The following is a 56,883-nucleotide window of genomic DNA, read 5'->3' as shown; positions in this document are numbered from 1 at the left end:
CAGTGCACCTGGCCACCCCGGCCACGTCCCCGCGGACCACCGTCGAGCAGTGCCACGACGCCGCGTGGATCCTGCCGTCGCCCGGCACCCTCTGCCACACGGTCACGGTGCAGGTCTGCCGCGCGGCGGGCTTCGTACCCCGGGCCCGGCACTACGCCGACGACTTCGCCACGGTGCTGGCGCTGGTCGCCGCGGACCAGGGAGTGTCCCTGGTCCCGCAGCTCGCCGCCGGCCCGGTCGCCGCCGGCGCTTCGCCGGTCGTGGTCGACCGCACGTCGCCTCGGGGCGCCTCGCCGGCGGGCGGCGTACGCCTCAGCACGCTTCCGGCCCGGCGGCGCACGCGGATCGCGTACCGTCGCGGGGCGGGCGCCCACCCCGCGATCGCCGCGTTCGTCGCGGCGCTGCGCGACTCGGCCGCGGACCACCTACCGGCGGCCACCGGTACGGTCGACAGGTGAGCATCGCATCCCCCACGACCGTGGTCCTCGGCACCCGCTACGCCCGTGAGCTGCCCGAGATGGCCGTCGCCTGGCAGGCCGCCGAGCCGCCGGAGCCGCGCCTGCTGGTGCTCAACGACCGGCTGGCCACCGAGCTGGGCCTGGGCCCGGACTGGCTGCGCACGCCGGACGGGGTGGGGCTGCTGACCGGGACGAGGCTGCCGGCCGAGGCCGAGCCGGTCGCGCAGGCGTACGCCGGGCACCAGTTCGGCGGTTTCGTCCCCCGCCTCGGCGACGGTCGTGCGCTGCTGCTCGGCGAGCTGGCCGACGGCCGCCGTGATCTGCATCTGAAGGGCTCGGGACGCACGCCGTTCGCCCGCGGCGGCGACGGCCTCGCCGCGGTCGCTCCGATGCTGCGCGAGTACGTGATCAGCGAGGCCATGCACGCCCTCGGCATCCCGACGACCCGTTCGCTGGCCGTCGTCGCCACCGGCCGCCAGGTGCAGCGCGAAACCCCGCTGCCCGGCGCGGTCCTGGCCCGGGTCGCGGCGAGCCACCTGCGGGTCGGCAGCTTCCAGTACGCCCGCGCCACGGGTGACACCGGCCTGCTGTGCCGCCTCGCCGACCACGCGATCGGCCGCCACCACCCCCAGGCGGCGCAGGGGCAGCGGCCGTACCTCGCGCTGTTCGAGGCGGTCGTCGCCGCCCAGGCCGCCCTGGTGGCGCGGTGGATGCTCACCGGCTTCGTCCACGGCGTCATGAACACCGACAACATGACCATCTCCGGCGAGACCATCGACTACGGCCCGTGCGCGTTCCTGGAGGCCTTCGACCCGGCGACGGTCTACAGCTCCATCGACCACGCCGGCCGATACGCGTACGGCAACCAGCCGGTCGTCGCCGAATGGAACCTGGCGCGCCTCGCCGAATCCCTGCTCCCGCTGCTGCACGACGACCAGGAGCAGGCGGTCGAACTGGCCACCCAAGCCCTGAACGGATACCGCCCGCAGTACGCCCAGGCCTGGTCGCAGGGCCTGCTCACCAAACTGGGCCTCCCCGCGGACACCGACGATGCGACGGTGTCGCCGCTGGTCGACGAACTCCTGCCGAGCCTGCAGGAGAGCCGCGCCGACTTCACCACCTTCTTCCGCGCCCTGGCCGAAGCAGCCCGCGGCGACATCGACCCGGTCCGGCGACTGTTCCTGGACCCGGAAGCCATCGAGGCCTGGCTGACCCGCTGGCGAGCGCTGCGCCCGGACCCGGAGGCGATGGACCGGGTGAGCCCGCTGTACATCCCCCGCAACCACCTGGTCGAGGAGGCGCTGACCGCCGCGACCGAGGGCGACCTCGACCCGTTCTCCCGCCTGGTCGACGTCGTCCGGCAGCCGTTCACGCAGCGCCCGGGCCTGGAACGGTACGCAGCCCCAGCACCGCCGGACTTCGGCGCATACCGAACGTTCTGCGGCACGTAAGACGCCGACCGAGCGTTCGGCACGCGCCGGCCGCCCATTTCCCGTGGCCCGGCTCTGGTCGGCCGGGTCTCGCCGATGGGTCTCGCTGGCCGTCTCCGGCCGGCCGGGTCTCGTCGGCGCCGGCGCGGTTGCCTGCGTCCAGACCCGCACTGCTCACCGGGTGATCGCCGTCGCGGTGGTCCTCCTGGTTCAGCCGCCGCGCCAGTTCACCCGCCGGGCCGCCGCTGGTTGCCGCCGGGCCTGGTGCCCTACGCCCGGCCCGACCGCCGTTCCGGGCACGTGGCAGCCGGTCGGCTGGACCAGCCGTCAGCCGGATCAGCTGTCAGCAGTGTCAGCCGTCAGCTGTCAGCAGTGTCAGCCGGCGCCGCCGGTGTTGCCGGGCGCCAGCCGCGGCGGCGGCCGTGGCGTATCGCCGCGGCCAGCAGCACGACCAGCACCACCACCCCCGCCCCGACCGCCGCGACGATCAGGGACATGTCCTGGGCTTCGGCGCGGCGGGCCGCGAGGGCCACGGCGGCCGGGTTCTCGGTGTGCATCACCATCGGCGGGGGCGCCGCCGGGCTCTCCGGGCCGAGCGTCTCGGTGAGGGCGCGGTACGGGTTGACGATGCCGTAGCCGTATTCAGGGCTGTGCGCACCTCCCGGAGCGGGATCGGTGGTGGCCAGGATGCGCCGAATGACCTGGGCCGGGGTCAGGGATGGGAACCGCTGCCTGACCAGCGCGGCGGTCGCGGCGACGTACGGCGTGGCATAGCTCGTGCCGCTGCCGCTGGTGTGCCCGGCGCGGCGGGCGGCGAACGTGACGTCGACACCGGGAGCCATCACATCGACGTACTTGCCGTGCTGGCTGAAGTCGCCGCGCACGCCGTCGACATTGATGGCGCCGACGCCGATCACGTCGTCGAACGCCGCCGGGAACGGTTTCCGGTTGGCGCCGTCCGGGCCGCCGTCGTTGCCGACCGCGGCGACGATGACGACGCCGCGGCTGACGGCGCGGGCGACGGCGGAGCGGACCTGGTCGTTCTCCTGGGTCATGACCAGCGACATGTTGATGACGTCCGCGTTGCCGCCGGTCGGGCTGGCCGCCCAGTCGATGGCCTGGGCGAACGTCGCGGGGCTGGTCTGCTCGCCGCTGGGGGCGCTTCCGGCCGTGTCGATCTGCTCGCTGACGCGCACGGGGACGATCGTGGCGCCGGGGGCGAGCCCTTGCAGGCCCGAGCCCTGCAGGTGGCGGGCGGCGATGATGCTGGCCACCGCGGTGCCGTGCCCGACGCAGTCCTGCCGCCCGTCGGCATTGCCGTGCAGGAAGTCGCTGCCGCGCGCGACCTGCCCGCGTAGCTGCGGGTGGGTGTCGTCCACACCGGAGTCGAGCACGGCCACGCGCACGCCCGCGCCGGTCGCGAAGGGCGCCAGCCGCTCGGGCGCGAACATCTGAGTCTCGTACGGCGTCGCGGCGCTCACCTTGGCCACGCCGGGCTGCTGGGGGCACGCGTACGCCTTGGCCTGCGCCGGAGCGGCCGGCAGCACCGCCGTGACCGCCACGGCGACGACGATCGACGCCTTGCTGAACATCATCCTGAACCCCCGTACAACGACCGGGTTGGATGCTACCGAGCCGCCGCCGGGGCGGGTGACCCCGAGCCATGATCGCCATGACCTTGTCAGGATCGGTGTGAGCTGGGCCGCGATTGACCGGCTCGCGGGCCCCCGGCTAGGTTGTGGGAACCATCTGCGGCGTCGTGAGGGAAACCGGTGGAAATCCGGTGCGGTCGCGCCACTGTGAACGGATCCGTCCAGGGTCCGTGAGTCAGGACGCTCACACGTCGCAGGCCTGTCGATACGGGACGCGTCATCCCGCAAGGAGGTCTGATCCGTTATGCCCAAGGTCCAGGCGGTTCGCCCGGTCAACCCGCCCGCCGTGTCCGCTCGTGTGCTGTGGACGGCTGCCGCCGTCGTGGTGGGGCTGCTGCTCCTCGCCTACCTGGTGGCCTTCGACCAGGGTGCGGTGTCGCGCAGCGGCATGTACCTGCACGAGCTGATGCACGACGGCCGCCACCTGCTCGGCGTCCCGTGTCACTGACGGCGCAGCGCTCCGCGCCGACGTACGGCGCCCTCCTGCTGCGGGGCCTGCTCGCGGGCCTCATCGCCGGGCTGCTCGCCGGCGGTTTCGCGTACGCGTTCGGTGAGCGGACGGTGGACGCGGCGATCGCCATCGAGGAGGCCGCCGCGCACGCGGACGGTGCCACGGCCGGCGACGACCACCACGGTGAGGACGCACTGGTGTCCCGCGAGGGGCAGAAAGGCGGCCTGATCCTGGCCACGGCGCTGTACGGCGTCGCGATGGGCGGGCTGCTCGCGACGGCGTACGCGTTGCTGCGCCGCCGCCTGCGCACCCGCGACGACACCCGGGCGTCGCTCGGCCTGGCTGCCGCGGCGCTGCTGGGCCTGGTGCTCGTGCCGTTCGTGAAGTACCCGCCGAACCCGCCGGCGGTCGGCGACCCGGCCACGATCAACCAGCGCACGATCAGCTACGTGTCCATCGTGGTGATCGGGCTGGTCGCGGTGTGGGCCTCGGTCGTGGCAGCGCGGTCGTTGCGCGCCGGCACTCAGGAATGGTTGCGGGCCGCCGGGGGCGCGGGCGCGTTCCTCCTCGTGGTCACGGTCGGCTACGTGCTGCTGCCGTCGATCGACGAGGTGCCGGACACGTTCCCGCCGAGCCTGCTGTGGGATTTCCGGATCAGCTCGCTGGGCACCCAGGTCACGTTGTGGGTGGGACTGGCGCTGGCGTTCACGGCCCTGTTGTCCCGGCTGACCGCACGCTCGGCTACGGCGCGCGGGGAAACGGAGCCAGTGGCGGTGTGAGCGGTCTGCGGCTGCTGGCCTGCGCCCCGACGGCGGCACTGCGGGGCGCACGGTTCGGCGGTGACGACGACATCGACGAGGGCGGCCTGCGGGCCGCCCTCGCGCTGTCCCCGTTCGCCCGCGGCGACCGGTGGGTCTGCGCGCCGTCGCGCGCGGCCCGCGAGACCGCGCAGGCCCTCGGCCATTCCGCGGCCGTGGAGCAGCAGCTGGCCGACCCCGACACCGGGCGCTGGGACGGGCTCACCCTGGACGAGGCGGCCGCCGCGGATCCCGCAGGCCTGCAGGAGTGGCTCACCGACCCGCGGGCGGCGCCGCACGGCGGCGAGTCGCTGGCACAGGTCCGCGAACGCGTCGGCGAGTGGCTGGACCAGGTGGCCCGCCAACGGCTCGTCGCGGTCGCCCACCCGATCGTCGTACGGGCGGCGCTGGTGCACGCCCTCACCCTGCCGGACGAGGCGGTGTGGAGCCTGGAGGTCGCGCCGCTGTCGCTGACCCGGCTCACGTACCGGTCGGGCCGCTGGCGCCTGCACTTCCCCGCCGCGGGCTGACCGCGTTCGCCGAGATCGTCCGCCGGCGGGCGTCCTGACAGCCGAGCATCTGGCGACCGGCGCGGGCCCACATGGTGATGCGGAGGCAGGACCGATGGCACCAGGCAGTCGCTGAGCGCGCCTCTCCGCGCCGCCGCTGAGTGCGCCTCTCCGCTGCGGTCGCGATGTGTGCGGTGCCGCTGCCGGTCGGGCAACGTGCCGCATGGTTGCCGATCGCAGGGCGCGGGCCGCTGACTGCCGAACGATCCGCCCCGCCCCGGGCTCGGAGTGGGTGACGGCGCATGCGGCGCGGTTGCCGGAAAGTGTCGGTGGGTGCCGTTAGGGTCTGGTCGCGATGGCACACGACGATGCTTCCCCGACTTCGCGGCCGGTCCAGCCGCGTACCGTTCTGACGGTCACCGTCCCGGACCAGCCGGACCATCACGACCCGGCCGAGCGGCATGGCGAGGCGGCCTACGCCGAGCCGGCGCCGGAGACGCGGCCGTGCGCGCACTGCGGGCGTCCCGTTCCGCAGCGGGCTTCCGCCGGGCGGCCGTTCCGCTACTGCCGGGACAACGACGGCGAGTGCCAGCGCGCGTCGCGCAACGTGCGGATGCGGCACCGGTCGTCGCCGGGTCTCGCCGGGCAGGTGGCGCGGACGTGGGAGGTCGTCGACCGTCTCGATCAGCTGGTCGGCACGCTGAGCGAGGCCCTGCACGCGGAGATGTCCCCGGCGGGCGTGGAACGCCAGGTGGCCGAGGTGCGCGCCGAGACGTCGCGGCAGATCGCCGCCGCGCACACGGAACGCGACGAGGCACGCCGGGAGGCCGACCGGGCTGCGGAGGCCGCCGGCGCCGCCGTGCAGGAGGCGGTGGTCGCGCGCGCCGAGCGGGACGACGCTCTGCAGGCCGCGGACACGGCGCGGCGCCTGGCCGAGACGGCGGCGGCGGATGCACGGCAGGCGGCCGCGGCCCGCGATGAGGCCCAGGCCGCGGCGAGCGCGGCCGCCGCCCTGCGGACGCAGGCCGAGACCGATCGCGACGCTGCCCGCCGGGAGACCGACGAGCTGCGGCGCGAGCTGGACGCGGCCCGCCGGGAGACCGATTCGGTACGCCGTGAGCTCGGCGCCGCCCGGCACGACGCCGACACCCGTGCCCGCGAGCTCGAGCAGGCTCTGGCCGAGCTGCGTACGGCCCGGGCCGAGCGGGACACCGCCCGCGCGGAACGGGACACGGTTCACGACGAGCTCGGCGCCGCGCACGCCGATCGGGACGCGGCGCGCGCCGAGGTGCAACGCGTGGCCGAGGAGGCTGCCGCCGTGCGAGCCGAGCTGACCCGGGAGAAGGCGGAGACGGAGTCGTTGCGGCGTACCGTCGACGACGCCCGCGCCACCGCCGACCGGGACCGCGCCGCGGTGTCCCGGGCAGCCGACGAGGCCGCGGCCGCGCGTCAGGCGGCCGAGCGCGACGCCGAGGATCTGCGCCGGCGGCTCGAGACGGCCCGCGCCGACGCCGACGCCGCGCACTCGCGCGTGGCCCAGCTGTCGGCGCAGGTCAGCGACCTCGCCTCGGCGCTGGCGGCGCTGGGATCGGCCCGGTGAGCGCCATGTGACCCCGAGCCGACGAAGATTCGTCGCCGGGACGACCGGGTGATCCACGAGCGGCGAGCTTGAAGGGTCGGCGCCTTCCGTCGTCAGGGCGACCGGGTGATCTACCAGCGGCGAGCTTGAAGGGTCGGCACCTTCCGTCGTCAGGGCGACCGCGTGATCTACCAGCGGCGCGCGTGGGGGCACCGGATTGGTCCGCGGCCGAAACAGCCCACCTCCACCGCGCCCGGCACTGATCACCCGCCGGCTCGCACGAGGGCCAGCCACCGCGGCGGCGCCGGCGGCCGGGCGGGCGGTCGAAGGCTTCGTCGAGCAGGGGGCGCCCCACGACGGTGACGGCCAGCGTGCTCCCCCAGGACCGGGCAGCGGCGCCAGCGGCACGCGGGCGGTCCTCGATCGCCCGGCGGAGGCCGGCCGGATGATGAGCGATCGGGCGGCCGGTTACGGGACGGGTGAGCGGCGAACGCCGGCGCCACGATGGGGGCGGGAGTCGCGGTACGGTTGGCTCAAGTTTCTCCGGTGGTGGACGATGGGCGAGGAGACGGTACGGCCGTCGGGTAGCTTTACGGTCGAGTGACCGGGATCGCACTATCCGTAGATCGCTCAATCTCCCGTAAAGTGGACCAAGGTCCACTTCAGGACGGGCCTGACACGGCCGATGGGGGCCCTGCCGGTTACGCTCGAAGCGTTAACACCGTCGACACACGGCGGTCGCCAGGAATCTCGCGACCGTCCCTTTCGTTACACCAACGGAAGCAGCACCACGAGCGAGGGGAAGGCCGATCATGGGCGAACGCATGCTGCGCGGCAGCCGACTTGGCGCAGTCAGCTACGAGTCCGACCGCAACACGGAGCTGGCGCCCCGGCAGACCCGCGAGTACCTGTGCGTGAAGGGTCACCAGTTCGAGGTGCCGTTCGCCGTCGATGCCGAGGTGCCGATCACCTGGGAATGCAAGTTCGACGGCAGCGTCGCGCGACTGGTCGACGGCAACGAGCCGGAGCAGAAGAAGGCGAAGCCGCCGCGTACGCACTGGGACATGCTGCTGGAGCGCCGGTCGATCTCGGAGCTTGAGGACATCCTCAACGAGCGGCTCCAGGAAGTCCGGACCCGCCGGGGTCGCTGACCCGCGGCACACTCGATCGCCGTTCCGCCGACAAGGTGGGGCGGCGATTTTGTTGTGCCCGGCGCCGACGCAAGGGGCAGGACAAGCGCGTCAGCCCTGGCAGCAGCACCGCGCAGGAGACGCTGCGTGACCGGGCTCCGTTCGGCGATTCCCGTGGGGCGGCTGGCGTTCAGCCAGGGCGACAAGCCGCGGCCGGGAGCGTCCGGGGCGAGGAGAGACACGCCAGACCCGGCCGGATGCGTACGGAAGATCAACGCCCGGCTCGCGCCGGGCGTTTCACATCGGGTGGGGTGGACGTTCGCGCAGGGAAGACCAGCGGACGATGCCGGCGGTCCTGGTGATCTCGTCCGTGGCCGCGGGCGGGCACCGCACCGAACGGCGGCGACACCCGCGGAGCACGCGACGGGGCCGGGTGGGGAAGGTCAGCGGACGATGTCGCCCTCGACGACCTCGCCGGAGATGATTTCGCCGGCCGGGGCGCGGGGTGCCGGGGCGGGGTCGTCGACCGGGTCGGATTGGTGGACACGGACGTGCCGGGGGCCGAACAGGTCACCGGCGACCGCTGCCGACAGGCGGCGTTCCGCGGCTCGTTCGACGCCGCGGCGGGCCAGGTAGCGGCCCGGCGGGATGATCAGTGCCAGGCCGGTGACCGCGGTGATGAAGCCGGGCATGGCCAGCAGCAGCGCGCCGAGCAGGCCGATCAGGGAGTTGCTGACCTGGGCGCCGGGCGGGCGGCCGGCCTCGGCGGCGGCGCGGAAGGCGCGCCAGCCGCGGATGCCTTCGCGGCGCAGCAGGGCCAGGCCGGCGACGCTGGACGCGGCGATGAGCAGCACCGCCCAGCCGGCGCCGATGGCGTGGGCGACCGCGGCGAACACCGCGATCTCGGCCGCCGCGAGCAGCAGCAGCGCCACGGGGAGCAGGGGCAGGACCCGACGCATTCTCATCACCCTCCCGGGTGTCACACCGACCGTTCCAGCATGACACGCCGGTGCTGAGCGAAACCTGTGCGCCCGTGGGAGCCGGCCAGAGCCCGGCTGCAACCGTGGCGTCGCCTCCGCGGCCGGGCGAGGTCCTGACCGGGAAGCCGGGGTGAACCCGCGGACGCCGGAAAAGCGTCCACGCCGGGAAGCCGGGGTGAATCCGTGGACGCTGGAAAAGGGTCCACGGCGGGAAGCCGGCGTGAACCCGCGGACGCCGCAAGAGCGTCCGGGCCGGAGGCCGCCGTGGGACCGCTGCAGCGAGGCAAGACCGGCCGGAGGCGGCAAAGGCACGGGCCGGGGCCGCGCCGCCGGCCGTCAGGGCCAGGTCGAGGGCTGCTTCGGCTTGCGGCCGAGCTTGTCGAGCAGCGCGTCGCGGCGGGCGGCCGCTCCCCACGCGGTGACGCGCAGCAGCTGCTCCTTGAAGATGTTGCCGCTCATCTTGCTGACGCCGTGCTCGCGTTCGGTGAACGTGATGGGCACCTCGGCCATGCGGAAACCGTGCCGGTACGTGCGCCAGGCCAGCTCGACCTGGAACGAGTAGCCCTGCGACGCCACCGTCGACACGTCGATCGCGTCGAGGACCGGCATGCGGTACGCGCGGTAGCCGCCCGTGGCGTCCTTGAACGGCATGCCCAGCGCCATGCGGATGTAGATGTTGCCGCCGCGGGAGAGCAGCAGCCGGTGCATGGGCCAGTTGTGCACGCTGCCGCCGGGGATGTACCGGGTGCCGAGCACGGCGTCGGTGTCGCGCAGCGCGTCGAGCAGCTTCGGCAGTTCTTCCGGGGCGTGCGAGCCGTCGGCGTCCATCTCCACGACGGCGTCGTAGCCCTTGTCCTTGGCCCAGGCGAACCCGGCGACGTACGCGGCGCCGAGGCCTTCCTTGCCGGCGCGGTGCAGCACGAACACGTGGTCATCGGCGGCGGAGATCTCGTCGGCGATGGCGCCGGTGCCGTCGGGCGAGTTGTCGTCGGCGACGAGGATGTCGACCTGCGGCACGGCCTTGCGTACCCGGGCGGTGATCAGTCGGACGTTCTCGGCCTCGTTGTAGGTCGGGATGACCACGAGCACGCGGCCGACCCCCGGGTATCCCTCCGAGCCCGTCGTCGTCGGATCTGCCTCGCTCACCGTTCCTCCGTCGTTGCTTCTGTGGCGGCCGTACCGCCCCTGCGCCGCCGCCGCAGCGGGGCCGCCGCGGCCAGGGCCAGCACAGCCAGCGCGACCGCTGCGATCTCCGGCCAATGTCCCAGACGAGTCGCCAGCGTACGCGGTCCGCCCACGCGCATGTCATGCAGGACCACAGCGTCCACATTGAAGCCGGTCGCACCGTGCACCGAGCCGTCGGCGGCGGCGAACGCGGACACCCCGACGGTGGAGACCATCACGGCTTCCCGGCCGTGCTCGACCGCGCGCAGCTGCACCATCGCGAGCTGCTGACGGGCCTCCGCCTCGTTGAAGGTGGCGTTGTTCGTCTGCACGGCGAGGATCTGCGCCCCGCCGGTGACAGTGTCGCGCACGATGCCGTCGTACGCGACCTCGAAGCAGATCACGTCGCCGATGGTCGCCGCCGGGGTACGCACGACGCCCGGGTGGTCCCCGGCGACCATGTTCTGCACGAGGTCCACTTTGTCGGACACGGCCCGCGCGATCGGACGCAGCGGCATGTACTCGGCGAACGGGACGGGGTGGCGTTTCACGTACACCTGGTCCAGGTCGGGTCCTGTGACCGGCATCCACAGGATGCCGGCGTTGCGGATCTCGCCGGGGGTGTCACCGCGCAGCACCGCGCCGACCAGGATGGGCACGCCGATCGCGTTCGCCGCGCCGGCGATCTGCTGGGCGGCGTCCTGGTTGCGCAGCGGGTCGATGTCGCTGGAGTTCTCCGGCCAGATCACCAGCTCCGGCTTGGGCCGGGCGCCCTGGCGCACCTGTTCGGCGAGCGCCTCGGTGGCGCGTACGTGGTTGAGCAGCACCGCGGCGCGCTGCGCGTTGAAGTCCAGCCCGAGGCGCGGCACGTTGCCCTGCACGATCGCGACCGTCCGGGTCTGCTGCGCCGGGTGCGCGGTCGGCACGAACGCCGGGCCGATCACGATCACCGCCGCGGCCAGCGCGAAACCGGCTGCCGGCAGCCGGGTGCGGGGCCGCCAGGTGCGCCAGGCCAGCGCGACCAGCGCACCACCGGCGGCCGCCGCGGCGAACGTCACCAGCGGCGCCCCGCCGAGCACGGCCAGCCGCAGCGCCGGCGCGTCGCCCTGGCTGAACGCCAGCCGCCCCCACGGGAACCCGCCGAACGGTGCCCGGTCACGCAGCGCCTCCTGCGTCACCCACAGCAGGCCCACCAACGGCGGCCACAGCGCCCGCACCCGGTCGATGAGCGGCGCCAGCCACGCCGAGGCCAGCCCCAGCAGGCCCAGGTAGGCGGCCTGCGCGAACGACAGCAGCATCCACGGCAGCCACCCGGCCGCGATGCGCGTCCAGTCCAGCAGGGGCACGAACAGCACCAGCCCGGCCAGCACCCCGACGCCCAGCCCGCCACGCAGCCGCCGCCGGTGCGTCGCCGCGGCCAGCAGCGCCACGGACACCGGCGCCAGCCACCACAACCCGTACGGCGGGAACGCCAGCAGCAGCCCGGCGCCCGAGGCCAGGCCGAGCAGCACCGACGCCCACAGCGGCAGGGGCTTCGGTGTGGCCGGGGCGGCCCCGCCGGCGCCCGCCGGCGCCGGGGTCGGCTGAAGCGTCAACAAATCCACCCGCGGAAGGCTACCTGGCACGGGTCACGAACCTGTCGCGCCCGCCCGCGGCCTGTGGAAAACCCCGCGAGCAGCGCAAACAGCGGGCCCGGAAGAGACTGACGGGCGCCGCGCGGGAACAGGGACATGCGCAAGCAGAGGGGGCCGGCGCGGACGAGGAGCGGGCCCGGCCGCGGAGAAGGGAATCGGGGCGCGGCCTGCAGGCCGCGCCCCGATCGCACTTCCACGATCCGCTCCGGGCCGGTGCGCCAGGTGGATGTCGCGGGACCTTCGGACCGACGCGCCGCGGGCTGGCTGCTCGCGTCGTGCCGTTGTCTACTGGCCTCGTTCCACCCCTGGCCTCACCGGAAGGTGTGACCGGTCCGCGCCGCTCCGCCGACCCCCACCCCCTGGACCTGGCGTACGCGCGCGCGGTTCGGGTTCTGCCGCGCGTGGCCAGTGGGCGAAGGAACGAAGCGAACAACAGTCACTTCCCGGAACAGGACCCGTCGACGGTACGCCGCACCCCCGGAGGCCTGTCAACCGGCGTCCCCGTCCCCGGGCGTGTCGCATTCCTCGGCGTGTCTCCCACCCGGCCCCCAGGGGTCACAGGCTGTTCACCAACGCCGCCGCCGCATCCGGATGATCTTCGGCGAGCAGGCCGGCCGCGGCCAGCACATACTCGGTGTCGATCACCCGGCGCGCGGCGCGCGGGAGGACCCAGCCGCCCGCCGTGTCGCCCAGCACCGCGTCCAGCACCGCATCCCCGCCGCCGTGGCGCAGCACCCCGCCCGAGCCCACCACGAGCCGCACGTCGCGCAGGTCGCGGCCGCCGGTACGCGGCTGTCCCGGTCCGGGCGAGTGTCCCCGGGCATGCCGGCGTACCGCGATCGCCGCCGCAGCGCACGCCAAGGCCCGGTCCGTCCCCGCGTTGAACGGCCGGCCGGCCGCGATGTCCGGCGCCGGGAGCTTCTCCGCCGAAGCGGCCGCGACCACGCCGGGCGCGCCGACGCCCACGCCCAGGTCCCCTTCGACCGTCCGCGACCGCCAGAGCGTGCCCGCCACGTCGGCCTGCGGGCCGTGCGTCAACTCCGCGTCCGGCACCAGCGCCGAGTACACGTCGGTGGTGGCCCCGCCGACGTCGACCACGAGCACCCCCGCGGCGGTCACGTCGGCCAGCACCGACACCCCGGCCAGCACCGCATCGGGCGTCGCACAGCGCACCAGCGACGCGAACCTCGTACCCCGCGACAGCTTCTTGCCGCCGATCACGTGGTGCAGGAACACCTCGCGGATCGCCGCGCGCGCCGGCCCCGGCTCCAGCACCCCGATGCGGGGCAGCACGTTCGCCGTCACCGTGACCGGCACACCGCGCCCGGACAGCACCCGGCCGGCGTCCGGGGCGGCCGCCGCGTTGCCCGCCACCACCACCGGCACCCGCATCCGCGAGGTCGCCAGCCGGCCCGCGTTGTGCCGCAACGTCTCCTCGTCGCCGCCGTCGGTGCCACCGACCAGCAGGATCACGTCCGGCCGGGCCGCGCGCAGCGCCGCCACCGCCCGCCCGTCCAGGGGCCCCGCGGCCACGTGCACCACCCGCGCCCCGGCCGACAAACCGACCCGGTGCCCCGCCTCCGCCGTCACCAGCGCCTCGTACCCGACGACCGCCAGGCGCAGGCCGCCGCCGGCCGACGAGCACACGTACAGCGCGTCTCCGCCGCCGACGGCGCCGACCGCCTCGTCCACGCCCGCCAGGACGTCGGAGCCGGCCGTCGTCGGCACCTCCGAGCGCGCCAGCAGCCGGCCCGAGGCGAGATCAACCCCGCAGGCCTTCGTGTACGTGGACCCGACGTCGACGCAGACAGCCGTGCTCAAGACTTCGGCGGGACGACGACGGTGCCCGTGGCGGTCACCGCGACGATCGGCTCGTCGAGCACCCGCGCCGCGGAACCACCCGCGCCCCGGCACACCACCGTCGAGGTGAACGCGATCCTGCGTGAGCGCGTACCCATCTTCACGACCGTGGCCGTCACCTCGAGCACGTCGCCGGCCTGCACGGGCGCCTTGAACTGCACGTCGTCGTACGAGGCGAACAGCCCCTCGTCGCCGTCCAGCTGAATGCACACGTCCGTCGCGACATCACCGAACAGCCCCAACGAGTACGCCCCGTCGACCAGGTTGCCGGCGTAGTGGGCGTGAGAATAGGGGACGTAACGACGGTGGGTCACAGTGATCACTTCGCAGCTCCGATCAGGGCGTGGACGAGATAGGAGGCGACTTCGCGCGGGGTCGTACCGCGCCCGAAGATCCGGTCGACGCCCAGCTCGGCGGTCATCAGCTCGTCGAACCGCGGCCCGCCGACGATCAGCAGCGGCCGCTTGCCCGCCGGCATCGCCTCCCGGAACGCCGCCGACATCGCCCGCGTGTTGTGCAGATGCGCGTCGCGCTGCGTCACCACCTGCGACACCAGCACCGCGTCGGCCTTCTGCGCCCGCGCCGTCTCCACCAGATCCGGCACCGACACCTGCGCGCCCATGTTCGTCACCGCGAGCTCCCGGTAGTACTCCAGGCCCTTCTCCCCCGCGATGCCCTTGACGTTGAGGATCGCGTCGATACCCACGGTGTGCGCGTCCGTGCCGATGCACGCCCCGACCACGCTCAGCCGCCGCCGCAGCCGCCGCTTGATCACCGCGTTGATCTCCTTGGCGCTCAGCAGCGGGAAGTCACGCTCCACCACCTGCACCTTGTCGGTGTCCACCAGATGGTTCACCCGGCCGTACACGACGAAGAAGGTGAACCCGTCGCCCATCGGCTTGGCGTGCACCAGCAGCGCCGGGTCCATGCCCATCTTGTTCGCCAGCTGCACCGCCGCGCCCTCGGCACGTTTGTCGTGCGCCAGCGGCAGCGTGAACGACACCTGCACCATGCCGTCACCGGTGGTGTCCCCGTACGGACGCACGATCGTCACGCTGAACCCTCCTTCGGCATGCCCTCCTGGCCCTCACCGTCACGGCCGTCTCCGGCCGCCGGCCGGAGAAGTTCGGTGCAGTCGGTCATGCCAGGACCTCCGTCACCGGGTTGAAGTAGTCAGCCGCGTGCCGGGCGACGCCGTCGAGGCCCTTGCCCCGGTCCGCCGGCCGCTTCATGATCCCGAACGTGCCGTCGGCGATCGCCTCCAGCAACGTGTCGTCCACGATGCGCTCCAGCAACTCCACGGCCTCACCCAGCACCTCGTGCGCCCGCGACTGGATGAACCCGCCCGGCGCCGGCACGAAATCCTCGTGCAGGTTCCCCGCCCCGTTGAGCACGTACCGCACGTTCTGCAAAGCGATGTCGCGGTCCGACAACCACGGCGTCACCACCGCCTCGGTCATCATCCCCACCAGCAGGATCCCCTGCCCGGTCAGCGCACCCACCAGATTGAAGAACCCGTCCAGCAGGTTGCCCCGGAACACGTCGCCGGTCATGTGCTTCGTCGGCGGCATCCACTTCAACGGCGCGTCCGGGAACAACTCCCGCGCCAGCAACGCATGCGCCAGCTCCAGCCGGAACGACTCCGGCACCTCCGGATTGATCTCGAACGCGTGCCCCAGCCCCAGCTGCCAGTCCGCCAGCCCCGCCTCATGCGCGAAGAACTCGTTCAGCAGCTGCGACACCGTCACCGTGTGCGCCGCCTCGACCGCGTCCGCCGTCGTCAGATAGTTGTCCTCACCCGTGTTGATGATGATCCCGGCACGGGCGTGCACCTGCCGCGAGAACCGCTGATCCACGAACGTGCGGATCGGGTTGATGTCCCGGAACAAGATCCCGTACATCGAGTCGTTGAGCATCATGTCGAGCCGCTCCAGACCCGCCATCACCGCCATCTCCGGCATGCACAACCCCGACGCGTAGTTCGTCAGCCGCACATACCGGCCCAGCTCCCGCGACGTCTCGTCCAGCGCCGCCCGCATCAGCCGGAAATTCTCCTGCGTCGCGTACGTGCCCGCGAACCCCTCCCGCGTCGCACCCTCCGGCACGTAATCCAGCAGCGACTGCCCCGTCGACCGGATCACCGCGATGACGTCCGCGCCGGCCCGCGCCGCCGCCTGCGCCTGCGGGATGTCCTCGTAGATGTCCCCGGTCGCCACGATCAGATAGATCCACGGCCGCCGCGGCGCATCCCCGTACCGTTTGACCAGCCGCTCCCGCTCCACCCGGCGCCGGTCCACGACCTTCAGGCCCGCCGTGGCCGCCCTCCTCGCGGCCCGCCGGGCCGCAGTCACCTCGGCCTTCTTCTCCGGTACGCCGAAACGCACCGCACCCGCCGCAGCCTTCTGCGCCAGCACCGTCACATCGTCCAGGCCCTCACGCCGCAACGCGTCGAACACCGGCACCGCCACCCCGTGCGACAACCCCACATCGGCGACCACCGCGTCCACCAGCCGGTTCACCCACGGAATCCCGTCGGAGTCCGCCCCGCGCACCCCCGCCAGGCGCAGCACCGCCCGCTCCACCGACACGGTCGTGTGCGACCGCGCCAGATCCACGACCGGCTGCCCCGCCCGCGCGGCGAGCTCCCTCGCCCGCCGCACGACCGTCGGGTCCAGACCCAGCTTCTGCACGTCACTCCTCGTAGATCGTCTCGCCGGACAACACCGTCCGGCGGCACACCGGCCGCGCCGGCACCGCACCGTCCACGCCCGCCAGCAACGCCGGCAGGCCACCCTCCAGACCGCCCGGGGTGTCCCACACCGCGAACGTCGCCTGCGCACCCGGCGCCAGCACCCCCGCGTCGTCCACCCCCGCCGCCCGCCAACCACCCCGCGTCGACGCCCCGAACGCCGAGCGCACACTCATCCGGAACACCGGATTACGCGGCGCCGCCGCGGCCACCACCGCCGCCCACGGATCCAGCGGCGTCACCGGCGAATCCGACCCGAACGCCAACGGCACCCCCGTCGCGTACATCGCACCCACCGGGTTCGACGCCAAAGCCCGCTGCACACCCAGACGCTGCGCGTACATCCGGTCCTCGCCACCCCACAGCGCGTCGAACACCGGCTGCACGCTGGCCACCACGCCGAACTCGACCATCCGCGCGATCATCGCCTTGTCCGCCAGCTCCACGTGCTCGATGCGGTGCCGGCCCGCCCGGACCCGATCCACCCCCACGGCCCTCGCCGCGATCGCGAACCCCTCCAGCACAGCTTCGATCGCCGCGTCGCCGATCGCATGGAAACCGCCCTGAACCCCCTCCTCGATGCACTCGAGCAGGTGCGCCCCCGCCTCCTCGGCCGACACGAACGCCTCACCACACCCCGGGCCGTCCACGTACGGCGACCGCACCGACGCCGTCCGCGACCCCAGCGCCCCGTCCGCATACAGATCCCCCGCCGCGCCCACCGCACCCAGCTCCTTCGCCCGCCGAGCACCGCCGAGCTCACCCCAGTAGCCGAACACCCGCGGCAGACCCTGCCCCGACAACGCCAGCACCGACAGGAAATCCGCCTCGCTCGACGTACCCGGACCCGCGCACTCGTGCACCGCGGCCACCCCACGCGACGCCGCCAGCCGCAACGCCGACCGCTGCGCCTGCGTGCGCTGCTCCGGCGTCAAAGAACCCAGCGCCACCGCACGCACCGCATGATGCGCCTGCTCCCGCACCCACCCCGACGCGTCATACCCCGGCACCGCCTCCACACCCGGGCACGCCGCCAGCAACGACCGCGACGCCAGCGCCGAATGCACCGACGCCTGCGACAGATACACCCGCCGGCCCCCGGCCGCGCGCTCCAACACCTCGGCGTCCGGCGGCGTCTGCTGCACCCACGTCGACTCGTCCCACCCGTGCCCGTGCACCACCGCACCCGGCCCGCGCGTCGCCGCGAACGCGGCAACCGCCTCCACCAGCTCACCCGCCGAGCGCACCCCGGACAGATCCAGCCCGTCCGCCGCCAGACCCGTGTCCGTGGCATGCAGATGCGCGTCCACGAACGCCGGCGCCACCAGCGCACCGTCCAGCTCCACCACGGCATCCGCCGCCGGCGCGTCCTCCGCCGCACCCAGCCACCCGATCCGGCCGTCACGCACCAGCATCGCCGTGGCCCGCGGCTCCGCCGCCGAATAGAACCGACCGTGGGTGTACAGCACCGTGTGGAAAGTCATGACCGTCAGTCTGCCGAAACCCGCGCCTCGAACAACGCCCGCACGCCAGGAGTGCGCCGCACCACATCCAGCGCGAACTCCGCATGCCCCGGCACGTACCCGTTACCCACCAGCATCGTCACGTCCGCCGCCAGCCCCTCCGCGCCCAGCGCCGCCGCGGAGAAACTCGTCGCCATCGAGAAGAAGATCACCGTGCCGCCGTCCGCGGTCGACAGGATCGCCCCGTGCTCACAACCCGGCACATCCACACACACCACCGTCACCGTCGCCGGCGCCCCCAACGCCCCGGTCACAGCCGACGACACCGCCACCGGATCCCGCGCATCCGCCACCGCGACGTGATCGGCCAGACCCGCCGACATCAGCGTGTCGCGCTCAGCCTCCGACACCACCACCGCAGCCGTACGCGCACCCGCCAGCCGCGCCGCCGTCAACGCCAGCGACCCGCTCTTGCCCGCACCGCCCAGCACCGCCACCGACACCGGCTGGCCCGCGTCCACGTACTCACGCACCACCCGATCCGTCAGAGCCGGCGCCCCGCACACGTCGAACACCGCCAACGCCAGCTCCGGCGCCAGATCATCCGGCAGCACCGCCACCACCGACCGGCCGAACAGAATCGCGTGCCCCGACGCCGGCACCTGCTCACCGAGGCCGTCCCAGCCCGCCAGCCCGTCGTCGATCACCAGCGGCGTCAACGTCAGCGACACCAGCGTCGCCACCCGGTCACCCACCTTCACCGGCAACGGCGACTCCGGCCCGACCTCCTCGACCACCCCGATGAGCATCCCGCCCGACCCGGTGACCGGATTGTGCATCTTCCCCCGCGTACGGATGATCTCCAGCACCTCGGAGCGCACCGCGGCGCCGTCGCCACCGTGCTTGCCCGCCAGCTGCCGGAAACTCGCCGCATCCAGGTTCAGCCGCTCCACGCGCACCCGCACCTCGTCGGGCCCCACCTCCGCACGCGCATCCAACCGCCAAGCCGCCTGCGGCAACACACCCACCGGCTCCAGCACCCGAGACAGCCCCACCGACGCCACGCCCACCATCCTCACGAGAAACAGCCTGTCCGACCGCCGACACACCGTAAATCCTCCGGACCGACGGTTTCTACACCGCAGATTCTCCAGTATCGTCGGAAACGATCAACCCCCAACCCCAGGAGGCACCGTTGACTCCCAGCGACGCCGGCACCCCGACCACCGCCGGACAGCCGTACGAGTACCAGCGCCGCCCCCTGACCGAACCCGACTGGACCCGCTTCCCCGGCTGGCGCGACGTCACCACCCAGCAGTGGGAATCCGCCCAATGGCAGCGCGTCAACTGCATCAAGAACATCAAGCAACTCCGCGCCGTCATGGGCGACCTGCTCGACGACCGCTTCTACGACGACCTCGCCACCGACCAGCAGCGCCTGGCGACCATGTCGATGCTCATCCCGCCGCAGATGCTCAACACGATGGTCCCGGCCGAGACGCCCACCACCGACAGCTTCTACGCCGACCCCATCCGCAACTACATGCTGCCCGTGGCCACCGACCGCCACCTCGACTGGCCGTCACACCCCCACGCCACCCGCGACAGCCTGCACGAACACGACATGTGGGTCGCCGAAGGCCTCACCCACCGCTACCCCACCAAGGTCCTCGCCGAACTGCTCAGCACCTGCCCGCAATACTGCGGCCACTGCACCCGCATGGACCTCGTCGGCAACAGCACCCCCACCGTCGACAAGCTCAAACTCACCCTCAAGCCCGTCGACCGCTACGACGCCCACCTCGCCTACCTCAAGGCCCACCCCGGCGTCCGCGACGTGGTCGTCTCCGGCGGCGACGTCGCCAACGTCCCCTGGAAACAACTCGAGACCTACCTCATGGGGCTGCTCTCCGTCCCCACCGTGCGCGACATCCGCCTCGCCACCAAAGCCCTCATGGGCCTGCCCCAGCACTGGCTCCAGCCCGACGTCGTCGAAGGCCTCAACCGCGTCGCCATCACCGCCGAACGCCGCGGCGTCAACCTCGCCGTGCACACCCACGTCAACCACGTCAACTCGCTGACGCCCCTGGTCGCCCGCGCCGCCCGGACGCTGCTCGAAATCGGCGTCCGCGACGTCCGCAACCAGGGCGTGCTCATGCGCGGCGTCAACGCCACCGCCAAGGACCTGCTCGACCTCTGCTTCGGGCTGCAGGGCGAGGCCGGCATCCTGCCGTACTACTTCTACATGTGCGACATGATCCCCAACGCCGAGCACTGGCGCGTCCCCGTCTGGTACGCCCAGCAGCTGCAGCACGACCTGATGGGCTACCTGCCCGGCTACGCCACCCCGCGGATCGTGTGCGACGTGCCCTTCGTCGGCAAGCGCTGGGTCCACATGGTCGCCGAGTACGACCGCGAGCACGGCATCTCCTACTGGACCAAGAACTACCGCACCTCGATCGAACGCGAAGACCCCGAAGCCCTCAGCAAGCTGTACGCGTACTACGACCCGATCGACACGCTCCCCGAGTCCGGCCAGAACTGGTGGAGCAAGCAAACAGCCGAATGACGTGAAAGAGCCCCGGGCTTACGGCCCGGGGCTCTTTCACGTCTGGGGAAGATCAGCTGAACGCGTCGCGCACGTCGCGGCCCGCGTCCTTCACGTGCTCGCCGGCCTGCTTCGTACGGGCCGCGGTCTCCTGCGCCTGGCCCTCGGCGATGAGCCGCTCGTTGTCCGTGGCGTCGCCGATGCCCTGCTTCGCCTTGCCGGTCATTTCCTCGGCCTTGTTCTTGACCTTGTCCGTGAAGCTCATCGTCAACTCCTCAACGACTCGAACCTGCTTTGTTCTTGTCGGTGAATTCAGTGCCCGAAGGGCTCGTGATCGAAACTCCTGCCTCTTCCGTCGGCGTGACCCGGCGCACCACCTGTAAGGCATCCTAGGATCCTGAGATATAGGGTGAGAGCCATGAGCGAGCACGCCACGTCCTTCGGCTCCGTGTCCGGCCGCTACGAACGGGGGCGGCCGCCGTACCCGGAAGCGGCGCTGAACTGGCTGCTGCCCGCCGGCGCACCTCGCATCCTGGACCTCGGCGCGGGCACCGGGAAACTCACCCGCCAGATCGCCGCCCGCGGGCTCCCGGTCACGGCGGTCGACCCCTCGGACGGCATGCTCGCCCAGCTGCGCCACGTTCTGCCCGGCGTACCCGCTCTGCAGGGAACCGCCGAAGACATCCCGCTGCCCGCCGGCAGTGTCGACGCGGTCGTGTGCGCCCAGGCGTGGCACTGGGTCGACGTGGCCCGGGCCGTACCCGAGACCGCCCGGGTCCTCGCCCCCGGCGGCACCCTCGGCCTGATCTGGAACCTGCGCGACGAGACCACCGGCTGGGTACGGCGCCTCGGCGAGATCCTCCGCTCCCCCGAACAACCCCGCCGGACCGAGCTCGGCGCGCCGTACGGACCGGTGGAGCACCACTCGGTGCGCTGGACCCACCGGCTCGATCTCGACCGGCTCCTCGACCTCGTCGCATCCCGCAGCTACGTCATCCTGCTCAGCGACGACGACCGCGCGGGCCTGCTCGACGAGGTGCGGCACCTGGCCGCCACGCACCCGGACCTGGCCGGACGCGACACGTTCGAGCTGCCGTACGTCACTCAGTGCGCGCGGGCGTCGCTTCTTCGCTGACCTCCGGGCGTGTCGCACTTGGTGCACCTTTTCGGGAATTGCGAGAGTTCTGTGCGCCATGCGCACACCCCCTTGAGCGGTCAATGTGCGACGTGTCACAGTGCCAGGTAGCTGATCGGGATTTCACTCCCCTGAGGAGGCACAGGGTGCGTCGCAACTCCGAGATCCGGGCGCTGTGGCTGTCGTCGATCCTCACTTGGTCCTTCATCGCCGGAGCCGCCGCCGGCCTGCTGTCCTGGGCGAGCGGCGCCAACCCCGCGGCCGCCGTCCTCACGGGCGCCGGCGGCTTCTCCGGCGCCACCCTCCTACTCCTGGCCATCGTCAAGTTCCACGACACCGTCGACCGCTAGTCACCCGCTGGACCCGCATAGTGACGAGGTGTATACCGAGAGGTGGCCATGCCCCGGAGCGGAGGAGGCACGGTGGCCCCGATGTACGCCCGCCTCGGCCGCGCGCTGGCGACCGGAATGCTCGGACTCCTGACCGTCGTGCAACCCGCACAAGCCGGCCGCGCCGCACCGCAGGCACCCGGCGCGCCCGGCACCGACGAGCAATACCTGCCCGCCGACAAGTCCGGATTCGGCACCTCCGCCACCACCGCCAGCCCCGTCTGGTTCACCGTGCAGAAAGAGGGCGGCCTCGGCGAGATCTACTACCCCACCATCGGCTCCCCCAGCGCCCGCACGCTCGACTTCGTCATCGCCGACCGGCACGGGCACGCCGTCCGCGCCGGCGCCGCGGCCGACGTCCGCACCGACCTCACCGACCCGCGCAGCCTCAGCTACCGGCAGACCTTCACCGACCGCGCCGGCCGCTGGCGCCTCACCGCCGCGTACGCCACCGACCCGGCCCGCGCCACCGTCCTCATCGACCTGACCCTCACCACCACCCCGGGCCACCCCCACGACCTGTACGCCGTGTACGACCCCGCGCTCGCCAACACCCGCGGCGACGACTCCGGCCGTACCCGGGGCGACGCCCTGCTGGCCACCGACGGCCCGACAGCCGGCGCCCTGGTCGGCTCACCCGCCTTCGCCGCGACCTCCAACGGCTTCCGCGGCGTCAGCGACGGCTGGACGGACCTGCTCACCGACGGCCGCCTCGACTGGCGCCACCCCGCCGCGAACACCGGCAACCTCGTGCAGACCGCCGCCCTGCGCCTCGCCGGACCGCCCGGACACCGGCACGCCACCCTCGCCCTCGGCTTCGGCACCCCGGACACCGCCACGGCGACCGCCCGCGCGTCACTGCGGCAGGGCTTCGACCGGATCGCGCGCTCCTACGCGTACGGATGGCACCGCTATCTCGACGGCCTCGAGCGACCACCGGCCTCCCTGAGCGACCCCCACCAGCGGCAGCTGTACCAGGTGTCCGTCATGGTCCTCGCGGCCGGCGAGGACAAGACCCACCGCGGCGCGTACGTCGCCGCGCCCGCCATGCCCTGGGCGTTCGGCCGCGACGACCCGTCCGGGCCCTACCACCTCGTCTGGTCCCGCGACCTCTACCAGATCGCCACCGCCCTCATCAGCGCCAGCGACACCCGCGGCGCCGGCCGCGCCCTCGACTTCCTCTTCGGTACGCAGCAGAAACCCGACGGTTCCTTCCCGCAGAACTCACAGGTCGACGGCACCCCGGTCTGGGGCGGCCTGCAACTCGACGAGGTCGCCCTGCCGATCGTGCTCGCCTCCCAGCTCGGCCGGACCGACCCGCGGACCTGGGACCACGTACGGCGGGCAGCCGACTTCCTCACCGGCTTCACCCAGGACGGTGACCGGGCACCCTGGACCCCGCAGGACCGCTGGGAGAACCAGTCCGGCTACTCGCCCGCCACGCTCGCCGCCGAGATCGCGGGCCTCGTCTGCGCCGCCGACATCGCCCGCGCCAACGGCGACACCGCCGCCGCCCGCCGCTACCTCGCCACCGCCGACGACTGGCAGGCCCACGTCAAGACATGGACCGTCACCACCACCGGGCCGTACGCGCCGAAGCCGTACTTCCTGCGCCTCACCAAGGACGGCCACCCCGACGCCGGCACCACGTACACCATCGGCGACAGCGGCCCCGCCGACGTCGACCAGCGCCGCGTCGTCGACCCCGGCTTCCTCGAGCTCGTCCGCCTCGGCGTCCTGCCCGCCGACGACCCGGCCGTCGTCAACACCCTGCGCGTCGTCGACACCCAGCTCGGCGTGGCCACCCCCCGCGGCTTCTTCTGGCACCGCGCGTCCTTCGACGGGTACGGCGAGAAGACCGACGGCAGCCAGTGGGACTACGGCCTGCCCGACAACTCCCGCATCACCCGCGGCCGCGCCTGGCCCCTGCTCAACGGCGAACGCGGCGAATACGCCCTCGCCGCCGGCCGCCCGGGCACCGCACGCACGCAACTGACCACCATGGCCCGCGCCGCCGGACCCGGCTACATGCTGCCCGAACAGGTGTGGGACAAGCAGCCGCCCGGCTCCTTCACCCCGGGGACACCCACGTTCTCCGCCACGCCGCTGGCATGGACCCACGCCCAGTTCATCCGGCTGGCCTGGAACGTGCACGCCGGGCGGGTGGCCGAGCAACCCCGGATCGTGGCCCGACGGTACGGCTGAGCGCCGGCGTCTGTCGTCAGTCGGCGGGCGCGGCCGGGGCCATCCGGGGCGGACGGTTCTCGTACGGCGTGCTCAGCACCACCGTGGTGCGCGTGGTGACGTTCGCCGCCGTACGGATCTCCTGCAGCAGCCGTTCCAGATCCGCCGGGCTGGCCACCCGCACCAGCAGCATGTAGAAGTCCTCCCCCGCCACCGAATAGCAGGAGTCGATCTCGGACAGATGCGCCAGCCGCTCCGGCGCGTCGTCCGGCTGCGACGGGTCGAACGGCCGGATCGCCACGAACGCGGTCAACGGCAGCTCCAGCGCCTCGTACGACACCTTCGCCGTGTAACCGTTGATCACGCCGCGCTGCTCGAGGCGCCGTACCCGCTGGTGCACGGCCGACACGCTCAGCCCGACCCGCTCGGCGAGATCGGTGTACGACAGCCGGCCGTCCGCGGTGAGGGCGCCCACGATCGCCCGGTCGATCTCTTCCACGGCATGGAACATACCGCCTGCCGGTGACCGGCCGCGAAACGCAGGCACCCGAGGGCCATCCCCGGCCGTGACCAGGCATCCGAGGCGTGCGCCCCGCGTCCCGCGCCTGCCGTGCGGGCTGCCGTCTCCCCGAACGAGGGACCCGGAACTTCGCGCCTGGAGGGTTGCACGTGAGAATGGCGGGGAACCTCAGCGGCCCGGGCATCGGAAGGACGGCGACCACGTGGAGATCAGCGCCCGCCGCGACGCGGAAACCCTGCGGCTGGAACTCAACGGCGCCCTCGACCTGGTCACCGCCGACATCGTCGCGGAGCGCGTCGAGCAGGCGCTCGCCGAGAAGCCCGCGGAACTCATCCTCGACCTGCGCAACGTGAAGTTCTGCGACTCGGCCGGCATCCACATCATGCTGCGGGCGCGGAACACCGCCCACCGGCAGGGGTCGAGCTTCCGCATCGACAACGTGCACGGCATCATCCGGCGGTCGCTGGAGATCACCGGGGTGCTCGGCGTGCTGACCGCCACGACCGAAGCCTGATCCTTTTCCGCTGCTGCGACGAGGTGTCCGCTGTCCCCTGCCGTGCAGCGCACACCGTGTATGGCATCCTAGGATTCTAGGTTGTATCGGCAGGCGGCGGGATCGTGGTGGCGGCGTCGAGGCGGCGCATCCGGGCCGGCGACCGGCGGGCCGGCGCGGCGGCGAGCGGCGGGTCGGGCTGTGCATGCGCTTGGCGCGCCGATTGCCCGCGCGGAGATGCGGCGAGAACGCGGGGCCGCCGCATTCGCGCCGGGTTCATGCGGACCCGGCCGCCGGGCCGGCGCGGGCTTCGCCTGCGACGCCGGCTTCCTGAGCGGACCCGGCCCGGGCGCCGCACTCGACCGCGGACCCCGCCCGCGGCGCCGGGCTCGGTCGCAGACCCGCCCGCGGCGCCGGGCTCGGTCGCAGACCCGCCCGCGACGCCGGGGTCAGTCGGCCGCCCGCCCGCGACAGCCCGGGGCGTTCGGCCGCCCGCCCGCGGCGGCGGGGTCAGTCGCGGGTCAGGGAGCGGGCGATCACCAGGCGCTGGATCTGGTTGGTGCCCTCCACGATCTGCAGCACCTTCGCCTCCCGGAAGTACCGCTCCACCGGGTAGTCGCTGACGTACCCGGAGCCGCCCAGCACCTGCACCGCGTCCGTGGTCACCTTCATCGCCGTGTCCGTCGCGAAGAGTTTGGCCTTCGCGGCCTCCGCCGAGTACGGCCGGCCGGCGTCCTTGAGCCGCGCCGCGGCCAGCATCAGCGCCCGGGCCGCCGCGATCTGCGTCGCCATGTCCGCGAGCATGAAGCCCACGCCTTGGAAAGCCGCGATCGGCTTGCCGAACTGGGTGCGCTCCTTCGCGTACGCGGCCGCCTGGTCGAGCGCCGCCTGGGCCAGGCCCACCGCGCAGGCCGCGATGCCGAGGCGGCCCGCGTCGAGGGCCTGCATGGCGATGCGGAAACCGCCGCCCTCCTCCCCCACCAGGCGGTCCACGGGCACGCGGGCTCCGTCGAGGACGATCTGGGCCGGCGCCGACGAGCGCAGGCCCATCGTGCGCTCGGGTGGCTGCGGCAGGAGGCCGGGCGTCGTCGCGTCGGCGAGCAGGCAGGAGATGCCCGCGGCACCGGGACCTCCGGTGCGGCAGAAGATGTTGTAGAAGTCGGCGTGGCCGCCGTGGGTGATCCAGGCCTTGGTGCCGGTCACCACGTACTCGTCGGTGTCGCGGACGGCCCGGGTGGTCAGGGACGCCGCGTCGCTGCCGCCCTGTGGCTCCGACAGGCAGTACGCGCCCAGCAGGTCGCCGCCGAGCATGTCGGGCAGGCTCTTGCGCTGGCGCTCCGTGCCGTACGCGGCCACCGGGAAACAGGACAGGGTGTGCACGCTGACCGCCTCGGCGATCGCCACCCAGGACGTGGCCAGGGTTTCCAGCACCTGCAGGTAGACCTCGTACGGCTGCCCGCCGCCGCCGTCGGCCTCCGGGTACGGCAGACCGAGCAGGCCCGCCCGGCCGATCGTGCGCAGCACGTCCCTCGGGAACTCGCCCCGCTCCTCGTAGGGCGCCGCCCGCGGGACGAGCTCGCCCTCGGCGATCTCCCGGGTCAGCCCCAACAACTCGTATGCCTCGTCCGATGGCAAGATCCGCTCGACCGTCACAGCAACGAGCTTAACGGCCGTTAGGTTTTCTTGTCAGCCTGCCCCATGCCAGAATTTTCACGCCGAGTGCTCGAACTGCTACGCACCGCACTCAGGCGCCGGCGAGCGCGTCCACCAGCCGCCGCGCCGACCCCGCCAGATTCCACCGTGCCGCGAGCGCCAGCAGCGCCTCGTCGTCCTTCGGCGCCCGGGGCAGCCGCGCGTCGAAGGCCGGGAGCGGCACGTCCAGCGCCACTTTGCACACCGGCAGCGCCGCCGCCAGGTAGTCCTTCGCCGACAGCAGCTTCGTGCGCAGGCCGGGCGCGAAGCCCGACGCCGGATCGTCGAGGGCGGCGAGGATCTCCTCGACGCCGCCGTAGCGGGCGATCAGGCGGGCCGCGGTCTTCTCGCCCACGCCGGGCACGCCGGGCAGGCCGTCGCTCGGGTCGCCGCGCATGGCGGCGAAGTCGGCGTACCAGCGGGCGGGGACGGCGTACTTGGCCTGGACCGCGGCCTCGTCGCTGTCCTCGAGCTTGGCGACGCCCCGGCCGCAGTAGAGCAGCCGGGTGCGGCGGGTGTCGTCGACGAGCTGGAACAGGTCGCGGTCGCCCGACACCACCTCGACCGGCGCGGGCTGGGTCGCGGCGAGGGTGCCGAGGACGTCGTCGGCCTCGTACCCGTCGACGCCGAAGGCCGGGATGCCGACGGCCTCGAGGACCTGCAGCAGGACCGGGATCTGTTTCTCCAGCGCGGCCGGGACCTCTTCGACGTCGCCGTGGGCGACGCGGTGCTTCTTGTACGACGGGACGAGCGCGACCCGCCACGCCGGGCGCCACGAGGCGTCCAGCGCGCACACCATGCGGTCCGGACGGCGGGTGTGGATCAGCTGCGCCAGCATGTCGGTGAAGCCCCGGACGGCGTTGACGGGCTCCCCCGCCTCCGTCCTCGCGGCGGACTCGGGGATGCCGTGGAACGCGCGGAAATACAGGCTGGGGGCGTCGACGGCCAGCAGAGGTCGCTCGGTCACGGCACAGACCTTAGCCCCGGAGTGTGACAACCCGCCGGATCCCGGGGAGCCCGTGCGAGCCGCGGCCGGCACTTCTGGCACTCTTGCCATTCATGTTCGTCAACAAGTACGGCAAGGCGATCATCGGGTTCCTGTACGCGGTCGCGTACGTGATCATTCCGCTGCTGTCCGGCGACGGCCACATCGACCGGCCGGAGTGGGTGACCGTCGCGATCGCGGTGGTGACGGCCGCGGGCGTCTATCTGGTGCCGCTGGCGCCCGACCGGCCGTGGACGAAGAGCGTCGTCGCGATGCTGCTCGCCGGCCTCAACGTGGCCGCCGTCGTGATCCTCGACGACCGCATCGACGCCCAGGAGTGGGTCATGATCGTGACGGCGGCGCTGGGCGCGATCGGCATCACCGCCGCCCCCGCGCGCACGGAGCCGCCGAAGGACGCGGCCACGGGCGGAACTACGGTGGCAGTGGGCTGGGGCTTCGACCGGCACAGCGGGCAGACGACAGACAAGGCGTAGGGAGTCAGGCGTGCGTAACGGTTTCCGGTGGTCCGCGGCAGGTGTGCTCGCGGGGCTGGGGGTGCTGGCTCTCGCCGCTCCCGCCGCCGCGCACGTCGAGGTGAGTGCGGACAAGGACCGGGCCGGAGCCTCCGACGTGACACTGACCTTCCACGGCGAGGCCGAGAGCACCTCGGCGGGCATCAAGAGCGAGCGGGTCGTGCTGCCGGAGGGGATCGACCCGGCCACGGTGACGCTGGTGAAGGCTCCGGCCGGATGGACGTTCACGCGCGGCGCGGACGGGTTCACCGTGGGCGGCAAGGCCCTGAAGGTGGGCGCCGACGCGGAGTGGAAAGTCAAGATCGCGAAGCTCCCGGACGGGCAGACGCGGTTGTCGTTCAGGACCCTCGAGACGTACGGGGACGGGAAGGTCTCGCGCTGGATCGAGATCCAGCGCGCGGGCGAGGACGAGCCGGACAATCCGGCACCGCTGATCACACTCAAGCCCGGTCCGAAAGCGACGGCGACGGCGACCACCGCACAGCCCACCGTGAGCGCGCCGGGGGCCGCCGCCTCGGGACCGGCTCCCGCCGGGGTGGCGCCGAGCACGCCGGCGACCGTGCAGGCCGAGCCCGCCGCGGACGACGGCGGTTCGTCGCTGTGGTGGGTGTGGGTGCTCGCCGGAGCGCTGATCGTGGCCGGCGGCGCCGTCTTCCTGGCACGGCGGCGCCCGAACCGGTCCTGACGGCGTTCACCTTCGCGTCACCTGCGCCCGGCACCGTGCGGGCATGGCATCGAGACGCTTCATCGCCGTCGCCGTGGCTGCCGCGCTGGCCGCACCGGCGGCTGCGACCGTACCCGTGACGGCCGCCGCCGCGGCCCCGGCGCGCAAGAGCTTCGACCTGCAGGCCCACCGCGGGGGAATCGCCCTGCGCCCCGAGAGCACGCTCGCGGCGTTCGGCAACGCGCTGCGCCTAGGCGTCAGCACGCTCGAGCTGGACGTGCAGATCACCAAGGACGGCGCGGCCGTCGTCACCCACGACCGCAAGGTCGACGCGCGCAAGTGCGGGCCCGAGTTCGCCGGGCGGTTCGTCAAGGATCTGACGCTGGCGCAGGTCCGCACGATGGACTGCGGGCGTACGCTGACCGACTTCCCGGGCCAGGTGGCCGTGCCGGGCGCTCGGATGCCGCTGCTGTCCGAGGTGTTCGACCTCGTGCACACCTACCGGGCGACCGGCGTGACGCTCAACGTCGAGACCAAGGTGGAGGCCGGCGCGCCGCAGGAGACCGCCCCGCGCGAGCAGTTCGTCCGGGTGGTCGCGCAGGAGGTCCGCCGGGCCGGGCTGCTGCGGCAGGTGACGATCCAGAGCTTCGACTGGGGCGCCCTGAAGCTGATGCGCCGGGTGGAGCCGCGGCTGCCGCTCGTGGCGCTGACCAACCGGGACTTCCTGCAGACCGGGCAGCCGGGCGCGTCGCCGTGGCTGGGCGGGCTCGACATCGACGACTTCGGCGGCGACCCCATCGCCGCGATCCGCTCCTTCGGCGCGGACGCGTTCTCGCCGGTGTACGGCTGGGCGCGACCCGGCGGCGGCTACGACGCGTACGTCACGCGGGACACGGTGCGCCACGCCCACCGGTACGGCATCGAGGTGGTGCCGTGGACCGTGGACGACCCGGCGGTCATGGCGGACATGCTCCGGCTCGGCGTCGACGGGCTGATCACGGACCGGCCGGACGTGCTGCGCGAGGTGCTCGCCTCCAACGGCTTCCGCCTGCCGCGCCCGTACGCCTCGCCCTTCGACATCCAGGCCCACCGGGGTGGGCGGGCGACGCGCCCGGAGAACACCCTGGCCGCCTTCCGCAACGCCCTGGCCGACCCGGACGTGTCCACGCTGGAGATGGACACCGGTGTCACGCGCGACGGCGTCCTGGTGGTCACCCACGACCGCACGGTCGACCCGGGCCACTGCGTCGACACCGGCAGCGAGGTGTACGTCGGCAAGCTCATCCACGACCTCACGCTGGCGCAGCTGAAGACCATCGACTGCGGCTCGAAGACCAACCTGCCCGGTCAGGTGGCGGTGCCCGGCGAGCGGATCCCCACGCTGGACGAGGTGTTCGCTACGGTACGGGCCGGCGGGCGCCCGGACATCCGCATCAACATCGAAACGAAGCTCAGCCCGATCTCCGACGACACGGTGGACTACCGCACGTTCACCGTGAAGCTGACCCGGGCCGTCACGGCCGCCGGCTTCGCCCGGCGGGCCACGATCCAGTCGTTCGACTGGCGCACGATCATGCTGTCGCGGCGGATCGCGCCACGCATCGAGACGGTCGCGCTGGTCTGGCAGTACGGTCCGCAGGAGTGCGAGTCCCTCGCGGACGAGTGCTCCCTGCAGGCGGTGTACGGCGACCCGTCGGTGCGCAGCCCGTGGACCGGCGGCCTGGACTGGTGGCGCTTCAAGGACCTCGGCAACCTGGTCGACGCCGCCGGCGCCACCACGGTCTCGGCCAACTGGCAGGTGCACGACCCGGCCCAGCCCGCGGTGGCGGATCCGGACTGGTACCTGCGGCAGGACCCGGCGTACTACTTCGGGCCGGGCGTACGGGTGCTGCAGCGGCGGGACCACCTCAAGGTGGTGCCGTACACGATCGACGACGAGCGGATCATGCAGCGCGTCATCGACCTGGGCGTGGACGGACTGATCACCGACGACCCCGCTCGGGCGGTGCTGGTCGCGCGGCGCAACGGCCTGCGCTGACTCCGCCGCCGGCCCGGGCCCGGCGAGACGTCGCCGGGCCCGGGCGCTCCTCAGCCGGCGGCGGCCTCGCGCTGGATCCGGTCGAACTGGGCGGCCATCGCGGCGGACAGCTCCTGGGCGGCGGACAGCGGGCGGACCATGACCGTGAACTCGTCGATGAGACCGTTCTCGTTCAGGTGCAGGAAGTCGCAGCCCTCGACGGCGACCGCACCGATACGGGCCTCGAACACCAGCGCGTGGTCGCGGCCGCCGTCGCCGGTCAGCTCACGGACGTACCGGAAATCCTCGAACACCCGCAGCACGCCGCGCAGGATCGCCGCGGTGATGGCCTTGCCCAGGTAGGGCTTGAACGCCACCGGGCTGCGGAACACCACGTCGTCGGCCAGGGCCGCCGCGATGGCGTCAGGGTCACGTGCCTCCACCGCACGGCGAAAATCGATCACGATCCCAGCGTACGGGGTTTGCGGACGCTTGCCGCCTTGCGCGCGACGACGAGCCAGTACCGAGGCGCGCCGTCCCGGCTCCGCCCCAGGCTGCTCAGGGCGATCGTGCCCACGGTGAAGCCGGCCGCCGTCAGGTCGTCCCGTACGGCGCGGAAGGCGGCGGTCCGGTAGTACATGACGAACGTCGGCCGCCACACGGCGTTGCGAACCCGCATCGCCAGGTCGAATCCGAGCATCCCCCAGTGGGCGAGCGACGTGACCGGCGGTGGCGCCCAGATCGGGAAGGCGAAGAGCCCGCCCGGCCGCAGCGTACGGTGCACCCCCTCGAAGAGCGCGGGACGTTCCACGGGCAGGAAATGCCCGAGCGCCCCGAAGGTGACCGCGAGGTCGAAGCGGTCGGCGAAGGGAAGAGCACGGACGTCGGCGCGCACCAACGCGGCTTCCGGATGGGCGCTGCGAGCCTGTGCCAGCATCCCGGCGCTGAAGTCCACACCGGTGACCGGTCCCCGGCACAGCGAGCGAAGAGCCGTCAGCCCCGCGCCGGTGCCGCAGCACACGTCCAGCCCGGCGCCGAACGGGCCGAAGCCGGACAGCGCGTGGACGGTCGCGTCCAGGAAGCTGTCCGGGGTGCGGAAGGGCGTGTGGTCGAACTTCGGGGCCAGGAGGTCGTAGCCGCGCTCGACGGAGGACAACGCCTGGACGCTCAGTTCCCGCAGGGTCGGGCCGTGTCGCGAGATCACCGGCCGAGGGTACCCAGGCGGCCTACCCGCAGCAGGATCTACTTGTGCGGGTCCCGCAGCGTCTACTCGCGCGAGTCCCGCAGCACGAGGAGGACGTACTCGACGATCAGCGTGAGCACGGTCAGCACCACCGCGACGAAGAGTGCCGCCAGCGAGCTCGTCTGCAGCCAGACGACGGCCGGCGGCGGCGAGTCGAAGCTCGCCGCCCATCGCTGCACGGCGCCGCCGTCGCACGCCGGCGAGGAACAGGAGCTGTCGGCCTGGGAGCCGGCCGCGACCACGCCCAGGACGAAACCGGACGCGCAGACGAACGGTGCCAGCAACGCGAACCACAACCGGAACCGCCGGGTGCCCCACACCCACGACAGCACCCACACCGCCGGCAGGAGTATCGGCAGAAGCCAGTCGGCCGGCTCGATCTGAAGCATCGTCCGCGACGATATCGGCCCGGTGCCCGCCCCGGGACTCCGGTCAGCCGTTCGGCCGCTTCTCGATCGCCTGCAGCGACCAGCTGTTGCCGTCCGGGTCCCGGAAGTAGACGAACCTGCCCCATGGCTGCACGTCGACGTCACTGGCCTCGACACCGAGATCCACCAGGTGACCGCGGGCGGCCTCGGCATCGGCCACGACGACTTGAATCTGCTGGCTGCCCGGCACCTTGTCGGTCACGCCGTCACCGATCACGATCGAGCAGGCCGATCCGGGCGGGGTGAGCTGAACGAACCGCAGGCCGTCACGCACCTGATGGTCGTGGTCGGCGGTGAACCCGATCCGCTGGTAGAAGGCCTTGGCGCGGTCGACGTCGGTCACGGGCACGGGGATGAGCTCGATCTTCCACGTTGATGTCATGACCCTCATCGTGCCGACAATTGCGGCCAGAACACGACCGACGTCGCCGAGGAGCATGGATCACGTCCGATACCGCGATCGTCACCGGCGCCGTTGTCGTATCTCGGGCCCGTCGTTCGTAGCAAGGATGGAAGCTGCCGCTACGACCGCAGGAGGTGCCGACCTATGCCCCACCCACGGGCCACGGTTCACCGCATGTTCGAGCTCCTCGAGCCCATCGCCACCGTCACCTTCTCCGAGTCGGTGAATGAGGCGTTCCTCGCCCTCGGCATGCGCAACTACTGGGACGGCTACTTCGCCGGCCGCGCCGCGCCGCTGGGTGCGGCACCGGCCGAGGTGGTGCACGCCGTCTTCTACAACTTCGCCGACGGGGAGGTCGCTCGTCACATCCCCTGGGTCTGGGGGAAGACCACCCCGCAGGAGGCAATCACCGTACGGGAACGCGCCAGCGCCGCCGCGCTGCGGGACGGGATGGGCCGGCTCGCCGGCTCCCCCGATCTGGTACGGACCGCCGACCTCGCCACCCGGGCAGCCCTCAGCGCGCCGACCGAGGGCCGGCCCCTGTACGCCGGCCTCCGCGCGCTCGGCGTACCCGAGCAACCGGTGGCCAGACTCTGGCACGCGGCGACGCTGCTGCGCGAGCACCGCGGGGACGGCCACAACGCCGTCCTCGTCGCCCACGGCATCGGCGGCACCGAGGCCCACGTCCTGCTCGCTCTCTCGCTCGGCATGAGGGCGGAGGAGTTCGGCCGGGTCCACCACCTGCCCCGGGCGTACCTGGCCACGGTCGTCGACGGGCTGCGCACCCGCGGCCTCGTGGACGCCGCCGGCCGGTTCACCGACGCCGGCCGCGACACCCGGGAGCGGGTCGAGGCCCGCACCGACGACCTGGCGGCTGCGGCGTACGACGTGCTCGACGCCGGCGAGCTCGCCGAGCTGATCGCCGGGCTCGAGCCGATCGCCGCCGCCCTGCAGGCCCTCGACGACTGAGCAAGCTCCTCGGCCTCCCGCAGCTCGCGCCGTTCCGGGTCCTCACCGTGCGGCTTAGGATCAGCACCTGATGGTCATCCTGCTGCTGCCGCTGCTCGTGCCGCCCGTGCTGATCGCCGGCTGGCTCACCGCACTCCGGTGGCGCGGCGCGCCGAGGCGGGTGCTCTTCGGTTGCTGCGCGGCGCTGCCTGTGTTGTGTGTGGTGGCCGGCATGATCGCCGGCGACGCGGAGGACCGCACCCTGCCCGCCGGGTGCCGGGACGGCACCGTGGCCGGCCTGGAGTGTGGTTACGGCCTGGCCCGTTTCACCGGCTACCTCGCCGCTGCCACCGGGACTGTCACCCTCGTGCTGCTGGCCGTCATCTCGGTGATCGTCTGGACGGTGCGCAACCGCTCATATCGCGGCCTTCCCGCGCTGACCTCCGACCGTCCCTGATCGTCGAGCAGCCCCTGATCGTCGAGCACGCCGTCGGAGAAGACCTTGCCGCCCCCGCCGACGACCGCGTCCACCCGGCCCGCCGCCGTCGATGCACCGCGTCTCACCCTGCTGCGGTGCCGCGCCCCCGTTCCGCAATGGCGGGGAACACGCGCACGAACGATCCGAGACTCTTGTACGGCTCGCCGGACAGGACCCGGTGGGCGGTCGCGAACGGCAGCGCGGTGATCCCCTGCACGGAGACGGCGTAAGCCCCCGCGGCGGCTTCGTGGGCGGTCCAGTTCCCGCCGTGTACGCGGATGAGGACTTCCCCGGTGTACGCCCCGACGAGCTTCCACCACAGATCCATGCGTTCGTCGGAGAGCGGACCGTCGGCCAGCAGCAGGTCGCAGACTTCGTCCAGGTCATCGAGACTCTGCGGCGACCAGTCCAGCCGGCGGCCGTACTCGCTCGCCACGAGCGCGACGCAATCCTCGGCGACCTGCCGCAGCGCAGCAGCCTGGTCAGGCTCGATCATGTCGACGATCTTCTCACCCCCGGTCCACCGACCTACGGTGCCGCTTGGTATGGCGATCTCCTCGTGCCGCACCTCGCAGGGCTGCCGTCACTCGAGACTGATGTCGAGCGTCGCGACAACGGTTCGCCTTTGGACTGTGGCGCTCGTCGCCTTTTCGGCGTGATCCTTTTGTGGTGCGGCGGGGTGGGCCACGGAAGAATCCACGTGTGCGGCAGTTACAGTTCTTCTCGGTGGCGGAATTGGCGGCGATGCGCGATCGGACCGCGTCCCGTCACTATTCTCGTGAGCGGGAGGAATTCCGCCGGCAGCACGCCCGCCATCGGGTGTGGGGACTGGCGCAGAGGCACGCCGCGAAGCTGCGCCGCTTGCACGGCGATCGGCCGGCGGGCGCGGCAAGCCGGCGACGCCCGATGACACCTCGGCGGGCAGCAGCGCCCGCTGCGGGGACCGCGGCGGTCTGCCGTCCGGCGGGACGATGCGCGACGGCAGCGCGTGCTGACAGCCTCGCTGAGCAAGGATCAGCGGTGGAAAATGCTGCTCACGCGGCGGAGTCGTGTGCTCCACGCGCGACAGTCCACGGCCTCGCGACGGCCTCGCCGGCGGCAGACCCAGGTGGCACCGAAGCCGAGCCGCCGGCAGTCCCCGACAGCGGGGAGCAACGCCGGCCCGATCACCGGCAGGTTTCGCAGGTCGACCACATCCCGGCGGCACGATTGTGGCGGGCACGACCTCCGCAGGTCGATCGGGCACGACCTCCGCATATCGATATTGCATCCGGACTCGGGACGAATTCGAAAGGAATTCCGCAGCGCTTCGGGGATTGCGAGGCTGGACGCACGCATATCGGCGTTGCCGAGGTCGGAGTTCAGCGCCGTCCGCATTCTGTCGACTTGGTCGCAGCACCGACGATCGCCCAACGATCGCGTTTTCGGCACACCGAAGGGGTGCGGCGGGCGGTGGCGCCGGTCAGACGGGTGACCGGCTGCCTCCGTGAGACGCCACCAGGGCATCCGCCACCGTCGCGGCGTCGGCGTCGGCCACGTCGGACGGGTATTCGGGCAGGAGGTCGTCCCAGATCGTGAGCCAGGAGCCGTACAGCTGGGTCTGGCCCTCGGGGCGGGCGAAGAACCAGACATGCAGGTGGGCGCCGCCGTCCCCGATCCGGTAGACGTGCGCTCGCGAGATGTGCGGGACGGCTTGGATGTGGCGGACGATGCGGGTGGTCAGCAGTCCGAGCTCGGCGGCCAGGTCGTCGGGGAGGTCCGCCATGTCGTAGTGGTCGCGCGGGTAGAGCATCAGCACCAAGGGCACACCCACGCCCGGCACCCGGGCCAGGCGCCAGTGGTCGCTGAACCAGATTCCCTCGTCGCGGTCGTGGCAGTGCCGGCAGTCCGTCGGGTCTTCGCCGTGCCGGGCGGGCTCCGGGAGAACCGGGGGGCGCAGCGGAGCGATCCGGAGTCCGTCCTGTTCGAACGGGCTGATGTCCCACCCCGTCATCCGGGCGAGGGGGAGCCGCCGGTCGCTGTCCGCGGCGGCCAGGGCGTGGTTGTAGAACTCGTCCGGTCGTAAAGCCATGGCGCGCACAGTAGCCCGCTCAGGCCACCCCGGCCGGCTCCGGGTCGGGGGTGTGGGTGGCGTCGGCGCGGCGGGCGGCGAGGACGTCTGCGAGGGCCGCGGCCAGGGCCACCAGCACGAAGCCGATCGTCACCAGCAGGGCCGTGCGGAAGGACAGCGACCAGCTGCCGCCGTTCGTGGCGAGGCGGTTGAAGAAGACCGCGCCGACCACCGCGATGCCCAGCGCCGTGCCGATGCGCTGGCCCGTCTGCAGGACCGCGCCCGCGCTGCCGGCTCGGCGTACCGGGACTTGCGCGAGGGTGAGGGTCTGGTTGGGGCTGATCACGAGGCCGCTGCCGAGGCCCGCCACGAGCAGCGGGAACGCCGCCGCCCAGCCCGCGTGGTGGCCGGGGACGAAGTGCAGCGCCACCACGGTTGCGATGAGGCCGGCGGCCACCATGGCCAGGCCCGTCGCGACGAGGGGGCGGCCGTAGCGGTTGACCACGCGGCCGCCGACCGCCGCCGCGACCGCCGAGCCGATGGCGAACGGGGTGATCGCGACGCCCGCCGCCAGCGCGCTGTAGTGCAGGCCGCTCTGCAGGTACAGCGTGTAGATGAAGAAGATGGTCGTGAAGCCGGCGAAGTAGAAGAAGCCGATGAGGGCGCCCAGGCCGTACGAGCGCAGCCCGAACAGCCCCAGCTCGATCACCGGCGTCCCGCCGCGGCGGGCGAAGCAGCGTTCCCAGGCCTGGAAGCCGGCCAGCACCACCAGGCCCGCGACCAGCAGCAGCCACTTCGCCGGCCCGTGCCATTCGCGTTCCTGGACCAGCGGCAGCAGGACGAGCAGTACGCCGGCGCCGAGCAGCGCCACGCCGGCCGGGTCGAGGCTTTCGCGTTCGCGGTCCTCGGGGCTGCGGCCGGGGATCCACATGCGGCCGAGCACGATGGCCGCGATGCCGATCGGCACGTTGATGAAGAAGATCCAGCGCCAGCCCTGCTCGGCGCCGAGCAGCTGGATGAGCAGGCCGCCGAGCAGCGGGCCGACCGCGGTGGAGACGCCGATGGTCGCGCCGAGCAGGCCGAACGGGCGGCCCCGTTCGCGGGGCTCGAACAGCTGCTGGACCAGGCCGGACACCTGCGGGTTGACCACGCCGGCGGCGGCGCCCTGCACGAGCCGGGCGATGATCAGCCACAGCGCGCCGGTGGCCATGCCGGCGGCAGCGCTGGCGAGGGTGAACACCGCCAGCCCGGCGATGAACACGTCGCGGCGGCCGCGGGCGTCGCCGAAGCGGCCGGCCGGCACGAGCAGCAGGCCGAACGTCAGCGCGTACCCGGACAGGACCCACTGCAGGCCGCCGGCGCTCAGCCCCAGGTCGGCGCGGATCGAGGGCAGGGCGACGTTGACGATGCTGACGTCGAGCAGGGTCATGAACCCCGCCACGAGCGCCACCGTCATGGCTTTCCAGCGGTTGGTCACCGGCCCGTGGTTCCCCCGCGGGCCGGTGGGAAACCGTGACTACCGGTACAGCCGCAGATCGGCGATGCTCCACCAGTTGCCGCTGGTGCCGGTGTTGGTGACCCGCAGGTAGCGGGCCCGGGTGAGCGGCAGGTCCACCGTCGTCAGCTGACCCGTCCCGCTCCCGGTGGCCAGGGTGCGCCAGCGGGTGCCGTCGGTGCTGGCGCTCAGCGTCCAGGCGCGGGCGTAGTCGCCGAGGTTGTCGCCGCTGTCGATCGCGACCTTGCGGAACCACTGCTGCGTACCGAAATCGGCTTGCAGGTACTGACCCGGCTGCTGCGCCGCCCCGCTGGACCAGCGGGTCGAGGCGTCGCCGTCGACGGCCGCGGCCGGGTTCTCGCCGGCCGGTGAGGCGGAGGCGGTGGCGCCGGAGGTGTCGAGCAGCCGATCCCCGGCGAAGGAGCCGCGCGGCCATACGAAGGTGGCGAGGGCCCCGCCGGGTAGCGTGTACTCGAACGAGTGGTCGCCGACCGCGACCGCGAACGAGCGCGGGTCGTCGTTCTCGTTGTGCACGACGAGGGCGGTCGAGCCGTCGGGGTTGCGGAACGCCACGTCCATGATCTGGCCGTTCCAGCCGACCGTGCCGAACGACGTGCTGGCGATGCGGACCGCGCCGGGGCGGACGAACTTCGCCAGGTGGCCGATCGTGAAGTACTCGGCGTCGCGGCTGACGCTGCCGTCGGCCTGCAGGGTGAGCAGGCCGGTGCAGGTGCCGCAGCCGCCCAGGTGTGGCCCGCCCGTGCTGTCCAGCGCGATGTTCCAGTTGATGACGGACTTCGCCCAGTTGCGGGTGGTGCCGACGGCGAGCGTCCGGGCGTGCCAGGTCAGCGTGCCGCGGAAGATCTGCGCGGGGGTGTCGTCCGGGCCGTGCGAGCCGGAGCACTCGGTGAACCAGATGCCCTTGCCCGGGTACGCCTCGTGCAGCTTGGTCATGTCGCTCGGGTCGCCGGAGTAGCAGTGGTACGCGGTGCCCGCCAGCCACCTGCCCGCCGGTGAGGCGAGCAGCCGGTACGGGTAGTCGGTCTCCGGGTCCTCGCCGGGCGGGGTGGTCGCGACGTCGCCGGGGTGCGTGGTCCAGTTGTGGTCGTACCCGAGGATCTTCGTGCGGGGGCTGGCCCGGCGCAGCAGCGGCCCGAGCGCCTCGATGACCTTGGCCTCCTGCGGGACCGGCATGGCCGTTCCGGGGTAGCCGCCGTCGTGGCGGTTCTGCGGCTCGTTCTGCACGGTCAGGTAGTCGATGGGCACGCCGGCCCGCGCGTACGCCTGGACGTACTTGACCAGGTAGCGCGCGTACGCGTCGTAGATCGCCGGATCGTCCTTGAGGTGGCCGCCCATGAGCGAGTCGCTGGTCTTCATCCACGCCGGCGGGCTCCACGGCGTACCCATGATGGACAGTTCGGGGTTGAGCCGGCGGGCACGGCGCAGCAGGGGCAGGATCTGCGCCTCGTCGTGGGCGATGCTGAAGTGCCGCAGCGCGAAATCGGTCTGCCCGGCCGGCACGTCGTCGTAGGTGTAGTGCTGCGGGGCAGCGGTGAAGTCGGAGGAGCCGACCGGCTGGCGCAGGAAGCTGACGCCGATGCCCTCCCGCGGGTCGAACAGCGAGCGCATCGCGGCGTCGCGGGCCGCCGGGTCGAGCCGGTACAGCACGCTGGCGGCGGAGTCGGTCAGCGAGGCGCCGAAGCCGTCCATGCTCTGGTAGCGGGTGCCCGGGTCGACCGTGATCGTGGTCAGTTCGCTGCCGCCGCGGGTGAAGGAGACCGGCGCGCGCTCGTGCAGCTGCTCGGCCCGGTCGGGGGTGGTGACCCAGACCCTGGCCTGGGGTACGCGCTCGCGATGGGCCTGCGCGGGCCCCGTCGAGAGCAGCAGGACCGCGGCGGTGACCGCCGCGCCGAACGCTCGCCGCCGCATGGCACTCCTCTGTAACAAAATGAAACAATGGTGATCGATGGCTATCGCCAGGAAACAAGCGCGACACGATCCTGTCAAGAGTCACGAGTCGCCAATACGCTGCGGTGTATGAAACAAGGCGATGTAACAAGTTCGGGGCGGGGCACCGTCCGGGAGGTCGCCGCCGTCACGGGGGTGTCGATAGCGACCGTGTCCCGGGTGCTCAACGGCCGCGGCAACGTCGCCCCGGAGACCCGGGAGCTGGTCGAGCAGGCCCTCGAACGGCTCGGCGCCGCCGGACCCCGCCCGCGCGCCGCCGCCCGGGCCGCCACCGGGCCGGTGTTCGTGCGCTGCCCGTACCTGCTCACCGACTACTTCGGCGTCATCGTGTCGTCGATCGCCGAGACCCTCGAGCTGCACGGGCGTACGGTCGTGCTCAACGCCGGGGAGGCCGCGCAGCAGACGCACGTGCTGACCCGGCTGCCGAACCGGCCCGGCGTCGCCGGGGCCGTGCTGATCCTGCCCCCGGAGCCGGCCGAGGAGCTGGCCGCCCTGCGGGCGCGGCAGTTCCCGTTCGTCGTGGTGGACCCGCGGGTGCCGCCGCCCCGCGACACCCTGGCGGTCTCCGCCGCGCACGCCGCGGGGTCGCGCAGCCTCACCGCCCACCTGACCGGGCTCGGCCACCGCCGCATCGGCGTGATCGCCGGCCCGGACGAGTGGCTGGCCAGCGACGCGCGGCTCGCCGGGCATGCGGCGGCGCTCGCGGACGCCGGTGTGCTGGCCGCGCCCGGGCTGGTCCGGCATGTGGAGCCGACTGTCGCGTGGGGGCACCGCGCGGCCGGCGAGCTGCTCGACCTGAGCGAGCCGCCGACCGCGATCATCGGCTTCAACGACAAGGCCGCGATCGGCGCCCTGCAGGCGGCCGCCGAACGCGGGTTGCGCGTCCCGCACGACCTGTCCATCGCCGGGTACGACGACCTGGACCTGAGCCGCGCCACGAGCCCGCAGCTGACCACCGTGCGCCAGCCGCTCGCCGAGCTCGGCCGGATGGCGGTCTCCCTGCTCGTCCGCGTCCTCGAGCGGCACCGCGTGCAGGCGCTGCACGTCGAGCTGGCCACCGAGCTGGTCGTGCGGGACTCCACCGGGCCCGTACCCACCCGGTAGGGTGCGCCCGTGACCTCCTTCGCAACGGTCGGCGCCGGGTGGCGCGCGGAGATGTTCTGGCGCATCGCGGGCGGGCTCGACGGTGTCGACTGCGTCGGCACGGTGGTCCGCAGCCCGCGGTCGCTGCCCGTGCCCGCGTACGGTTCGCTCGCCGAGTGCGTCGAGCAGGCCCGGCCCGACTTCGTCGTGACCGCCGTGTCCTGGGACGCCAACCCGGGCGTCATCACCGAGGCCGTCGAGCGCGGCCTGCCGGTGCTCGCCGAGACGCCGCCGGCCCCCGACGCCGACGGGCTGCGCCGGCTCTGGGCCGAGGTCGGCGGGTCCGGGCTCGTCCAGGTCGCCGAGCAGTACCTGCTGGTGCCCTCGCACGCCGCGCGGGCCGAGGCGGTGCGCCGCGGCCTCATCGGCACGCCGACCCAGGTGCAGGTCTCCTCGACGCACATGTACCACGCGGTCTCGCTCATGCGGGGCATCCTCGGCGTGGGGCGCGGGCCGGCGACCGTACGCGCCACCCGCACCACCGCTCCCCTGGTCGACCCGCTCACCCGCGACGGCTGGACCGAGGACGCCGACCCGAAACCGGCCACCACCGTCATCGCCACGATCGACTTCGGCGACGGGCTGTCCGGCCTCTACGACTTCACCGACAACCAGTGGCACAACCAGCTGCGCTTCCGCCGGCTGCTCGTGCGCGGCAGCCACGGCGAGCTGCGCGACGACGAGGTGGTCCGGCTCACCGCGCCGCGCACGATCGTCCGGTCGCCGCTGGTGCGCCGGCAGACCGGGTACGACCTGGACCTCGACGGCTTCGACACGGACACGATCACGCTCGGCGGCGAGGTGCTCTATCGCAACCCGTACCCGGGGCGGCGGTGGATGGACGAGGAGATCGCGATCGGCACGCTGCTGGACGCGACCGCCGCGTGGGTCCGCGGCGACGCGCCGGCGCCGTACCCGCTGGCCGACGGCGCCCAGGACCACCTGGTCGCGCTCGCCGTCGGGGAGGCCGCCGACACCGACCGTACGGTGACCACGCAGGTGGAAGCCTGGGCGTAAACCGGTTGCCGTCCACCACCGGAGTTCAGGACCGCCGCCCGGATGCCGAACTCGCAAGGGTCAGCACCCCCGGCCGGACGGAACCCGCATGACCACGCCCTACGCCCGCGCCGGCTTCGCCGCGTGGATGGCCGCGCTCACCGCGGTCTACTACGCGTGGCCCGGCTCACAACTCTTCTCGTGGACGGCCATCGGGCTGTCCGGCGCGGCCGCCGTGGTGCTCGGCGTCCGCGCCCACGCGCCCGCCCAACGGCTGCCGTGGTACCTCATCGCCGCCGCGCTGGCCTTCTTCGTCACCGGTGACGCCATCGGCTACGCGCAGACGGCGCTCGGCCTGCCGACACCCTTCCCCGGCCCCTCCGACGTGCTCTACCTGCTGGTCTACCCGCTGCTCGCGGGCGGGCTGGCGATCTTCATCCGGGCCCGCTCCGGCGAGGCGAACCGCGCCGCGCTGCTCGACGCGCTCGTGCCCACGGTCAGCCTCGGGCTGCTCTCCTGGGTGTACCTGATCGGCCCGTACACCCGGGCCACCGAGCTCACCTTCGCGGAGAAGGCGGTGTCGGCCGCGTACCCGCTGGGCGACGTACTCGCCCTCGCCATCCTCCTGCGGCTGCTCACCGCCCCCGGGCGCAAGCCCGCCGCCTCCGGCCTGCTGTCGGTGAGCGTCGTCGGCGTCCTCGTCTCCGACGTCGTCTACGGCCTGGCCCGCCTCGACAGCACCTGGGCCGTCGGCGGCCCGGTCGACCTCGGCTGGATCGTCTTCTACGCCGCCGCCGGCTGGGCCGCGCTGCACCCGTCCATGATCCGGCTCACCGACGACGCCACGCCGGCGACCGCGCCGGCCCCCGCCGGTGGGCGGCGGCTCGCGCTGCTCACCGGGGCCGCCCTCATCGCCCCCGCCGTGCTGCTCGCCCAGGACCTACAGGGCGGCGTCGCCGACGCGCCGGTCATCGCCGCCGGCTCCGCGCTGATGATCGTGCTGGTCATGGCCCGGGTCGGCGGGCTGATCACCGAGCAGCGCCAGGCACACCAGCGCGAGCGCGCCCTGCGCCGGGCCACCTCGGCGCTGGCCGCGGCGGCCACCCCGGACGACGTCCTCGCCGCCGTCCGCGACGCCATCGCCATGATCATGCCGGCGGAGCAACCGTACGCGCTGAGCACGGGCGACCCCGAGCCGCTGCCGGACGCCACCACGGTCGAGCTGGGCGTCACCATCGCGCCCGGCAGCGATTCGCCGTACGCCCTGCACACCGCGATGGTGCTGCCCGGCAACCCGCCGCAGCGCCGCGCCGTGCGGCTCGAGGCGCCGCTCGCCACGCTGCGCGCCGTACGCCCGGCCGTGCAGGCCCTGTTCGGCCAGGTCGCGATGGTCGTGGAACGCATCGCGCTGGCCACCGAGATCAGCCGCCGCGACGGCGAGGCGTACTTCCGGACCCTCATCCAGAGCGCGGCCGACGTCATCCTCATCGTCGGCGACGACGAGCGCATCCGGTACGCCAGCCCCTCCGCGGCCGCCCTCTTCGGCTGGCCCGACCTCACCGGCGCCCCGCTGACCCGGCTCGTGGCCGACACGCACCACGACCGCCTCGCCGACGTGCTCGGCCGCGCCCGCCAGGGCCTCGGCGACGGCGTCGACCTCACCGCCGTGTGCGCCGACCGGCGGCTGCTGCAGGTCGAGTGCACCGGCCGTGACCTGCGCGACGATCCGACCGTACGCGGCATCGTGCTGACCGTGCGCGACGTGACCGAGCGGCGCCGGCTGGAGAACGACCTGGCGCACCAGGCGTACCACGACGCCCTGACCGGCCTGGCCAACCGGGCGCTGTTCCGCAACCGGCTGGACGAGGCGTTCACCCGGTCCTGCCGCGACGGCCTCGAGCTCGGCGTGCTCTTCGTCGACCTCGACGACTTCAAGGAGGTCAACGACTCGCTCGGGCACGCCGTCGGGGACCAGCTGCTGGTCGCGGCCGGGCAGCGCATCGCCCGGGCCACCGGCGCCGGCGACACGGCGGCCCGGATGGGCGGCGACGAGTTCGCCGTCCTCGTCGACCGGTCGGGCGACGCCACCGCGGCCGAGCAGACCGCCGAGCGCATCGTCGCCGTGCTGGCCGAACCGTTCGAGATCAGCGACGGCCTCGGCGGGACCCACGTGGTCGGCGGCGCGGCCAGCGTCGGTGTCGCCACCAGCGCCGACGCGGGCAGCCCCACCGAGCTGCTGCGCCACGCCGACCTCGCGCTCTACCTCGCCAAGGGCGCCGGGAAGGGCACCTGGCAGCGCTACCGCAGCGACCTGCACACCGCCATGCTGGAGCGGCTCGCGCTGCGGACGTCGCTGCTCGAGGCGATCGACGCCCGCCAGTTCGTGCTGCAGTACCAGCCCATCGTGGACGTGCACACCCGGGACGTCGTCGGCGTCGAGTCGCTGGTGCGCTGGCAACATCCGGAGCGGGGGCTGCTGAGCCCGTACCATTTCATCGATCTCGCCGAGGAGAGCGGCGCGATCGTCGGACTCGGCGAATGGGTGCTGCGCGAGTCCCTGCGCCAGATCGCCGAGTGGCGGTCCGCGGCACCGGATTCGTCGCCGCGCTACGTCAGCGTCAACGTCTCCGCGCGGCAGTTCCGCCAGCCCGGCTTCGTCGACCGGGTCCGCGAGGCCCTGGCCGACACCGGCGCGGAACCCGCCTGGCTGCTGCTGGAGATCACCGAGAGCCTCGTGCTGCGCGACGCCGACCAGGTCTGTGCGGACCTGGCGACGCTGCGCGAGCTGGGCGTCCGGATCGCGATCGACGACTTCGGCACCGGATACTCGTCGCTGAGCTATCTGCGGCAGATCCCCGTCGACGTCCTGAAGATCGACAAATCCTTCATCGACGACATCCTCGCCAGCGGCCGCCAGCGCGCGCTGGTCGACGCGATCGTCACGCTGGCCCGTCACCTCGACCTCACGGTGGTCGCCGAGGGCATCGAGGACCCGGCCCAGCGCGCCATGCTCGCCGCGATGGGCTGCCCCTACGGCCAGGGTTACCTGTTCGCCAAGCCGGTCTGGCCGGCCGAGGTGCCGGCCCTCGCGGCCGCGGCCTGCGGGATGCCGGCGGACGCGGACGGTCAGGAACCGGCGCTCGCGGCCGCGGACGGCCAGGTGCCGGGGCCGGTGGGCGTGACCGTCGCCGGATAATCGGCGCGTGGACCTTCTCGACAACCCGGTGTGGGCCGCGCTGAGCGGCCCGCACGCCGGCCACGCCGAACGGTACGGCCGCAGCGCCCGCTACGACCCGGAGATCAGCCCGTTCGCGGCGGTCGACGACCCGGCCGACCCGGGTGCCTGGGACGACCTGCGCAGCCTCGTCGGCGTGGGGAACCGGGCGCTGCTCGCCGGCCCGGGCCTGGCCACGCCGCCGGGCTGGACGTCCGACCGTAGCCTGCCCGGCGTCCAGCTCGTCGGCACGGGCGCCGGCGCGGGTGGCGGGGATCCCGAGGTGGTCGTGCTGACCGGCGCGGACCTGCCCGAGATGCTCGACCTGGTGGCGCGCACCCGCCCGGGCCCGTTCCGCAAACGGACCGTCGAGCTGGGGACGTACGCCGGCATCCGCCGCGACGGCGCGCTCGTGGCGATGGCCGGCGAGCGGATGCGGCTGCCGGGGCACACGGAGATCAGCGCGGTCTGCACGGATCCGGCGTACCGCGGCGCGGGGCTGGCCGCCCGGCTCGTGGCGCACATCGGGGCGGGCATCCGGCAGCGGGGTGAGGTGCCGTTCCTGCACGCGGCCGCGGACAACGCCGGGGCCATCCGGCTGTATCGGCGGCTCGGCTTCACGGTGCGCACCGACGTACGGTTCATGTCCGCTACCGCCGCCTGACCGTGAGCAGATCGCCGTACGCCGGCGCGTGCCGTCCTCGCGGACCGCGGGCAGGGGGAACGCCATACGGCGCAGTCCATGGGTGACAGATGTCAGAGGTGTGTCCCCGCGCAGCGCATTACCGTCGGTTTCGGCGACGGACGAGCGGGGGGACGCCATGACGACGATTCCGCAGGCCAGCCGGACGGCGGTCGGCGTGTGCCAGGGCCGGGCCGCGGCGGACGGCCGGATCGCGCCGGGCCGCTTCGCCGACCCGGCGGCCATGGCGCTGCTGCGCCCCGCCGAACGGCAAGCCGTCGAGTGGGTACGCGACGACGACCCGCCCCGGTCGTGGCCGCACCGGCTCGACTTCGAATCCGTACGCGCCCACGCCGAGATGATCGTCCCGCGCACGGTGGCGATCGACGACGCCGTACGCGAAGCCGCGCACGCCCAGGTGGTGATCCTCGGCGCCGGGCTCGACGGCCGGGCCTGGCGGATGCCGGGGCTCACCGTGTTCGAGGTCGACCACCCGGCCTCCCAGCAGGACAAACGGGCACGCGCGGCGGACCTGCCCGGCCGGGCGCCGACGTACGTGCCGGTCACACTGGGCCACGACCCGCTGCGCGCGGCGCTGACGGCGGCCGGGCACCGTACGGACCGGCCGACGACGTGGATCTGGGAGGGCGTCGTGCCGTACCTGACAGCGGAGCAGGTCGCGGCGACCGTCGCCGAGGTCGCGACATGCTCGGCGGCGGGCAGCCGCCTCGTCGTGAACTACCAGACACCCCTGAGGTCGGCTGCCGTGGGCCGGCTGTTGTCGCGCGCGCTCACGGCCTCGGCCGGGCGGCGCAGCGTGTGGGCGACGGAGCCGTGGCGTTCCACCTGGACACCGGCGGCGATGGCCGAAGTGCTCGAGCGCACGGGATTCCACGTCGGTACGGACCGGAGCCTGCTGGAGATCGCCGAGGAGCTCGGCACGCCGGCCCGCCACCGGCGCACCCTGCAGCACGGCCGGGTGGCCGTCGCCCAGCGACCCTGAACGGCGGCGCGCGGTCGCGGGTCAGCCGGCGAGGACGCGGTCGGTGAAGGCGGCGCGGATGGTTCGCTCGTCGAGTGGCTGCACCGCGCGACGCTAACCGACCTGCCGGGCCGGGTCATCCGCTTTTCCGCAGCCCACGTCGGCCGCGATGCCGGCTTCCGAACGGTCCCGCGCACCTCCGCCTCAGCTGAAGTCGGCGTTCCCGGCCTCGACCGTTCCGGCCGTCCGGCCCGGTGCGCTGTGGTTGGCCCAGTACAGGTTGGTGTGCGCGACCACCTTGTCCGGCGGCGGCGCGCCCCACGGCGACTGGTCCTCCGTGGTGTGGGCGTCGCTGACCAGGATCGCGTCGTAGCCGCGGACGATCGCGCCGTGCAGGGTGGAGCGGATGCACTCGTCGGTCTGGGCTCCGGACAGGTACAGCCGGCCGGCGCCGAGGTCCGCCAGGGTCTGTTCGAGGGTGGTCTCCTCGAAGGCGTCGGCGTAGCGCTTCTGGACCAGCGGCTCGCCCGGCGCGGGCTTCAGCTCCGGGACGATGTGCCAGCCGTCGCTGCCGCGGACCAGGTTGTCGCTGTTGTGCTGGACCCAGACGACCGGGATGTCTGCGGCGCGGGCCTTCTCCACGAGGCCCACGATGGTGGCCACCACGGCGTCGCGCTCCCACGCGCCCTCGACCACGGCGTTCTGCACGTCCACCACCAGCAGTGCGGTGGCGGGCCGGTTCTCCAGTGTGCTCATGGCCCGACGCTAGACCGGACCACCGACATTTTTCAGAGCTGCCCGTGGTTCGGCGGCAGCACGTCGGCGAGGGCGTACGCGCCCAGGTGGTGGTATTTCCAGTCGAGCGAGTCGTGCACGCTGTGGGTACGGGCGTTGCGCCAGTGCCGGTCCAGGTCGTACTTGGCCGCCGCCGAGCACGAACGCCAGCACCAGCCGCCCGGTGTCGTCGAGGGCGGTGACCAGGATCCAGCCGAGGTCAGCGCGCCGGTCCTGTAGTACGCCGCTCCGGATCCGCACCGCCGCCGCACCCGCCCCGCAACGGGCGGGTGGTTGCCTGGAACGGTCGGCCATCTTCGAACAGACGAGGACCCATGCACGGACGCAGCTGGAAGGCCTTCGCCATCGCGATGGCCGTGGTCATCGCCGGGTATCAGCTGATCCCCGACGACGCCGTGTGGGTGACCTGCTGGCAGGTGGGCGTCGGCTGGGCGGGCACCGCTGCCGTCGTCGCCGGGTCCCGGCGGCTGCCCCGCCGCGACCGGCTGCCCTGGTGGTGCTTCGGGGCCGGCATCTTCGCCAACTCCACCGGCATCGCCGTCGCGATGTACGCCGAGAACGTCCTCGGCTGGGACGACCTGCCGACGCCGGCCGACCCGTTCTTCCTCCTGCTCTACCCCGCGTGCGCGGCCGGGCTGGCGCTGCTGATCCGCCGCCGCGAGCCGGGGCGCAACTGGACCGCGATGGTCGACGTCACCACGATCACGACCGGCCTGGGCCTGCTCGCCTGGGTGTACGTCATCGAGCCCGCGGCGACCGAGGCGGGCCTCTCGCTGTTCGGCCGCAGCGTGCAGGTCGCGTACCCGGTCGGGGATCTGCTGCTGCTGGCGATGCTGACCCGGCTGCTGCGCTCCGGCGGCGTCCGGAGCGCGTCCTTCTGGTGGATCGCGGGTGCGCTCGGCGGGTTCCTCGCCGGCGACACCACCTGGGTGGTGCTGGGCAATCTGGGCGACGTCGGGTGGGCGCTGGAGGAGGTCCAGTGGTTCCGCCGCTGCATCGACATGATGTTCCTGACCGCGTTCGCCCTGGTCGGCATCGCGGCGCTGCACTCCGACACCCGGGACATGGGCCGCCCGGCGGCTCCGCGGCCGCCGCGGCTGAGCCGGATGCAGCTGCTCTCGCTCACCGGCGCGACGCTGATCGCACCGGCCATCCTGGCCGGTCAGCTCGCCGCGGGTCAGGTCAAGGACGGCCCGGCGATCGTCGTCGGCTCCACGGCCCTGTTCCTGCTGGTCGTCACCCGGATGGCCCAGCTCGTACGGCAGGTCGAGCAGCAGTCCCGCCAGGTACGGGAACTGTCGCGCACCGACGAGCTGACCGGCCTGCCCAACCGGCGCGCCTGGAACGACGAGCTGCCGCGCGCGCTGGAGCACTCCCGGCGTGACGGCAAGCCCGTGTGTGTCGCCGTCCTCGACCTCGACCGGTTCAAGCAGTTCAACGACAGCTACGGCCACCCGGCCGGCGACCGGTTGCTCAAGGAGGCCAGCGCTGCCTGGCACGGCGCGCTGCGCCAGGTGGACACGATCGCGCGTTTCGGTGGCGAGGAGTTCACCGTCCTGCTGCCCGGCGCGGACGCGACCGCGGCGGTGGCGGTGCTCCAGCGGGCCCTGGCCGCCACGCCGCTCGGGCAGACGTTCTCGGCCGGCGTCGCGGCCTGGGACGGGATCGAGACGTCCGACCAGCTCATCGAGCGCGCCGACGCCGCCCTGTACGAGGCGAAGGACGGCGGCCGGAACCGCATCGTCCCCGCGAAGCCCCGGATATACGCGCATATTCGCAGCTCAGCATAGGACAGTCGAGGCGGTAGGGTGGGGCCCGCCCCGCCCCCGACCGTGCCCGGAGTGTCCCAGTGCGAGCAACCGACGAGATCAAGTCGTCGCCCCCGGCCGGCACGGAACACCCCCCGGAGAACGGCCGCCGCTTCGGCTCCGTCGAGGTGCTGGCCGTCCTGCTGGTGCTGCTCGTCGTCTTCCGCAACCCGCTCGCGTCGCTCATCTCCGGCGCCCGGCTGCAGACCTGGACCACGGTCTTCGTCTCGGTGCTCGTGCAAGCGGTCCCGTTCCTCGTGTTCGGGGTGGTGCTGTCCGCGGTCATCGCCGTGTTCGTGCCCCGCTCGTTCTGGGCGCGGGCTTTGCCGCGGCACCCCGCGCTGGCCGTGCCGGCCGCCGGGCTGGCCGGTGTGGTGCTGCCCGGCTGCGAGTGCGGCAGCGTACCCATCGCGGGCTCGCTGATCCGCCGGGGCGTGACGCCGGCGGCCGCCCTGGCGTTCCTGCTGGCCGCGCCGGCGATCAACCCGATCGTGCTGACCGCGACGGTGGTGGCGTTCCCCGGGCAGCCGATGATGGCGGTGGCGCGCGGCGTGGCCAGCCTGGTGGTGGCGGTCGCGATGGGCTGGCTCTGGCTGCGGCTGGGCCGCACCGAGTGGATCAAGCTGCCGCACCGGCCGGACCTCGACGGGATGAGCCGCGGCAACGCGTTCTGGGCCGCCGTCCGGCACGACCTCATGCACGCCGGCGGCTTCCTCGTGGTCGGCGCCGCGGCCGCCGCGACGATCAACGTGGTCGTTCCCGAACGCTGGCTGAACAGTCTCGCGGGCAACGCCGCTCTGTCGGTGCTGGCGCTGGCGATTCTCGCCGTGCTCCTGTCCATCTGCAGCGAGGCGGACGCTTTCGTCGCGGCCTCGCTGTCGCAGTTCTCGCTCACGTCCCGGCTGGTGTTCCTCGTGGTCGGCCCGATGGTGGATCTCAAACTGATCAGCATGCAGACCGGCGTGTTCGGCCGCCGCTTCGCGGTCCGGTTCGCCCCGGCCACGCTGGTCGCGGCGATCGTGGCCGGCACCGGCGTCGGGGCGGTGCTGCTGTGAACCGGCAGGCCCAGGCCGTCGTCATGCTGCTGCTCGGCGGGGCGGTCCTCAAGACCGGCTTCGGCGACCTCTACCTGCGCTACGTGAAGGAGGGCCTGCAGCCCTTCCTCATCGGCGCCGGCGCGCTGCTGGTCGCGGCGGCGGTCATGACCCTCTGGTACGAGCTGCGCCCCCGCCGGGTCACCCCACACGGGCACGAGCACCACCACGAGCCGCGGATCGGGTGGCTGCTCATCCTGCCGGTGCTCGGTCTGCTGCTCGTGGCCCCACCGGCGCTCGGCTCGTACGCGGCGGGCCAGGCCGGCAGCGTCCTGACCGCGCAGAACTCCGCGTCCGACTATCCCCCGCTGCCCGCCGGCGACCCGGTCGACGTGAGCCTGCTCGACTACGCGTCCCGGGCCGTGTTCGACCAGGGACGCAGCCTCACCGGCCGCACCCTGCGCCTCACCGGCTTCGTGACGCCGGGGCCCGGCGGTGAGCCGATGCTGGCGCGCATGGTGCTGTCCTGCTGCGCCGCCGACGGCCGCCCGATCAAGGTCGGCCTGACCGGCGCCGGGCCGTCCGCCGTCGCCCCGGACACGTGGGTGCAGGTCGTCGGGACGTACTCGGACCGGGTCGCCAAGGACGCGGTGAACGGCGCGGACGTGCCGTACCTGCAGGTGACCGGCTGGCAGGAGGTCACCCCGCCGAAGCAGCAGTACGAGTGACCGGCGGCGGACGGCTCCGCGGGCTCGGCGGCGCGGGACTGCTCGTCGCCCTGGTGGCGGGCGGCGCGCTCCTCGCGTACCCGATGAACGACGACAAGCCCGCGCCCCCGGGCCGGGTGGGCCTCGCCACGGCCTGGCCGGACGCGCAGCGTGCCCAGTTCCCCGGCAACGTTCCGGACGGGCCGATCTACCACCCGCTGGCGTTCCTCGACGCCCACGCGAGCGTGGGCACGGCCGCCGCCCCGGACGGCGCCCACGAACGTCTCGTGCTGCGTGCCGCGGACGGCTCGATCCGGGAGCTGCGCCGCCGCCCGCTGGAATCGCGGCCCGAGTTCGGCACGATGGCGGTCTCCGGGGACGATCTCGTGTGGACGGAGTCGGTGCAGGGCGCGCCGGCCGAGGTGTGGACGGCCAAGACCAGCGGCGACGGCGTCCGGCGCCTCACCCGCGACACCGGCGACCCGGTCTTCTACGGCTCGCAGTGGGACCTGGTCGTCGCCGACGGCCGCGCCTGGTGGGTGGCCGCGGGCGAGGATCCGCAAGTCACGCAGGTCCGATCGGTCGCCCTGACCGGCGGCCCCGTGACGGTACGCCGGGAGCACGGCACCTGGGCGTTGTCGGCCTGGCCGTGGCTGACCGACGGACCCGGCGACCAGACCGGCACGACGGTTCTCCGGTCGCTGACCGGCAACCGTGAGCAGCGCATCGAGACCACGGGCACCGAACTGCCCACCTGCGGCCCGTCCTGGTGCCGCGTTCTGGTGCTGACCACGGGCGGCCTGGCCCGCATCGACGCCATGCACCCGGACGGCACCTCCCGCCGCCGCATCGCCGGCAGCACGGCGAGCGCGGCCGTCACCGACGTGGCGATCCTGGACCGGTTCGAGATCCTGTCGGAGGCCACGCCGGCCTCGGACCTGACGGGTACGGAGATCCTGCTCGTCAACGACCTGCGGGCGGACCGGACGGTGGTGGTCAGCGTGGCGGCTGCGGGAGCGTTCGCCCGCCACGGGATCCTGTGGTGGGCGACGGGCGACCAGGACTCGCTGGTCTGGCACACCCTGGACCTGCGTACGGTCTGAAGGCGGCGCGGCGCCCAGCAGAATGCATCGGCGCGGCGGTTCAAGAAGTGCTCAAGCACCCTGGGGTAGTGCCGAAAAACTCATCGTGACTTCCGACACGATGATGCCGCGGCGTACGACCGGCGGTGGCGCGCTCCGGGCGGCTTTGCCGGCCGCCGCGGCCGTTGCAGTCGTCCTGGCCGCCGCGGGGTTCGCGGTGGTCGGCGTGGCGACCGCCGCGGCGGCGCTGATCGCCGGTGCCGTGCTGCTTCCGCGTCCCACGGCGCCCGACGCGCCCGACGCGCCGGACCCGGCCGACCCGGCGGCCGCACCCGCCGAGATCGCCGCGGTTTCTTACGAGCCACCGCGGGACTCCCCGCCGGAGATGACGGCGGCACCGGCACAGCCCGTGACACCCGCGCCGCCGCTGCCGGACCTGCTGCCACCGAGCGAGCTGCGGACCGCCCTGGTCTCGGTGCGCGACGAACTCGAACGGCTGTCGCACGGCACCGGCGAGGCCGGCAGCGGGCTCGACACGACCCGGGGCATGACCTTCCAGATCTTCGGCCAGATCGACCAGCTGGTCGACCTCGCCGATCGCATCTCCGGCACGGTGAACGTCATCCGCACCATCGCCAAGCAGACGAATCTGCTGGCCCTGAACGCGACCATCGAGGCCGCCCGCGCGGGCGAACTGGGGCGCGGGTTCGCCGTCGTCGCCCACGAGGTGCGCAAGCTGGCCCAGGACGCGGCCGGCGCGACCGAGAGCATCGACCACATCGTCGCCGAGATGCGCGAGCTCACCGAGGCGACCACCGAGGTCACCAACGCGGCCGGCGACGCCGTCGAGTCCGCCCGCACCTCGTTCACCGCCGTGGAGGAGGTCCTCCGCGACGCCCGGCACCGCCTGGCCGGCGCCGAGGAGCACATGAGCTCCTACCTGGACCTGGTGAACGCCACGATCAAACCCGCCCGGACAGAAGGACGAATCGCATGACGGCACACGCGAAGGTCATCGTCATCGGAGGAGGCCCCGCGGGCTACACCGCCGCGCTGTACGCCGCCCGCGCCGGCCTGTCGCCCGTGTGCTTCGAGGGCTTCGACACCGGTGGCCAGATCTCCCGCTCGGAGAAGGTGGACAACTACCCCGGGCTGCACGGGATCGCCGGCGTCGACCTGGGCGCCAAGATCCGGGAGCAGGCCGAGGCCGCCGGCGCCACCTTGGAGTTCGGCGACGTCTTCGAGGTCGACTTCGGCGCCGCCCCCTTCCGGGTGGTGGGGCTCGACGGCGAACGCACCGCCGATGCCGTCATCGTCGCCACCGGCGCGGCGGCCCGCAAGCTCGGGCTGCCGTCGGAAGCCGCGCTCGAAGGCCGCGGCGTGGCGTACTGCGCCATCTGCGACGGGCCCATGTTCGCCGGCAAGGACGTCGTCGTCGTGGGCGGCGGTGACGCCGCCGTGGGCGAGGCGCTGGCCCTGCGGAACATCGCCGGCACGGTCACCCTCGTGCACCGGCGCAACGAGTTCCGCGCCAGCGGCGTCATGCGCGCGGCGCTCGCCGCCTCCGACGTCACGGTGATCACCTCGGCGGTGGTGGAGGAGATCCTGGGCGTGGAGACCGGCAACGTCACCGGCGTACGCATCCGTATGGTCGACGACGACTCCCGGCGCGACCTGGACGCCGAGGGGGTGTTCGTCGCGATCGGCCACGAACCGGCCAGCCAGCTGTTCCAGCAGTGGCTGCACTGCGACGAGCACGGGTTCATCATCACCGAAGCCGGGACCACCGCCACCAACGTGCCCGGCGTGTTCGCCGCCGGTGACGTCGCCGACTCCCGGTACCGCCAGGCCATCACCGCCGCCGCGTCCGGCTGCCAGGCCGCCATCGATGCCGAACGTCACCTGCTCGGCCGGCAGTTCCTGCCGCCCCAGGCGCTCCCCGCCACCGCCGGCTGACCGCCACCCACACCCCGCCGTCCCACCTGACAAGGAGACCTCATGCTCGTCGGCAAGCCCGCCCCCGACTTCGACATGGTCACGACCAAGAACCTGGACACCCTCGACGAGCGCGCGCGGCTCAAGGACTACCAGGGCAAGTGGCTGATCCTGTTCTTCTACCCGGCGGACTTCACGTTCGTCTGCCCGTCCGAGATGATCGCCTTCAACGAGGCCGTGCCGGTGTTCGCGGAGCACAACGCCGAGCTGCTCGGCGTGAGCACCGACGGTGTCTACGTCCACGTCGCCTGGATGGACGCGATGGTCGGATACCTCGGGTTCCCGCTCGCCAGCGACCGCAACTGGGCCACCTCACGCGCGTACGGCGTGCTGGACGAGGCCGAGGGCATCGCCGGCCGCGCGATCGTCATCGTCGACCCGGACGGCGTCGTCCGCTACGAGGTGAACCACGCCGACCAGGTCGGCCGCTCCCCCCGCGAGATCCTGCGGGTCCTCACCGCCCTCCAGGGCCCGGGCCGCACCTTCGCCGCCTGCGACCTCGACGCCGCCGCCTGACCACCCCCACTCGCAAGGAGAACCCCATGGCTTCCCAACCCGTCATCCTCTACAGCGCCACCGGCTGCCCCCTGTGCGCCAAGTACAAGACGTTGCTGTCCTCCAAGGGCGTCCGGTACGAGGAACGTGACACCACCGCCCAGCCCGCGCTGCTCAACGAGCTCGCCGCCAAGGGCATCCGCCAGGTGCCCACCGTGTTCGTCGGCGACAAGCACGTCGCCGGCTTCCGCCCCACCGCCCTGCTCGAGCTGCTCCCCGCCTGACCCCTCCCCTCACCACACCCCTGGAGTACCCATGCGTCGGTACGCAGTCGAGACCATCGGCACGTTCTTCCTCGTCCTCGTCATCACCACGACGGCGCTGCTGCACGTCGGCCCCGCGCCGGTCGCCATCGCCGCCGTGCTGACCGTCATGATCTTCGCCGGCGGGCACGTCTCCGGCGCGCACTACAACCCCGCCGTCACCGTCGCGCTCGCCGTACGGAACCGGTTCGCGTGGCGCGACGTCCCCGCCTACTGCGCCGCCCAGACCGTCGGCGCGCTCGCCGGCGCGGTCGTCGGCCGGCATCTGCTCGCCGGTCAGCCCGCCGAGCAGGCCTTCACCGCCGGAGGAAGGGCCCTGACCGCGGCCGCCGTCGCCGAACTGCTCGTCACCTTCGCCCTGGCGTACGTGGTCCTCAACGTCGCCACCAGCAAGAACACCGCCGGCAACTCGTTCTACGGTCTCGCCATCGGCGGCACCGTCCTGGCCGGCGCGCTGACCGTCGGCGGCGTCTCCGGCGGGGTGTTCAACCCGGCCGTCGCCGTCGGCGTGGCCACCGCCGGCCTGATCGACTGGACGCTCGTCCCGGTCTACCTCGCCTGCCAGATCGCCGCGGGTGCCCTGGCCGGCCTGGCCTTCCGTGCCCTCAACCGCGACGACGTCGCCGAGCCGGCGCTCGAGACCGCGCCCGAGGCCCCCGCCGTCACCGCGCAGCTGGCGCAGGTTCTCTCCGGTGTCGAGGCGCTCACCACGGCGTTCCACGGCCTGCCGGGACAGCCGGGCGCCGCCACGGCGCAGCAGACGGCGCCCGCCGTGGCGTGGTCGCACAGCGCTCATTGACGACACGGCCCCTGGTCCGCGACCGGCGCGCACCGGTCGCGGACCACGGTGGCACGCCCGGGTCCGGGTCGTGCCGGAACAGCCAAACCCGGCCGGCCAGGTGACGAAGCGCCCTCATGGCTTCAGGAGACCGCCGCGCGGACCAGCTCGACGACCTTCTTCTCCACCTCGTCGGTCCAGCTCCGCAGGGCGTACGCCACCGGCCACATGTCCCCGTCGTCGAGGTTGGCCGGGTCCTGGAAGCCGAGCGTGGAGTACCGGTACTTGAACTTGCCGGCGTCCTGGAAGAAGACCACGATCTTGCCGGCGGCGTTGGCGTAGGCGGGCATCCCGTACCAGGTCTTCGGGGTCAGCTCGGGGGCCGCCTGGGTGACCGCGACGTGGACGCGCTCGGCCAGCGCGCGGTCCTCGGGGGCGAGCTGGGCGATCCGGTCCAGGACCTCCTGCAGGCCGTCGGCCTTCTTGGCGCCCTTCTTGCCCTCGGCGCGCAGCTCCGCGGCGCGCGCCTTCATCGCTGCGCGTTCCTCGGCGGTGAAACCCTCGGACCCGGACTGCTCGTTGTTCGCGGACATGCTCACGTCACTCCTCGACGGTCTCGGCCCGGCGCGTTGCCGGCCACCTCGAGCAAAGACTAGGAACGACCGCCGCCGGGCCGCTTCTCGAAATCGATCAGATCCGCCGGGCGCGGTGGCGGGCGGCCGGGCCCCGGCCGCCCGAGGGTCGACCTGTACGCCATCTCGGTGCAGAACGAGCCCGACTATGCGGAGACCTGGACGTGGTGGACCGCCGCGGAAATCGT

The 56,883-nt window shown here is 72.9% G+C and carries 56 protein-coding genes and 1 riboswitch (1 of these 57 only partly in view); of the genes, 31 read left to right on the top strand and 25 right to left on the bottom strand.

The window, feature by feature from the left end:
• Together AB0K03_RS17620 and AB0K03_RS17615 are read left to right on the top strand one after the other, a co-directional pair.
• On the top strand, window positions 1–458 hold the 3' portion of the coding sequence (locus AB0K03_RS17620) for a LysR substrate-binding domain-containing protein (RefSeq protein WP_364685629.1). 508 nt of this gene lie to the left of the window's left edge; 458 of the gene's 966 nt are visible here — the last part of the coding sequence; the start codon falls outside the window, past its left edge; the stop codon is at window positions 456–458.
• The gene (locus AB0K03_RS17615; RefSeq protein ID WP_364685626.1) at window positions 455–1,909 is read left to right on the top strand and encodes a protein adenylyltransferase SelO; all 1,455 of its coding nucleotides are present in this window, start codon (window positions 455–457) and stop codon (window positions 1,907–1,909) included. The genes AB0K03_RS17620 and AB0K03_RS17615 overlap by 4 nt, the downstream gene beginning before the upstream one ends.
• A gap of 338 nt (window positions 1,910–2,247) precedes the next feature.
• Here the strand turns inward: AB0K03_RS17615 and mycP are convergent, their stop codons facing one another.
• Window positions 2,248–3,483 carry a type VII secretion-associated serine protease mycosin gene (gene mycP / locus AB0K03_RS17610; RefSeq protein ID WP_364685623.1) on the bottom strand — a complete coding sequence of 412 codons (1,236 nt, stop codon included), beginning with the start codon at window positions 3,481–3,483 and terminating at the stop codon, window positions 2,248–2,250.
• 169 nt (window positions 3,484–3,652) lie between these two features.
• Window positions 3,653–3,724: riboswitch (cobalamin riboswitch) on the top strand.
• Between the two features lie 60 nt (window positions 3,725–3,784).
• Here mycP and AB0K03_RS17605 point away from each other — a divergent pair.
• The 5 genes from AB0K03_RS17605 to AB0K03_RS17585 all read left to right on the top strand — a co-directional run bounded on the left by AB0K03_RS17605 (window position 3,785) and on the right by AB0K03_RS17585 (window position 8,027).
• Complete coding sequence (locus AB0K03_RS17605; protein WP_199509469.1) at window positions 3,785–3,988, top strand: CbtB domain-containing protein; 204 nt, start codon at window positions 3,785–3,787, stop codon at window positions 3,986–3,988.
• Entirely contained in the window at window positions 3,979–4,770 is a 792-nt protein-coding gene (locus tag AB0K03_RS17600; protein ID WP_364685620.1) for a CbtA family protein, read from the top strand. The genes AB0K03_RS17605 and AB0K03_RS17600 overlap by 10 nt, the downstream gene beginning before the upstream one ends.
• Entirely contained in the window at window positions 4,767–5,318 is a 552-nt protein-coding gene (locus AB0K03_RS17595) for a histidine phosphatase family protein (protein WP_364685617.1), read from the top strand. Before AB0K03_RS17600 ends, AB0K03_RS17595 begins: the two co-directional genes overlap by 4 nt.
• Before the next feature lie 334 nt (window positions 5,319–5,652).
• Window positions 5,653–6,897, top strand: coding sequence for a serine/threonine protein kinase (locus AB0K03_RS17590; RefSeq protein ID WP_364685614.1), 1,245 nt, complete (start codon window positions 5,653–5,655; stop codon window positions 6,895–6,897).
• A 791-nt stretch (window positions 6,898–7,688) separates the two neighbouring features.
• Entirely contained in the window at window positions 7,689–8,027 is a 339-nt protein-coding gene (locus AB0K03_RS17585; RefSeq protein ID WP_015622005.1) for an RNA polymerase-binding protein RbpA, read from the top strand.
• A 422-nt stretch (window positions 8,028–8,449) separates the two neighbouring features.
• On the opposite strand, the gene AB0K03_RS17580 is transcribed toward AB0K03_RS17585, so the two are convergent.
• The 9 genes from AB0K03_RS17580 to AB0K03_RS17540 form a co-directional block, all read right to left on the bottom strand.
• Window positions 8,450–8,965 (bottom strand): FxsA family protein, encoded by a 516-nt coding sequence (locus tag AB0K03_RS17580; RefSeq protein WP_364685611.1) that lies wholly within the window; start codon window positions 8,963–8,965, stop codon window positions 8,450–8,452.
• Between the two features lie 357 nt (window positions 8,966–9,322).
• On the bottom strand, window positions 9,323–10,132 hold the full coding sequence (locus AB0K03_RS17575; protein WP_364685608.1) for a polyprenol monophosphomannose synthase: 810 nt from the start codon (window positions 10,130–10,132) through the stop codon (window positions 9,323–9,325).
• On the bottom strand, window positions 10,129–11,745 hold the full coding sequence (gene lnt, locus AB0K03_RS17570) for an apolipoprotein N-acyltransferase (RefSeq protein WP_364686125.1): 1,617 nt from the start codon (window positions 11,743–11,745) through the stop codon (window positions 10,129–10,131). The genes AB0K03_RS17575 and lnt overlap by 4 nt, the downstream gene beginning before the upstream one ends.
• 594 nt (window positions 11,746–12,339) lie before the next feature.
• Window positions 12,340–13,605, bottom strand: a complete 1,266-nt coding sequence (locus AB0K03_RS17565; RefSeq protein WP_364685605.1) for a glutamate mutase L — start codon at window positions 13,603–13,605, stop codon at window positions 12,340–12,342.
• Window positions 13,602–13,967: a hotdog domain-containing protein gene (locus tag AB0K03_RS17560; RefSeq protein ID WP_364685602.1), complete on the bottom strand. Its 366-nt coding sequence runs from the start codon at window positions 13,965–13,967 to the stop codon at window positions 13,602–13,604. Before AB0K03_RS17560 ends, AB0K03_RS17565 begins: the two co-directional genes overlap by 4 nt.
• The gene (locus AB0K03_RS17555) at window positions 13,964–14,698 is read right to left on the bottom strand and encodes an OAM dimerization domain-containing protein (protein ID WP_364685599.1); all 735 of its coding nucleotides are present in this window, start codon (window positions 14,696–14,698) and stop codon (window positions 13,964–13,966) included. Before AB0K03_RS17555 ends, AB0K03_RS17560 begins: the two co-directional genes overlap by 4 nt.
• 85 nt (window positions 14,699–14,783) lie before the next feature.
• Window positions 14,784–16,334, bottom strand: coding sequence for a lysine 5,6-aminomutase subunit alpha (locus AB0K03_RS17550; RefSeq protein WP_364685596.1), 1,551 nt, complete (start codon window positions 16,332–16,334; stop codon window positions 14,784–14,786).
• A gap of 1 nt (window position 16,335) precedes the next feature.
• Window positions 16,336–17,877 carry an amidohydrolase family protein gene (locus tag AB0K03_RS17545; RefSeq protein ID WP_364685593.1) on the bottom strand — a complete coding sequence of 514 codons (1,542 nt, stop codon included), beginning with the start codon at window positions 17,875–17,877 and terminating at the stop codon, window positions 16,336–16,338.
• 5 nt (window positions 17,878–17,882) lie between these two features.
• Entirely contained in the window at window positions 17,883–18,920 is a 1,038-nt protein-coding gene (locus tag AB0K03_RS17540; RefSeq protein ID WP_364685590.1) for an L-erythro-3,5-diaminohexanoate dehydrogenase, read from the bottom strand.
• Window positions 18,921–19,051: 131 nt separating this feature from the next.
• On the opposite strand from AB0K03_RS17540, the gene AB0K03_RS17535 reads away from it, so the two are divergent.
• Complete coding sequence (locus AB0K03_RS17535; RefSeq protein ID WP_364685587.1) at window positions 19,052–20,425, top strand: lysine 2,3-aminomutase; 1,374 nt, start codon at window positions 19,052–19,054, stop codon at window positions 20,423–20,425.
• Between the two features lie 52 nt (window positions 20,426–20,477).
• Here AB0K03_RS17535 and AB0K03_RS17530 read toward each other — a convergent pair whose 3' ends face one another.
• The gene (locus tag AB0K03_RS17530) at window positions 20,478–20,669 is read right to left on the bottom strand and encodes a CsbD family protein (protein ID WP_364685584.1); all 192 of its coding nucleotides are present in this window, start codon (window positions 20,667–20,669) and stop codon (window positions 20,478–20,480) included.
• A gap of 153 nt (window positions 20,670–20,822) precedes the next feature.
• Here AB0K03_RS17530 and AB0K03_RS17525 point away from each other — a divergent pair, with 153 nt between their 5' ends.
• From AB0K03_RS17525 to AB0K03_RS17515, 3 genes are all read left to right on the top strand, one after another.
• Window positions 20,823–21,539: a class I SAM-dependent methyltransferase gene (locus tag AB0K03_RS17525; RefSeq protein ID WP_364685581.1), complete on the top strand. Its 717-nt coding sequence runs from the start codon at window positions 20,823–20,825 to the stop codon at window positions 21,537–21,539.
• 146 nt (window positions 21,540–21,685) lie between these two features.
• Window positions 21,686–21,889, top strand: a complete 204-nt coding sequence (locus AB0K03_RS17520) for a hypothetical protein (protein ID WP_364685579.1) — start codon at window positions 21,686–21,688, stop codon at window positions 21,887–21,889.
• An 81-nt stretch (window positions 21,890–21,970) separates the two neighbouring features.
• Entirely contained in the window at window positions 21,971–24,133 is a 2,163-nt protein-coding gene (locus tag AB0K03_RS17515) for a glycoside hydrolase family 15 protein (protein WP_364686122.1), read from the top strand.
• Between the two features lie 16 nt (window positions 24,134–24,149).
• On the opposite strand, the gene AB0K03_RS17510 is transcribed toward AB0K03_RS17515, so the two are convergent.
• Complete coding sequence (locus tag AB0K03_RS17510) at window positions 24,150–24,611, bottom strand: Lrp/AsnC family transcriptional regulator (RefSeq protein ID WP_364685576.1); 462 nt, start codon at window positions 24,609–24,611, stop codon at window positions 24,150–24,152.
• A 223-nt stretch (window positions 24,612–24,834) separates the two neighbouring features.
• Between AB0K03_RS17510 and AB0K03_RS17505 the strand changes: the two genes are divergently transcribed.
• Window positions 24,835–25,146, top strand: a complete 312-nt coding sequence (locus AB0K03_RS17505) for an STAS domain-containing protein (RefSeq protein WP_364685573.1) — start codon at window positions 24,835–24,837, stop codon at window positions 25,144–25,146.
• 489 nt (window positions 25,147–25,635) lie between these two features.
• Here the strand turns inward: AB0K03_RS17505 and AB0K03_RS17500 are convergent, their stop codons facing one another.
• Entirely contained in the window at window positions 25,636–26,778 is a 1,143-nt protein-coding gene (locus AB0K03_RS17500) for an acyl-CoA dehydrogenase family protein (protein WP_364685570.1), read from the bottom strand.
• A gap of 91 nt (window positions 26,779–26,869) precedes the next feature.
• A complete protein-coding gene (locus AB0K03_RS17495) occupies window positions 26,870–27,784 on the bottom strand; it encodes a 5'-3' exonuclease (protein WP_364685567.1) in 915 nt (304 codons plus the stop codon).
• Window positions 27,785–27,876: 92 nt separating this feature from the next.
• Here AB0K03_RS17495 and AB0K03_RS17490 point away from each other — a divergent pair, with 92 nt between their 5' ends.
• Genes AB0K03_RS17490 through AB0K03_RS17480 form a run of 3 tightly spaced genes read left to right on the top strand, consistent with a single transcriptional unit; the run spans window position 27,877 to window position 31,037 of the window.
• Window positions 27,877–28,296 carry a hypothetical protein gene (locus tag AB0K03_RS17490; RefSeq protein WP_364685564.1) on the top strand — a complete coding sequence of 140 codons (420 nt, stop codon included), beginning with the start codon at window positions 27,877–27,879 and terminating at the stop codon, window positions 28,294–28,296.
• 10 nt (window positions 28,297–28,306) lie between these two features.
• Window positions 28,307–29,020, top strand: a complete 714-nt coding sequence (locus tag AB0K03_RS17485) for a DUF1775 domain-containing protein (RefSeq protein ID WP_364685561.1) — start codon at window positions 28,307–28,309, stop codon at window positions 29,018–29,020.
• 43 nt (window positions 29,021–29,063) lie between these two features.
• A complete protein-coding gene (locus AB0K03_RS17480) occupies window positions 29,064–31,037 on the top strand; it encodes a glycerophosphodiester phosphodiesterase family protein (RefSeq protein WP_364685558.1) in 1,974 nt (657 codons plus the stop codon).
• Between the two features lie 50 nt (window positions 31,038–31,087).
• Here the strand turns inward: AB0K03_RS17480 and AB0K03_RS17475 are convergent, their stop codons facing one another.
• The 4 genes from AB0K03_RS17475 to AB0K03_RS17460 all read right to left on the bottom strand — a co-directional run bounded on the left by AB0K03_RS17475 (window position 31,088) and on the right by AB0K03_RS17460 (window position 33,069).
• Window positions 31,088–31,480 (bottom strand): nuclear transport factor 2 family protein, encoded by a 393-nt coding sequence (locus AB0K03_RS17475; protein ID WP_364685555.1) that lies wholly within the window; start codon window positions 31,478–31,480, stop codon window positions 31,088–31,090.
• Window positions 31,477–32,220, bottom strand: coding sequence for a methyltransferase domain-containing protein (locus AB0K03_RS17470; RefSeq protein WP_364685552.1), 744 nt, complete (start codon window positions 32,218–32,220; stop codon window positions 31,477–31,479). The genes AB0K03_RS17475 and AB0K03_RS17470 overlap by 4 nt, the downstream gene beginning before the upstream one ends.
• A gap of 62 nt (window positions 32,221–32,282) precedes the next feature.
• Window positions 32,283–32,648: a hypothetical protein gene (locus AB0K03_RS17465; protein WP_364685549.1), complete on the bottom strand. Its 366-nt coding sequence runs from the start codon at window positions 32,646–32,648 to the stop codon at window positions 32,283–32,285.
• 43 nt (window positions 32,649–32,691) lie between these two features.
• Complete coding sequence (locus AB0K03_RS17460; protein ID WP_364685546.1) at window positions 32,692–33,069, bottom strand: VOC family protein; 378 nt, start codon at window positions 33,067–33,069, stop codon at window positions 32,692–32,694.
• A gap of 195 nt (window positions 33,070–33,264) precedes the next feature.
• Here AB0K03_RS17460 and AB0K03_RS17455 point away from each other — a divergent pair, with 195 nt between their 5' ends.
• Both AB0K03_RS17455 and AB0K03_RS17450 read left to right on the top strand, forming a co-directional pair.
• Window positions 33,265–34,059: an SCO6745 family protein gene (locus AB0K03_RS17455; protein ID WP_364685543.1), complete on the top strand. Its 795-nt coding sequence runs from the start codon at window positions 33,265–33,267 to the stop codon at window positions 34,057–34,059.
• A gap of 70 nt (window positions 34,060–34,129) precedes the next feature.
• Window positions 34,130–34,495, top strand: a complete 366-nt coding sequence (locus AB0K03_RS17450) for a hypothetical protein (RefSeq protein ID WP_364685540.1) — start codon at window positions 34,130–34,132, stop codon at window positions 34,493–34,495.
• Between the two features lie 103 nt (window positions 34,496–34,598).
• On the opposite strand, the gene AB0K03_RS17445 is transcribed toward AB0K03_RS17450, so the two are convergent.
• From AB0K03_RS17445 to AB0K03_RS17430, 4 genes are all read right to left on the bottom strand, one after another.
• A complete protein-coding gene (locus AB0K03_RS17445; RefSeq protein ID WP_364685537.1) occupies window positions 34,599–35,012 on the bottom strand; it encodes a hypothetical protein in 414 nt (137 codons plus the stop codon).
• 966 nt (window positions 35,013–35,978) lie between these two features.
• Window positions 35,979–36,587 (bottom strand): hypothetical protein, encoded by a 609-nt coding sequence (locus AB0K03_RS17440; RefSeq protein ID WP_364685534.1) that lies wholly within the window; start codon window positions 36,585–36,587, stop codon window positions 35,979–35,981.
• Between the two features lie 19 nt (window positions 36,588–36,606).
• Window positions 36,607–38,022 (bottom strand): MFS transporter, encoded by a 1,416-nt coding sequence (locus tag AB0K03_RS17435; protein ID WP_364686119.1) that lies wholly within the window; start codon window positions 38,020–38,022, stop codon window positions 36,607–36,609.
• Between the two features lie 60 nt (window positions 38,023–38,082).
• Window positions 38,083–39,990 (bottom strand): discoidin domain-containing protein, encoded by a 1,908-nt coding sequence (locus AB0K03_RS17430; protein WP_364685531.1) that lies wholly within the window; start codon window positions 39,988–39,990, stop codon window positions 38,083–38,085.
• 108 nt (window positions 39,991–40,098) lie between these two features.
• Here AB0K03_RS17430 and AB0K03_RS17425 point away from each other — a divergent pair, with 108 nt between their 5' ends.
• The 5 genes from AB0K03_RS17425 (at window position 40,099) to AB0K03_RS17405 (ending at window position 47,067) form a co-directional block, all read left to right on the top strand.
• On the top strand, window positions 40,099–41,133 hold the full coding sequence (locus tag AB0K03_RS17425) for a LacI family DNA-binding transcriptional regulator (protein WP_364685529.1): 1,035 nt from the start codon (window positions 40,099–40,101) through the stop codon (window positions 41,131–41,133).
• A gap of 9 nt (window positions 41,134–41,142) precedes the next feature.
• Window positions 41,143–42,189, top strand: a complete 1,047-nt coding sequence (locus AB0K03_RS17420; protein ID WP_364685526.1) for a gfo/Idh/MocA family oxidoreductase — start codon at window positions 41,143–41,145, stop codon at window positions 42,187–42,189.
• Window positions 42,190–42,277: 88 nt separating this feature from the next.
• The gene (locus tag AB0K03_RS17415; RefSeq protein ID WP_364685523.1) at window positions 42,278–45,364 is read left to right on the top strand and encodes an EAL domain-containing protein; all 3,087 of its coding nucleotides are present in this window, start codon (window positions 42,278–42,280) and stop codon (window positions 45,362–45,364) included.
• 7 nt (window positions 45,365–45,371) lie between these two features.
• Entirely contained in the window at window positions 45,372–46,046 is a 675-nt protein-coding gene (locus AB0K03_RS17410) for a GNAT family N-acetyltransferase (RefSeq protein ID WP_364685520.1), read from the top strand.
• A 157-nt stretch (window positions 46,047–46,203) separates the two neighbouring features.
• Window positions 46,204–47,067, top strand: coding sequence for a class I SAM-dependent methyltransferase (locus AB0K03_RS17405; RefSeq protein WP_364685517.1), 864 nt, complete (start codon window positions 46,204–46,206; stop codon window positions 47,065–47,067).
• 183 nt (window positions 47,068–47,250) lie between these two features.
• Here the strand turns inward: AB0K03_RS17405 and AB0K03_RS17400 are convergent, their stop codons facing one another.
• Window positions 47,251–47,802, bottom strand: coding sequence for a cysteine hydrolase family protein (locus tag AB0K03_RS17400; RefSeq protein ID WP_364685514.1), 552 nt, complete (start codon window positions 47,800–47,802; stop codon window positions 47,251–47,253).
• Window positions 47,803–47,834: 32 nt separating this feature from the next.
• Entirely contained in the window at window positions 47,835–48,092 is a 258-nt protein-coding gene (locus tag AB0K03_RS17395; RefSeq protein ID WP_364685512.1) for a hypothetical protein, read from the bottom strand.
• 63 nt (window positions 48,093–48,155) lie between these two features.
• Between AB0K03_RS17395 and AB0K03_RS17390 the strand changes: the two genes are divergently transcribed.
• The 9 genes from AB0K03_RS17390 (at window position 48,156) to AB0K03_RS17350 (ending at window position 56,084) form a co-directional block, all read left to right on the top strand.
• On the top strand, window positions 48,156–49,631 hold the full coding sequence (locus AB0K03_RS17390) for a GGDEF domain-containing protein (protein ID WP_364685509.1): 1,476 nt from the start codon (window positions 48,156–48,158) through the stop codon (window positions 49,629–49,631).
• A gap of 77 nt (window positions 49,632–49,708) precedes the next feature.
• On the top strand, window positions 49,709–50,704 hold the full coding sequence (locus AB0K03_RS17385; protein ID WP_364686116.1) for a permease: 996 nt from the start codon (window positions 49,709–49,711) through the stop codon (window positions 50,702–50,704).
• On the top strand, window positions 50,701–51,411 hold the full coding sequence (locus AB0K03_RS17380) for a TIGR03943 family putative permease subunit (protein ID WP_364685506.1): 711 nt from the start codon (window positions 50,701–50,703) through the stop codon (window positions 51,409–51,411). The genes AB0K03_RS17385 and AB0K03_RS17380 overlap by 4 nt, the downstream gene beginning before the upstream one ends.
• Window positions 51,408–52,493: a hypothetical protein gene (locus tag AB0K03_RS17375; RefSeq protein ID WP_364685503.1), complete on the top strand. Its 1,086-nt coding sequence runs from the start codon at window positions 51,408–51,410 to the stop codon at window positions 52,491–52,493. The genes AB0K03_RS17380 and AB0K03_RS17375 overlap by 4 nt, the downstream gene beginning before the upstream one ends.
• Window positions 52,494–52,578: 85 nt before the next feature.
• Entirely contained in the window at window positions 52,579–53,469 is an 891-nt protein-coding gene (locus tag AB0K03_RS17370; protein ID WP_364685500.1) for a methyl-accepting chemotaxis protein, read from the top strand.
• On the top strand, window positions 53,466–54,428 hold the full coding sequence (gene trxB, locus AB0K03_RS17365; RefSeq protein ID WP_364685497.1) for a thioredoxin-disulfide reductase: 963 nt from the start codon (window positions 53,466–53,468) through the stop codon (window positions 54,426–54,428). Before AB0K03_RS17370 ends, trxB begins: the two co-directional genes overlap by 4 nt.
• A 42-nt stretch (window positions 54,429–54,470) precedes the next feature.
• Window positions 54,471–54,983: a peroxiredoxin gene (locus AB0K03_RS17360; RefSeq protein ID WP_364685494.1), complete on the top strand. Its 513-nt coding sequence runs from the start codon at window positions 54,471–54,473 to the stop codon at window positions 54,981–54,983.
• A gap of 26 nt (window positions 54,984–55,009) precedes the next feature.
• Window positions 55,010–55,246: a glutaredoxin family protein gene (locus tag AB0K03_RS17355; protein WP_364685491.1), complete on the top strand. Its 237-nt coding sequence runs from the start codon at window positions 55,010–55,012 to the stop codon at window positions 55,244–55,246.
• A gap of 31 nt (window positions 55,247–55,277) precedes the next feature.
• Window positions 55,278–56,084, top strand: a complete 807-nt coding sequence (locus AB0K03_RS17350; protein ID WP_364685488.1) for an aquaporin — start codon at window positions 55,278–55,280, stop codon at window positions 56,082–56,084.
• A 122-nt stretch (window positions 56,085–56,206) separates the two neighbouring features.
• Here the strand turns inward: AB0K03_RS17350 and AB0K03_RS17345 are convergent, their stop codons facing one another.
• The gene (locus AB0K03_RS17345) at window positions 56,207–56,656 is read right to left on the bottom strand and encodes a hypothetical protein (protein WP_364686113.1); all 450 of its coding nucleotides are present in this window, start codon (window positions 56,654–56,656) and stop codon (window positions 56,207–56,209) included.
• Window positions 56,657–56,883: the final 227 nt, after the last annotated feature.

This window comes from Actinoplanes sp. NPDC049316 (assembly GCF_040677315.1).
In the GTDB taxonomy this organism is placed as follows: Bacteria; Actinomycetota; Actinomycetes; order Mycobacteriales; family Micromonosporaceae; genus Actinoplanes.
This window is presented reverse-complemented; position numbering and strand designations above follow the sequence as displayed.

Coding starts and splice junctions, on each gene's coding strand:
- AB0K03_RS17435 (WP_364686119.1), bottom strand. CDS start 38,022: ATGACGGTGGCGCTCGTGGCGGGGTTCATGACCCTGCTCGACGTCAGC.
- AB0K03_RS17390 (WP_364685509.1), top strand. CDS start 48,156: ATGCACGGACGCAGCTGGAAGGCCTTCGCCATCGCGATGGCCGTGGTC.
- AB0K03_RS17525 (WP_364685581.1), top strand. CDS start 20,823: ATGAGCGAGCACGCCACGTCCTTCGGCTCCGTGTCCGGCCGCTACGAA.
- AB0K03_RS17425 (WP_364685529.1), top strand. CDS start 40,099: ATGAAACAAGGCGATGTAACAAGTTCGGGGCGGGGCACCGTCCGGGAG.
- AB0K03_RS17455 (WP_364685543.1), top strand. CDS start 33,265: ATGTTCGAGCTCCTCGAGCCCATCGCCACCGTCACCTTCTCCGAGTCG.
- mycP (WP_364685623.1), bottom strand. CDS start 3,483: ATGATGTTCAGCAAGGCGTCGATCGTCGTCGCCGTGGCGGTCACGGCG.
- trxB (WP_364685497.1), top strand. CDS start 53,466: ATGACGGCACACGCGAAGGTCATCGTCATCGGAGGAGGCCCCGCGGGC.
- AB0K03_RS17460 (WP_364685546.1), bottom strand. CDS start 33,069: ATGACATCAACGTGGAAGATCGAGCTCATCCCCGTGCCCGTGACCGAC.
- AB0K03_RS17445 (WP_364685537.1), bottom strand. CDS start 35,012: ATGATCGAGCCTGACCAGGCTGCTGCGCTGCGGCAGGTCGCCGAGGAT.
- AB0K03_RS17355 (WP_364685491.1), top strand. CDS start 55,010: ATGGCTTCCCAACCCGTCATCCTCTACAGCGCCACCGGCTGCCCCCTG.
- AB0K03_RS17415 (WP_364685523.1), top strand. CDS start 42,278: ATGACCACGCCCTACGCCCGCGCCGGCTTCGCCGCGTGGATGGCCGCG.
- AB0K03_RS17585 (WP_015622005.1), top strand. CDS start 7,689: ATGGGCGAACGCATGCTGCGCGGCAGCCGACTTGGCGCAGTCAGCTAC.
- AB0K03_RS17480 (WP_364685558.1), top strand. CDS start 29,064: ATGGCATCGAGACGCTTCATCGCCGTCGCCGTGGCTGCCGCGCTGGCC.
- AB0K03_RS17605 (WP_199509469.1), top strand. CDS start 3,785: ATGCCCAAGGTCCAGGCGGTTCGCCCGGTCAACCCGCCCGCCGTGTCC.
- AB0K03_RS17465 (WP_364685549.1), bottom strand. CDS start 32,648: ATGCTTCAGATCGAGCCGGCCGACTGGCTTCTGCCGATACTCCTGCCG.
- AB0K03_RS17490 (WP_364685564.1), top strand. CDS start 27,877: ATGTTCGTCAACAAGTACGGCAAGGCGATCATCGGGTTCCTGTACGCG.
- AB0K03_RS17545 (WP_364685593.1), bottom strand. CDS start 17,877: ATGACTTTCCACACGGTGCTGTACACCCACGGTCGGTTCTATTCGGCG.
- AB0K03_RS17530 (WP_364685584.1), bottom strand. CDS start 20,669: ATGAGCTTCACGGACAAGGTCAAGAACAAGGCCGAGGAAATGACCGGC.
- AB0K03_RS17440 (WP_364685534.1), bottom strand. CDS start 36,587: ATGGCTTTACGACCGGACGAGTTCTACAACCACGCCCTGGCCGCCGCG.
- AB0K03_RS17515 (WP_364686122.1), top strand. CDS start 21,971: ATGTACGCCCGCCTCGGCCGCGCGCTGGCGACCGGAATGCTCGGACTC.
- AB0K03_RS17430 (WP_364685531.1), bottom strand. CDS start 39,990: ATGCGGCGGCGAGCGTTCGGCGCGGCGGTCACCGCCGCGGTCCTGCTG.
- AB0K03_RS17345 (WP_364686113.1), bottom strand. CDS start 56,656: ATGTCCGCGAACAACGAGCAGTCCGGGTCCGAGGGTTTCACCGCCGAG.
- AB0K03_RS17350 (WP_364685488.1), top strand. CDS start 55,278: ATGCGTCGGTACGCAGTCGAGACCATCGGCACGTTCTTCCTCGTCCTC.
- AB0K03_RS17450 (WP_364685540.1), top strand. CDS start 34,130: ATGGTCATCCTGCTGCTGCCGCTGCTCGTGCCGCCCGTGCTGATCGCC.
- AB0K03_RS17590 (WP_364685614.1), top strand. CDS start 5,653: ATGGCACACGACGATGCTTCCCCGACTTCGCGGCCGGTCCAGCCGCGT.
- AB0K03_RS17405 (WP_364685517.1), top strand. CDS start 46,204: ATGACGACGATTCCGCAGGCCAGCCGGACGGCGGTCGGCGTGTGCCAG.
- AB0K03_RS17360 (WP_364685494.1), top strand. CDS start 54,471: ATGCTCGTCGGCAAGCCCGCCCCCGACTTCGACATGGTCACGACCAAG.
- AB0K03_RS17400 (WP_364685514.1), bottom strand. CDS start 47,802: ATGAGCACACTGGAGAACCGGCCCGCCACCGCACTGCTGGTGGTGGAC.
- AB0K03_RS17580 (WP_364685611.1), bottom strand. CDS start 8,965: ATGCGTCGGGTCCTGCCCCTGCTCCCCGTGGCGCTGCTGCTGCTCGCG.